The following is a 57671-nucleotide window of genomic DNA, read 5'->3' on the forward strand; positions in this document are numbered from 1 at the left end:
GTCGAAGAGGACCAGTAAGAGAGAATACGGAGCACAGAGAACTGCCGGCCGGTGCGAGGCAGCATCCAGAAGCTTTCCGAACTCGCCTCGGAGCAGCATGCTGAAAGAGCGGGCAGAGCAGCGGGAAAACGAAACGCTGTCTGCGGATATCCTCAGATAGGCATTGCCGGTTTCCGCCGTTATCGGAAAATGAGTGCATACGGGTGAAGACCCAGTATGAAATAGAGTGGTACCGCGTGAGAATCTAAGTCCCCCACGTCTCTATAAATTTATGATAGAGATAGAGGGACTTTTTTGTTGCCCGAAACCGGAAAAGCGGTCAGGCAATCGAACAGGGTCTGGGAGTTCCCGGATTCCGGTAAATACAGCGGCGGCGGGCGAAATCCGCGGAGCGTATTTTTGCACCGCCTTCAACGATATGAAATGGAGGAGAAAAGCGTCATGGCACAGTACAACCACACCGCCATTGAGAGCAAATGGCGTGAGAATTGGGAAAAGAATCCGATCAATGTCAATGATGGAAAGAAAGAAAAATATTACTGCCTGGATATGTTCCCATATCCGTCCGGCAGCGGACTTCATGTAGGTCACTGGAGAGGTTATGTAATCTCTGATGTATGGAGTCGTTATCAGTTATTAAAGGGAAAATATGTGATCCACCCGATGGGCTGGGACGCGTTTGGTCTTCCGGCTGAGAACTACGCGATCAAGATGGGCGTTCATCCGGCGATCTCCACAGCGTCCAATATCAAAAATATCAAACGTCAGATCAACCAGATCGCAGCGCTCTATGACTGGGATATGGAAGTAAACACGACAGATCCGTCCTTCTATAAATGGACCCAGTGGATCTTCGTACAGATGTTCAAAAAAGGTCTTGCATACGAGAAGGAATTCCCGATCAACTGGTGCCCGTCCTGTAAGACAGGTCTTGCGAACGAGGAAGTCGTAAACGGCTGCTGTGAGCGCTGCGGCACACCGGTTACAAAGAAGAATCTCCGTCAGTGGATGTTAAAGATCACTGCATATGCAGACCGTCTCTTAAACGACCTCGACAAGCTCGACTGGCCGGAGAAGGTTAAAAAGATGCAGACCGACTGGATCGGCAAATCCTACGGTGCAGAGGTTGAGTTCCCGGTAAAGGGACGCGACGAGAAGATCACTGTCTACACAACAAGACCGGATACGCTTCACGGCGCAACCTTTATGGTACTCTCCCCGGAGCATAAGCTTGCAAAAGAGCTTGCAACGGATGAGACGAGAGAGGCTGTTGAGAAGTACATCTTCGACGCTTCCATGAAGTCCAACGTAGACCGTCTCCAGGGCAAGGAAAAGACAGGCGTCTTCACAGGATCCTATGCGATCAACCCGTTAAACGGCAAGGAAGTTCCGATCTGGCTGTCTGATTATGTTCTCGCTGACTACGGTACCGGAGCGATCATGTGCGTACCGGCACACGACGACCGTGACTTTGAGTTTGCAAAGAAATTTGGTCTCCCGATCATCCAGGTCATCGCCCAGGACGGCAAAGAGATCGAGAACATGACAGAAGCTTACACAGACGCGAAGGGAACCATGATCAATTCCGGTGAGTGGAACGGCATGGAGTCCTCCGTATTAAAGAAAGAAGCTCCGCACATCATCGAGAAGATGGGTATTGGTAAAAAGACTGTCAACTACAAGCTCCGTGACTGGGTATTCTCCCGTCAGCGTTACTGGGGCGAGCCGATCCCGATCGTTCACTGCCCGAAGTGCGGCAATGTTCCGGTCCCGGAGGATCAGCTTCCGTTAAAACTTCCGGAGGTTGAGAGCTATCAGCCGACCGGTACCGGTGAGTCCCCGCTTGCGGCGATCGACTCCTGGGTAAACACCACATGCCCGTGCTGCGGCGCTCCGGCAAAACGTGAGACAAACACAATGCCTCAGTGGGCTGGTTCCTCCTGGTACTTCTTACGTTATGTAGATAACAAGAACGACAAGGAACTTGTATCTAAAGAGAAAGCAGACAAGTACCTTCCGGTAGATATGTATATCGGCGGTGTTGAGCATGCCGTTCTTCACCTTCTGTATTCCAGATTCTACACGAAGTTCTTATACGATATCGGAGTGATCGACTTCGATGAGCCGTTCAAGAAGCTGTTCAACCAGGGTATGATCACCGGCAAGAACGGTATCAAGATGAGTAAGTCCAAAGGAAACGTTGTTTCCCCGGATGATCTTGTAAGAGATTACGGTTGTGATGCGTTAAGAATGTACGAGCTCTTCGTTGGACCGCCGGAGCTGGATGCCGAGTGGGACGACAGAGGAATCGAGGGCGTTGCCAGATTCTTAAATCGTTTCTACAACCTTGTGATGGACAGCAAGGACAAGGATATCAAGGAGACAAAGGAGATGGTGAAGCTCCGCCACAAGCTTGTCTACGATATCGAGACACGTTTCAACCAGTTCAGCCTGAATACCGTAGTATCCGGATTCATGGAGTACTGCAACAAGCTCACAGACGTTGCGAAGAGAGAGGGCGGAATCGACAAGGAGACATTAAAGACATTCGTGATCTTACTGGCTCCGTTCACACCGCATCTTGGCGAGGAACTCTGGAGAGAACTCGGCGGCACGGACAGCGTATTCCATGCAACATGGCCGGAGTGCGATGAGGAAGCAATGAAGGACGATGAGATCGAGGTTGCCGTACAGGTAAATGGTAAGGTAAAAGCGGTCATCATGGTTCCGGCTGACATCGCAAAAGAGGATGCGATCGCTGCAGGTAAAGCTGCGGTAGAAGGAAAGATCACCGGAAACATCGTGAAGGAGATCTATGTTCCGAAGAAGATCGTAAACCTTGTTGTAAAATAAGATGGAGTGACAGAAACTGTCGGATCATCTGAAAAATTCGTGCCAATATAAGTATTTGAAAAAATTCCGGGCGGGATCCTTGCGGTCCCGCCCTTTTTCACTGCCGAAATGTCAGTATTTACTATACATGCCGGAAACCTCCTTTTGTTAATTTTGAACAAATTGTAAACAGATTATGACTATAGAAAGGCTGAAACCAAATAAAACAAACAAATTAAACAAAAAATACGCAGAAAGGAAAACTTTATTGACAAAGATGTTAGAAAATGATATTCTTTAATCATGAAATTCAGAAAAGAGTGTATATATAGGTATAGTAAATATTTACATTCAACGATTACCAACAACACTCTGACGAAACAGAAATAACTTGAAGGAGGGCATGTGAATGAAAAAAAGAACAGCAGCGAGATCGGTGGCAGCCGTTGTCGGAGCAGCAATGGTGCTGACAGCGTGCGGAGGCGGAAACAATGCAGCGGCAACGACCGCGGCAGCAGGCGGCAGTGAGACTCAGGCAACAGCGGAAAGCTCCGGCGGCGGAAATATCACAAAGACAGATATCGTCTTTGCCCAGGCCTCTGACGTCGTGACCCTGGATCCGGCAGGACAGCAGGATACCACTTCCGGTGTACTTATGAAACATGTGTACAGTACCTTGATGGATGTCGATGATGATGGCAACCTTGTTCCGGATCTGGCAGAGAGCTACGAGATGAAGAGTGACACGGAATATACCTTCACCCTGAGACAGGACGCATGCTTCTCTGATGGCACGCCGGTTACAGCGAAGGATGTAAAGTTTACATTTGACCGTGCGAAGGATATGCCGAAGACGAAATCCAATACCTCCAAGATCGAAGAGGTTATCGCAGATGACGATCACCATGTTACCTTCAAGCTGACACAGCCATATGCGGCATTTAAGACCATTGTTACTTCGTCGAACCTTAGTATTGTTTCCGAGGCAGCGGTCACAGCAGCGGGAGAGTCTTACGGTGATGTTGACAATATTCTCGGATCCGGTGAGTTCACAGTTACCGAGTGGGTTCCGAACGACCACTACACCCTGGCAAGAAACGAAAAATACTGGGGTGAGATGCCGATCACTACAACGATCACCTGCCGCGTGATCCCGGAGGGAAGCGCCCGCGCCATTGCCCTTGAGGCAGGAGAGGTCGATCTTGTATGGAACGTTGACGCGACAGACTGTGCGAACATCGAGGCAAATCCGGATGTGACGCTGTTGAGCCAGACGTCTTCTTCCATCGAATATCTCGGTATGAATACGACAAAAGAGAAATTCAAGGATGTGAGAGTCAGACAGGCGATCAATTACGCGCTGGATAAACAGACATTTGTTGATACGATCATTGAGGGTCGTGGAACTGTAGCAAACAGCTACATCAATTCGATGATCCCGGGCTGGACCGACGAGGTGGAAGCTTATCCGTATGATCCGGCGAAGGCGAAAGAACTTCTTGCGGAAGCCGGTTATCCGAATGGATTCGAATGCAAGATCTATGTAAACGGCGACGTTCGTACCCGTTCCGCCCAGATCATTCAGGCCCAGCTTGCAGAGGTTGGAATCACGGTTGATATCTCTACCTATGAGTGGGGCGCTCTTCTCGATTCCTTAAATGCAGGTGAGCATGAGATGTTCCTCCTCGGATGGTCGAATTCAAGCTTCGACGCGGATGGAAGTACTTACCAGTTATTCTATTCCGGAAACCATGGAGCAACCGGTAACCGTGCATTCTTAACCGATGACAAAGTCGATGAGCTGATCATCAACGCACAGAAAGAGAGTGATGATTCCAAGCGTATGGAGTTCTATAAAGAGCTTCAGGTATACCTCCACGAGATCTCCCCGTGGTGTCCGTTATACTACAAAAACGACAATGTCGGTGTCCGCGCAGACTTAAAGGGATTCAAGCTTCACAAGGGCGCACAGCACTACCTTGGCAACTGCCACTATGAAGATTGATAATATTTAAAATGTGAAAGACGGGGGCAGACATGAAGGTGTCTGCCCCTTTTCAACGACACGCAACCGTGCGAAGATGCAGATCGCCGCAAGCGGTCACACGGGATGCCCGGAGGTGTAAGGGCACATTCTTTGAAAATTACACAAAAAATACTGGAAATGCATGGATTGTTCGGTTATAATGTCACTATCATGTATAGTACGATGTATAGTGAATTATAACTATTCAGGGAATTCGCTGATAAAATGGGGATAGGGCTGAATAGTAAAACAGGAGGAGATGAGCATGGGAATTCTCGAAGAAGTAAACGCAAGCTATGAAAAACTCAGCCCGGTTCAGAAAAGGATCGCGGATTTTATCTTCAAATATCCGGATCAGGTCTGCTTTTACTCCCTGAAAGAGCTTTCGGAGACACTGGGTGTGACGGAGGTGACCATATTAAGGTTCACGAAGAAGATCGGGGCCCAGAGCTTCGTGGAAATGAAGAACCGTCTGCGGGAACATTTACAGACGAGACTGGTCCATGGGGACGGTTTAAACAGAATCGCGGATCATGTGGGCGGGATCCGGTACGGTGACCACGATAAGGAAGAAATGTTCCGGGAGTTTGTCACGAACGAGAAAAATGTGATCGCGAAGACCTTTGAACAGGTCTCCTTAAAGGATATCCTCTCCGCGGTGGCCATCATCAGGCAGTCCCGGAAGATCTATGTGGTGGGAAGCGAGCTGGTGACAGGGCTCTGTGCCTATACGACGAGAAGACTCCTGACATTGGGACTGGAGGCGCTCGATCTCTCGAATCTGAGCCGGGCTCTCTACAATAACTATCTGGCCCACGCCACGCCGGAGGACTGCGCGATCATCTTTTCCGCACCCGGATACGCGAAACATATCGTGAATACCGCAAGATATCTCGACAAGAAGAAGATCCCGCAGATCGCCATCACGGATCAGAGGACTTCACCGATCGCGTCCTACGGAACGACCGTTTTTACCTGCAATAACCACGACCTGTTCTTTTATAATTCCGTGATGGGATATATGTCTGTGGCGAACGCCCTGATATATTTCTCTGCCATGGATAACCCGGAGGAGACGAATAAACGCCGTGGGCGCCTCTCGGAAGTGAGAAGTGCGATCGGCAGCATCGACTTCGTTAAAGACGGTTTATAGGCAGTGGATCTTCGGACAGTTCAACCTATTAGCTTAATAGGAGTATAGTAAATACAATACAAAAAAGGTCACAGCAATTTGTGAAAATTGCTAAAACAACCCCTTGTAAATTGAATTTTATTGACAAATATGTTCAAAACTGTTATTCTTGGTCTATAAGAACGAACTAAGTACTGCATGACGGGTATAGTGAATACTGACATATGCTACCGTTATGAAGTACGACCGCTGTGGGGAGCGGAAGAAAATAACAGGAGGAATTTGTGAATGAAAAGAAGGGGTATTGCAAGAACAACAGCAATGGCAATGGCAGCAGCTATGATCCTTACAGCCTGCGGAGGAGGGAACGCTGATCAGTCTACAAACGCACCGGCAGGCAGCAGCGCGCAGACAACTACCGATAACGGCGGAAGCGGCGAGATCACAAAGACGGATATCGTTGTGGCTCAGGGTGCAGATGTTGTAACACTGGATCCGGCAGGACAGCAGGATACCACATCCGGAGTACTGATCCATCACGTATACAGCACACTGATGGATATCGACGATGACGGTAACCTTGTTCCTGATCTGGCTGAGAGCTATGAGATGAAGAGTGATACAGAGTATACCTTCAAGCTCCGTGAGGATGCGTGCTTCTCTGACGGAACGCCGGTAACTGCGAAGGATGTAAAGTTTACGTATGACCGTGCGAAGGATATGCCGAAGACAAAGTCCAATACTTCAAAGATCGCAGAGGTTATCGCTGACGATGATTACCACGTAACCTTCAAGCTCACACAGCCATATGCAGCGTTCAAGACGATCGTTACCCAGACAAACTTAAGTATCGTTTCTGAGGCAGCTGTCACAGCAGCAGGCGATGCTTACGGCGATGTGGAGAATGTACTCGGATCCGGTGAGTTCACGGTTACGGAGTGGGTTCCGAACGATCACTACACCCTTACAAAAAACGAAAAATACTGGGGTGAGGAACCGATCGCAACCTCCATTACCGTCCGCGTAATCCCGGAGGGAAGTGCAAGAACGATCGCTCTTGAGGCAGGAGAAGTCGATCTTGTATGGAACGTTGACCCGACAGACTGTGCGAATGTGGAAGCAAACTCCGACGTAGCGCTTCTTTCCCAGCCGTCTTCTTCCATCGAGTATCTCGGAATGAATACAACGAAAGAGAAGTTCTCCGATGAGAGAGTCCGTCAGGCAATCAACTACGCACTGGATAAGCAGACCTTCGTTGATACGATCGTTGAGGGACGTGGAACTGTAGCAAACAGCTATATCAACTCCACGATCCCGGGCTGGTCTGAAGAGGAGGAAGCTTATCCGTATGATCCGGAAAAGGCAAAAGAGCTCCTTGCAGAAGCAGGTTATCCGAATGGATTTGAGTGCAACCTCTATGTAAACGGTGACGTTCGTACACGTTCCGCGCAGATCGTTCAGGCACAGCTCGCTGAAGTTGGAATCACCGTTGATATTTCTACATATGAGTGGGGCGCATTCCTTGATTCCTTAAATGCAGGCGATCATGAGATGTTCATCCTCGGATGGTCCAACACAAGCTTTGACGCAGACGGAAGCACCTACCAGTTATTCTACTCTGAGAACCATGGTGCGACCGGTAACCGTGCATTCTTAACAGATGAGAAGGTCGATGAGCTCATCATCGCTGCTCAGAAAGAAAGCGACGATACCAAGCGTATGGGTCTCTACAAGGAGCTTCAGGATCGTCTCCACGAGATTTCCCCGTGGTGCCCGTTATACTACAAATACGATAATGTTGGTGTCCGCGCAGACTTAAAAGGCTTCAAGCTTCACAAAGGCGCACAGCATTACCTTGGCAACTGCCATTACGAAAAATAATATCTGATCCCCAAAAGGACAGAGTCCATGCAAAAACAGGGTACGGGTCACGAAAAGGGATCCGTACCTCTTTCCAGAATCCGGTGAAAGCCCGGAAAACATTCCAGAAACCCTGAGACAAGGATCCGGAACTTCGGCCCCGACAGACGGGTTTCGGAAACACAAAAAAACAGCCGCGGGATGCGGTAGATTGGATGGTGTGCATGAGCAAATATGTGTTAAAGAGACTTGCAATGCTGATCCCGGTACTGATCGGCGTAACCTTCATGGTTTATTTCATCTTAAGCCTTTCACCAGGTGATACAGCAGCGATGATCGCAGGTGAGTCGGCAGACGCAGAGACGATCGAAGCGACAAGAAAAGACCTCGGACTTGACCAGCCGGTTATCGTTCAGTACGGAAAATATATGCTGAACCTTCTTCACGGCGATATGGGTAAATCCTACAAGACAAAACGTGATGTTTTCCCGACGATCATGGCTGCATTCCCGAATACAGCAAAGCTTGCGTTCTGGTCAATCCTGGTAGCAGTAGCCATCGCGCTTCCGATCGGTATCATCAGTGCGACGAGGCAGTACAGCGCGATCGATAATGTCGGAATGGTCGCCGCCCTGCTAGGCGTCGCGACCCCGAACTTCTGGCTGGGCTTAATGCTCATTATCGTATTCTCCTTAAACCTTGGATGGCTTCCATCCGGCGGTATGGGATCCTGGAAGAACTACATTATGCCGGCGATCACCCTTGGTACCGGCGACGCAGCACTGATCTGCCGTATGACGCGTTCCTCCATGCTTGAGGTCATCCGTCAGGATTATATCCGTACCGCGAGAGCGAAGGGTGTGCCGGAGAAAATGGTGATCCGGAAACACGCATTAAAGAATGCACTGATCCCGGTCGTTACCGTTATCGGACTTCAGTTCGGTTCCCTTCTTGGCGGCGCGACTCTTACCGAGACTGTATTTGCATGGCCTGGCGTTGGCCGTCTCCTGGTAGACTCCATCAAGAGTAAAGATGCCCCGTTAGTCCTCGGCGGCGTTATCATGATGACGATCACCTTCAGTATCGTAAACCTTTGCGTGGACATTCTCTACGCTTTCATTGACCCGCGTATCAAAGCGCAGTATAAGAAAAAATAAGGAGGAAAGCGTATGGGAACATCAAAGAATCAGGAAGCGGCGTCCGGCGCGACTGTAAAGAAGCGCGGCCAGTTCAAAGAGATCTGGCGCCGCTTGAAAAAGAATAGAATGGCAATGATCGGTCTTGGAATCGTCGTTTTCCTCGTACTGATCTCCATCTTTGCAGATTTCCTGTTCGATTACAATACCGTTGTTATCAAGCAGAACACAGCCATCCGTCTCCAGACTCCGAGTGCAGCTCACTGGCTCGGAACAGATGAGTTCGGACGTGATATTCTGGCACGTCTCGTTCACGGATCAAGAGTATCCTTAAGTGTCGGCGTTGTAGCTGTATCCATCGCACTTCTGATCGGTGGATCCTTAGGAGCGATCGCAGGCTTCTACGGCGGAAAGATCGATAACGTGATCATGCGTATCATGGATATCTTCCTTGCAGTGCCGAGCCTTCTTCTTTCCATCACGATCGTATCCGCACTTGGACCGAGCATCTTCAACTTAATGCTTGCCATCGCGATCTCTTCCGTGCCGGGCTACGCGCGAATCGTCCGGGCTTCCGTCCTTACCGTAAAGGATCAGGAATTCGTAGAGGCGGCGAAATGTATCGGAGCAAACAACTTCGAGATCATTTCCTCCCATATTCTCCCGAACTGTATGGCACCGATCATCGTTCAGGTATCTTTAAAGGTTGCATCCGCGATCCTTTCTACATCCGGCTTAAGCTTCCTGGGCCTTGGCGTAAAGGCTCCGACACCGGAGTGGGGCGCAATGCTTTCCGGCGGACGTGCTTACTTAAGAAACGCTCCGCACCTGACCATATTCCCGGGTATTGCGATTATCATTACGATCCTTTCCCTGAACCTGTTAGGCGATGGTCTTCGTGATGCATTAGACCCGAAACTGAAGAAGTAGGGAGGACAAAATATTGGAAGATAACAAAAACTTAATTCTTGATATTAAGGATCTTGTGATCCATTATGAGACCGATGACGGCGTTGTAGAGGCGGTAAACGGCATCGATATCCAGTTAGAGCACGGAAAAACCTTAGGACTGGTAGGAGAGACCGGATCCGGAAAGACAACAACCGCTCTTTCAATCCTGCGTCTCGTTCCGGACCCGCCGGGAGTTATTAAAAACGGTTCCATCCTTCTTGACGGAAAAGATATCTTAAATATGCCGCAGAAGGAGCTGGAGGCGATCCGTGGAAATACCGTTTCCATGATCTTCCAGGATCCGATGACATCCTTAAACCCGGTGCTCACCGTCGGTGACCAGATCGCCGAGGTTATCAAGCTCCATGATAAGATCAGTGAGAAAGAGGCTGAACAGAAAGCCGGCGATATGCTGGAAGTGGTAGGTATTCCGAGAGAACGTTTCGGCGAGTATCCGCACCAGTTCTCCGGAGGTATGAAGCAGCGTGTCGTTATCGCTATGGCTCTCGCCTGCAACCCGAAGCTCCTTCTTGCCGATGAGCCGACAACCGCTCTCGATGTGACAATCCAGGCACAGGTTCTCGAGACGATGAAGGATTTAAGAAAGAAATTTGGTTCCGCGATGATCATGATCACCCATGATCTGGGAATTATCGCAGAGGTCTGTGATGAGGTCTCCGTTGTATACGCGGGACAGATCGTTGAGCATGGAACTCTGGAAGATATCTTCAACCACACCATGCACCCATACACAGAAGGTCTTTTCGGTTCCCTTCCGAACATTGAAGACCGCAAGGCGAGACTTCAGCCGATTCCGGGCCTGATGCCGGATCCGACAAACCTTCCGAAAGGCTGCCCGTTCTCCCCGAGATGTAAGTACTGCACAGAAGCGTGCAAAAAAGACAGACCGGAAAAGAAGTGGGCGAGCGATACGCATTATGTGCGCTGCGTCCGCTACGAAGAGCCGGGATTTTCCATTGAAAGGAGTGAGCAGTAATGGCAGATACGATCCTTGAAGTAAAACACCTGAAAAAATATTTCAACACTCCAAAGGGACTGCTCCATGCGGTCGATGACGTGAACTTCACTCTGGAACGTGGAAAAACCCTCGGTATCGTAGGTGAGTCCGGATGCGGTAAGTCCACCACAGGACGTTCGATCTTACGTCTCATCGAGCCGACTGCCGGTGAGGTCATCTTCGATGGTGAGGATGTATGTAAAAAGAATAAAAATGAACTCCGTCTCTTAAGACGTGACATGCAGTTGATCTTCCAGGACCCGTACGCGTCCCTTGACCCGAGAAAGACAGTCAGTGAGATCATTGCTGAGCCGTTAAAGCTCCAGAAGCTTATTACGGACCCGAAAGCCCGTATGGATCGAGTGCGTGAGCTGATGCAGGTCGTAGGTCTTGCAGACCGCCTGATCAATACATACCCGCATGAGCTTGACGGTGGCCGCCGCCAGCGTATCGGTATCGCGAGAGCACTTGCGATGAAACCGAAGCTTATCGTCTGCGACGAGCCGGTTTCTGCCCTTGACGTATCCATTCAGGCACAGATCTTAAACCTGATGCAGGATCTTCAGGAACAGATGGGATTGACCTATATCTTCATCACACACGACCTTTCCGTTGTCAACCACTTTGCGGATGATATCGCGGTTATGTATCTTGGACAGCTCATCGAGAAAGCTCCGTCTGAACAGCTTTTCGATAAGCCGACTCATCCGTATACACAGGCTCTGCTCTCTGCAATTCCGGTACCAAGCCTGAAAAAGAAGAGAGAGCGTATCATCTTAAAGGGTGAGATCACTTCCCCGATCAACCCGAAGCCAGGTTGCCGTTTTGCTGCCCGCTGTCCGTATGCGACAGACCGCTGCAGAAGCGAGGAACCGGTGCTCCGCGAGATCGAACCGAATCATTTCGTGGCATGCCACCTGACGGAAGGCAAATAAGGAGACATTCGTATGCCCCCGCCGGTATTCTGGCGGGGGTATTTTGCATGAAGCGATTTTCTGATCTACAATAGGAAACGCCGACAGAAATTGATGCAGGGTATGCTGTGCTGTGAGGGCAGCTTCTTTTGTAAGTATAATAAATTTGACAGGGAAATGATCCTGCGATAAAACTACATATATAAATAGGAAAGAGAGGACCTGGAACCATGAAACAGATCGATATCAGAGATTTTACAAATTATCATTATCCCACGATCTTTACCCCGGCACCGGATGGAAAGCACGCGGTGATGGCGGTGGTGGATGCCAACGAGAAGGACAACTGCTATGAGTCCTGCTTATGGCTCTATGATATGGAGACAAAGAAAACTTCCAGACTGACAGGCGGAAAGAAAGAGCGCACCTTCATCTGGATGGATTCCGAGACGATCCTCTTTATTGCGGACCGTGAGAAGACTTATCAGGAAAAAACGAAGAACGAGGAAGACTGGACCTGCTTCTACACCCTGAACATCCATGGCGGTGAGGCACAGTTCGCGTTCGCTGTTCCGTATAAGGCAGTGAAGATGAAAAAAGCCGGAAAGAAACTTGTCCTCACAGTGAAATATGATTACAACAAGCCGGATCTCTCCCACATGGAAGAGGGCGAGGAGAAGAGAGCTGCTTTAAAGGCGTGGAAGGACGAGAAAGACTATGAAGTCTTCGATGAGCTTCCGTTCTGGGCGAATGGTCAGGGCATTGTAAATAAGAAGAGAACGAGACTTGCAGTCTATGACATGGAGAGCGGTTCCTGTGAGATTGTGACTCCGGATTACGAGAATGTCGAGAGTTCCTGGGTCGAAGGCGATGATACGATCCTCTATGTTTCCAGCCTTTACACGGATAAAAAGGATGTCTACCAGGGATTAAAGCAGTATACGATCTCCACGGGTGAGTTAAAGACTCTTGTAGAGCAAAAGGATATGAGCATCGATTACGCGTGCATCCTCAAGGGAAAAGTAACCTTCTTCGGTTCCTACATGAAAGAATACGGCTTTAATGAGAATGACAAGCTGTATACGGTGGAGAACGGCAGGGTAGAGCTTCTTTCCGACTATGATGACAGCGTCCACAACTCGATCTGCTGCGACTGCAAGTTTGCGGACGGAGCTTCCGCGATCCATGACGACGACAAGATCTACTTTATCGCGACGCTGCGAAAACAGAGCGTGATTCGTACCTTTGACGCTGAGGGTCACATGGAGACGATCGTGGACCGTCAGGGAAGTGTCCACACACTGGCGAAGTCCGGAGATACCGTCTACTTTACCGGAATGCGCGATATGGGACTCACCGAGTGCTACGCGTTTGACGGAAAAGAGGAGACGAAGCTCACTTCCTTTAACGACGCGGTGATGGCGGAGAGAAGTGTTTGCCCGGTTGAGGAGTTTACCTTTACATATAAAGATCTGGAGCTGGACGGCTATGTGATCAAACCGGTGAACTTTGACCCGAATAAGACATATCCGGGAATCTTAACGATCCACGGCGGTCCGCGGGCAACCTTCGGACCGACGTTCTTCCACGAGAGCGAGGTATTTGCGAATGCCGGATATTTCGTATTCTTTACGAACCCGCTTGGAAGTGACGGACGCGGAAATGAGTTCGCAGACATCACCGGAAAGCACGGCGGAATCGACTTTGAATGCTGCATGGCACTCACAGATGAGGTATTGAAGCGCTATCCGCAGGTTGACGAGAAGCACCTGGGCGTTATGGGCGGAAGCTACGGCGGATTTATGACAAACTGGGTAATCGGAAATACCACACGATTCGCAGCGGCCTGCTCCCAGAGAAGTATCTCCAACTGGGTATCCAAGTGCATGACCACCGATATCGGCTATTACTTCAATATGGATCAGATCAAGGCAGATCCGTGGAACAGCCAGGAGAAGATGTGGCAGCACTCACCGCTCAAATACGCAAACATGGCGAAAACTCCGACCCTCTTTATCCAGTCAGATGAAGACTACCGCTGCTGGATGGGCGACGCGATCCAGATGTTCTCCGCGTTAAAATACTTTGGTGTAGAAGCCCGCATGTGCCTCTTCCATGGCGAGAACCACGAACTCTCAAGAAGCGGTAAACCGAAACACAGAATCCGCAGAATGACGGAGATGATGGAGTGGTTTGAGAAGTATTTGAAGTAAGATGGCAGACAACAGAAAAATCAGCAATTTATATTAAAGGAAAGAGGCTGTCCGAAAGGGCAGCCTTTATTATGGAATTTTTGTGGCAAAATTTCGTCAGTGTAGATTTTTCAGTGACAAGCGGTGTAAAGTATGGTACGATACATATAAGCGTGGGTCTGTCTTTACAGATCCCGGAAGGAATTCGATTTTATATCCGGTTTTCGAAAAACGTGATCCCTGTGGGAATGCGAAAGCAGTAAGCTTTGAGGCGGGACCGGATCAGAGAAGGAGATTTTTGCATGCGGAAACGCTTATTTGCGATAGTTCTTGCGCTGACAGCAGCAGTTGGGATTTCTGGCGGTACTGCGTCTGGCGCAGTAAGATCTGCGCAAGTCGATACGATCACGATGGACGCAGAGATGCCCGATGATGAGGTAGAGGTAGACCTCGGCTGGAAAACCCAGCAGGATAAAGGACGCTGGATCGATAAGATGGGGATTGGTGACGATGTAAACAGCCTGCTCCTGATCATCAATAATCTGGACACCGAAACAGATACAGTAAAAACAACAAAAGATCGTACCTCCAGCGAGAAGGTTGTCCGCGCGAAGAGAAAACAGCTTCCGGGGAACTCGAGACTTCTCTACCTCTCGAGAACGGATACCGGTTGGCAGGAAAATTTTTCGGTCAACTGCTATGTTTCCGGCGGACAGGAGGATGACTCCGAGGTGTATGGTGTTTACCGTCTGGAGAGTACCTTCGGAAGTGAGAATGACCCGGGCAGTCTTGCACCATACCGGAAACTTACGGAAAATGATTACTGGATCACGGATCCGGAAGCAGACGGTTTCGGCGTGATCGCCGGAAAGAAGCCGGAAGGACTTCCGGCGGCTCAATTTGTCAATCTGGAAGCAATGCGTGCTTTTTCTAATTTTGGAATGATATTAAAACCGGAGGAGGGCGCGGAAGGGTATCCGGCTCTGGTGGTAAACTGCCAGCAGTCCGGTGCGAAGAACAGATCTCTCTGCGGGATCCAGCTCGCCCAGTCCTATGTGAGAATGCTGATCCAGTCTATGGATTCCGGGACCAGAATCATGATCGCCGGGGAAGTAGAAGATCTGGAAGATATGGTGAACTAAATAAGAAGAGAAAGATGCCTCATGGATACAGTAACGATATCCGGAGGCATTTTTTGTGTAATAGGAAATTCCGAGGAATTTCCTATTACACAAAAGGCACTAACGCGCCAATGGTGCGCACCCGCGCGAAGATGTAGATTGTCACAAGCGACCGCGCGAGACAAGAGAATGTGCCAAGGCGTAGTCTATTTTTATGATTGGAAAATTCAAAAAGTTCCCTATGGCACAGAGACATATTATAAAAAGACACATGATAATAGGAAGAGAAGCAGGACAAAATCTGTCGCTACACGGATAACAGCTCTGAAATTTCACTGAACGGAATGGATAAAATCCATCAAACTTTATGTATTTAGTACAGAAATCGACGCGAATAGACGAAAAAACCGTGGAAATATAGACATTTTTTTCCAAACGTGGTAGCATTATGTATTATGGGATACTTATAAACAGAAGTATGTGAAAAAGCTTACAGATATGTCTCCAGCATAATCAAGAGGTGAGAAAAAATGTCGAAATACGGAAAACTGATTGCGATCGGCGCAACGACGCTGCTTGCCGCCGCAGGAACATTATCAGCCGGGATCTTCATGTCATCTGCGAGGGAATCGTCGATGGTGGGAGACGGGTATGTGTTATCTTCGGACTGGCAAAGTACGCAAAGCGAGAAAAGCGGGAGCGAAGAGGCAGCTCCGGAATCGTACTATTTTTCAGGTGGAACAAAGGTAAAAGGAAAATTCCCGAACGAGCTTGTCTTTCGTGACATCGAAGGAACAAAGCGCAGCGTAGGAAAGGAGAGCTTTCTCCACTACGCGGATGGTTCGGCGAGTGCCACATCAAACGGTGTGCTCGTGAACCTGGATGATGTCAATACAGGACTTGTCAACCACTACAGTGTGGAGAAGAATACGGTCCTCGCGGCATCCAATGGCGGATTCTCCGTGACAAATAATGGAAATGAGATCTCCTTCAACAACTTTATCTGGAAGATCGGTGATGACCGTTTTATGGTCTACTCGAACGGCGCATCGCTGCATCTGCCTTCCGGAGAAGAGATGGCGATCGACGGATGGCTCGAGGCGGAGTACCCGGAACAGGGAATTATCTGTCTTGCAAACGATACAACACAGTACCAGATCGTTGCAGATGGTACATACATCACTCTGGGCAATGGAGTCCGCTATGACTTCGGTGACCAGATTATTTCTGATGCCCAGGGAAACAGCCGGATGACGTTTCAGGAGATGCTTCTGGATGCGGATGATAACATTCAGGTCCAGTCTGCAGAGGACTGGGTTGCACCGGAATTCGATTTTACGGTCGTTGACGGTCAGTCCGGAGAAGAAGGCGCGGCAGGAGAGACAGGCGCGGCCGGGGAGACCGGTGCGGCTGGTGAGCAGGGTGACGAAGGAAAAGAAGGAAAGATCGGAAACAACGGCGAAGACGGAGAAGACGGTGAAGATGGAAACGAAGGCCAGGACGGCGATGAAGGAAGCAGCGGAGATGATGGCTCCGATGGCGGAAGCGGTTCCAACGGTCAGAGCGGTTCCAACGGATCCGGTGGAAAAAAGGGTACGAACGGAAGCTTAAACAATCCGGAGACCCAGGCACAGGCCTCCTTCCAGATCACGGAATTCACGCTGACAGCTGGTACTCTTGATGCAACCTTCACTGTAACCGATGAGGACGATGTCTTAAACGGTCAGGAAGGCAGCGTTTACATTTACGATAAGAACGGCCAGCCGGTCGAGCTTGAGGTAAGTGGGGAAGCGGACAACACGAGGATCAACTTCGCGGCAGATGAGACCTACACCGTGACATGTTCCAACTTAAGTCCGGATCAGGAATACCGTCTGGTCGTAAAATCCGGGTATCTGTTAAAGAATATTACGGGAAGCAGGGATTACATCAACCGTACCTTCTATACAGACAGTTCGGGATTAAACCTCGATAAGGCATATGCGAAGGAAGACGGATTCGTTGTAACCCTTGAGAGAATGGATTACTCCGAAGCGACCCAGGCAAGGATCACGATCCTTGATTCCAAGGGAAAAGAGATCATGAGAAAAGAGGTCAGTGCGACCGAGCTTGCAGATCACAGCAATCTCGTAACACTCGACACGGCTTCTGACTTTACAGCCTTAAACGGCGGAAATAATACTCTTACGAGTGATAAGACTTACAGTGTAAAACTTGAGTCCTATGTGGGCGGAGTCTGGAAGACGAGCGGTACTACCCAGACATGGAAGACCTTAAAGAAGACTCCGAAATTTGACGGAAAACCGGCCGGCTACGCAAACAGCCAGACCTACTTTGATCTCTCTGTAAAAGTACAGGATGAGGATGAGGCAGTTACCGGTTATACCTGGGAGATCCTGGATCCGGAGAACAGGGGGGCACTGATCGAAACCCTGACTTCCACGAAGCCGAATACCTCCCTCTATATCGGACCGACAAAAGATGGAAATAACAAGATCGAAAAAGGTCACCAGTACATTGTGCGCGTCACAATGAATTATTACGATAACGAAAAGAATGTTGAAGTTACGAGTGATCCGTCCGACGGATTCATGATGACTTCCAAGGGTGAGGTTTCCCTTTACTATACCTGGAATGAGAATATCGCAGACCTCGATAAGAACACAACTCTCAACGGTGTTCTTACCATCGACCCGAAGGAGTACGGAACGATCTTTTCATCAGAGACCCATCCGCTGGAGATCATGATCGAGAGCAGCGGAAACTACACTTCAACGATGAAGATCAATTTAAACTCCAAGGACTCCAACTACTCAGATGGTGAAGGAAAATACAACATTCCGATCCTCCAGTACGGATTAAAGACAAAGTCCAGCTACCGTATCTCCGCATGGGGCTACGTTGAGGATCCGGTGACAAAGAATTTCACGAGGACATATCTCGGTGACTGCGTTGTAAGTACAGGCGAGCACAGCCCGATCTCCGTGAACGTTGTTCCGGACTCCTCTGTGAACGTCGGTGTATCGGTCTACTTCGGTAAAGATACCGATACAGAAGACACTGCAAATCTTTCAACGAAATCGGTCAAGATGGTCCGTGCTGCGATCTATACAGGTGCCAACACCTCCGGAACTCCGCTGGGAGCCGGTCCGGTTGACGTCTATATCGACAACACGAACAACAGCAAACCGTATACGGGTGATTTCGTCAGCAAGTACTGGGGCGAAAACGGACGTCAGGACGCATTAAAGATCAGCGCCCAGACCTTCGGCCTTTCCTCCGCAGAGCTGACAGCATCCAAGTATACGATCGCGATCCTCGGTGTTTACGACTATACATATAACTACTCCTACCTGGCAGATTCTGCCCAGAACCTGTCAAATTATGAGAACCAGCTTCCGTTCGAGACGGGAAGTACCACTTACTACTCCGTAAGCTACGATGAGAAGGTTCCGGATTTCCCGAGCCCGCTGACTTCCGGTGTGACTGTGACTCCCATCACGAACGCGAAGGCAAACTCCTATCTGCAGGGAACGACAAAAGATAACCTTGCGGACGACACGATCGTCGGATATAACCTCCGCGCGAACTACAACAACGAAGGCGGACTTGCGAACTCTGTCACTTACTATGTAATGACGGAGAAGGATATTCTCGGATATGAGAACGATTCCGATACAGATAAGGGAAATGATCCGACCGAGTGGACAGACTGGGGCAAGGATAACTCCCCGAAACTGAAATTTACGCTTCCGGTCAATGCGAATGACCGTTCGCTCCCGTCGATCAATATCTTCTTTATGGATCCGGTAAACGGCGTGACGAGCACGATGGATTCCGTGTGGAACACCTGGGGACTCCGGATGAGCGAGGAGGAGAAGGTCGGCAACACGAACGGCGGAGCTGCTTCATACTTCAATAGTCCGTCGAACGGTACCGTCTCGATCTTTGCGGGACCAAACTCAAACGTCACGAGAGGATGGCACTATGTATTTGCATATAAGGCGAGACTGACCTTCCGAAACAACTCCAACTATATCTTCCCGAACAATGTGACAGGAAGCTTCAGTAAGGGCACCCTGCTCTCATCGGGAGTTGTCGACACACCGAAGCAGTCTCCGGACGTAAAGATGTATATCGAAAAGATCGAGAAGGGCGGAGTGCAGTGGAAATACCACTACGACGATGTGGATGAATCATCCATGCTCGCACAGACGGCTATTACGGACGATACCACACTCGGCGAAGTATTTCTCGGTGCGAAGAGAATTTCACCGACAACAAATGGACTTTCTTATATCGGAACAGATGGCGATTACGGGATCATGAAGATGGCGATGGGAGATGCCACACAGGCCTACACCATCAAGATGAATCAGGTCCTCTATAATGAGAAAGATGTCATGGAGAACGGCAGCCAACCGACCTCCGCAACCCTGTCGCTGGCGTCCCATATGTATACGCCGCCGATGGAACCTTCCGATATAAAGAACAACCTTGCTATCCGTGTGTCATATGCAAACAATTCCAATACGGTGCGCTTTGAGTTTATCGTAAAGAATAATGCGATCGATCTGAACCGTGTCAGCCGCGTAACCGTGACAGGAACACCGGAAGGCGGAACTTCGTATACCTCTTACTATGCTGGTTTTACCGGAACGACAGACGGAGGAAACCAGTATGTGGGTTATGATCTCTCCCTCTTAAAAGGAATTACGAGCGGAAAGAAGGTAACCTTTACAGTAAACCTTCAGTATGATTCCGGCTTCGGAGGTCAGTACTATCTGACGAATGCACCGGCCAATGAAAACAGCGCGGAAGGCACGACCGGAAATTATATCGTGGAGTCCCTTGACAACGGTGAGAGCAGCCAGTATATGGAGTGGTACTATACGATCAACGCAAACGGCAATCTTGTCCGCAAGGATCCGTACCTTCGGTCTACTCCGTGGATGGCAGTGTATACAGTCAACGATGTGACGAAGATTGACAGTCTCTGGCCGGAGGATGCGAAGAAGAACAAAAAGGATGGAGATATTCTTCTGAAGTTCAAGAATAGATCGAATATCTTCCCGTCCTCCTATACGGATGAACAGAAGGAGGAGGAATTCAATAAACAGGTCCTCCAGCTCCGTCTCGGAACTTCCGGTTACAAGGAAGTCGGCGGAACACTCCAGCCGCTTCTCAAGGTGGAGAAAAAACTCATGTTCGACAAGGATGCGGATGCAAACCAGATGTCTGTGAACGTTGGAACCTTAAGTCCGACGATCAATGATGTTATGAGAACGACAGCGCTTACAACCTGCCGCCTCCAGTTCCGTACCAACAGCCGTGATCTTCTGGCGGAAGAAGAGGACGGAAAGAGATATATCGTGGTCCGCGTCTACAGACGAGGTGAGACGACAGGAGATCCGGTCTTTGAGGAAAAGATCCCGATCGAGGGAGATCAGGCTGCGTACTATACAAGCCAGATCACCGGTCTCAGCCAGAATACCGAGTATGAGATCCACGTTCTTGGAAAGGCAATGGGAAGTGATACCTTAAAGGAGCTTCTTGACAACGACAGGAACAGCGAAGCGATCTACTTTGTCCAGACGATGGACGGAATGGATATCACCGGAATTAAAGCATCGGATATCAACTATGTAAGCTACACAGACAAGAGTGTGAATGTTTCCTACGGTCTTTCCCTGACAGAGGGCTTCGATATCACTTATGAGCTGAAAGAAGTCGTAAATGGTGTTGAACAGCAGCATGTTGTGGCAGACAATGACGCGATCCTTGCGGCAATGGGCTATACAAAGAACAGCGATGGAACATGGATCGACAAGGACGGCCGCGCGAGAAGCTATATGTCCGAGATGACCGAAAAGATCGATCTCTCAAAGAACACACTGATGAAGCCTGGACACCAGTACCGGCTCTATATCCGTGCGAAGGATGCAAATGGTGAGTCCGTGATCGGAAACAGAAATTATTTTGCAACGATCAACTGGGATAAGCTGATCGATCCTGGCTTCTATGTAGAAACGAGACCGGTAAACAACGGACAGGGACTCAGCATCTCGGTTACCCCGCAGGATCCGAACAAGACATTTGCGGAAGGTAAATATGTGATCGCACTCTACGACAGCGACAACAAGATCGTTGAAAACAATGATCAGATGTGTGTCTGGGAAAAGAATGTCTCGGACGGCATTGTGACCGTTTCCACGACAGATAAGATCAGCAGCCTTGATTCAAACAAAGAATACAAGCTCCGCATCTATGCGAGAAAAGATCTGGAGAACAAGGGAACCGAGACGGGACTTACCTGGGGCGAGATCGAAAAAATGTCCGATGCCCAGAAGCAGAGCTTTGCGGCTTACGAGTCTGCAGAGAAGACGATGGATACCTGGGGAGGTCGTTTCGACAGCATCCAGATCAAGAGAAATGCAGGAAACCAGATCCAGATCCTTGTATACAACGGTTATAATCTTGATAACATCAAGATGATCCAGACGACTGTAAACTGGGTTGACAGCCAGGGTACAGCTCATACCGAGAGTAAGACGGTATCAGCAGGAACGACAGGACTGTTTACACAGAAAGGAACAACGTCAACCTATACGACGACAATTCCGATCGAACTTTCGGAGGACGATGTCCAGTATGCGGTAACGATCCAGTTCTTGAAAGAAGATGGTGGTCAGATCTATAAAGATACGATCACATTTACTCCGTAACAGAAGGGGCGACAGAGATGAAACGAGCATTAACAGGAAAAGCAAAGCGGTCCTTCGTGATCTTTGCAGCGGCTGTGACAACAGCCGTTGCAGGGTTCAGCGTGGGGGTCGTGAGCGCGGCCAATACTCAGTCGGAGAAATATGCGGTGCCCGCAGGCGGGACCGTATATGACAACAGCTACGCAAAGATCGAGATTGGCTCAGAAGGAAAAATATACCGCAGCTGGAATAAAGGATACAATCTGGTCGATGATAATAAGAAAGAATATTCTCTCGGACGCCAGACGGTTGCGTATGATCCGGGGGCAAAATCCCTGACGGTCTACGGAGGCGGCTACCGGTTTTATCCGGATGGAACCGTAGAAAGACTTGACTCCCGCTATGAGATCACGGATCTCAGTGAACCGGCCTTTTACAAACTGACAGACCGGAAATATCTGATGACCGGAAGCGGGATCACCGACAACACCGGAAGCCTTCAGACAGAAGGCTGGGCATTTATGGTGGGCGACCGCTCCGGAAATGTCCATGTGATGAACGACCTTCTTGATCTCAAGATCCTTGATGCACAATCCTTTAAGACCGGGGATATCACATTCACCGTGAAGGATGAAGCACTGGATCTCGGACTCGAGCGCACGGTCGATCTCGGTCAGGTCCTCGGCTCTTTAAAAGTCGTGGAAGATCCGTATAATCTCGGCCAGAAGCTCTACTCTTACACGATCCGCGGCGGAGACGGAGGAAACGGTGGTGTCGGAGGAAGCGGCGGTGTCGGAGGAAGCGGCGGTATCGGCGGTAAAGGCGGAAACGGCGGTCTCGGTGGAAACGGAGGCACCGGAGGTACCGGAGGCACCGGAGGTATCGGTGGATCCGGAGGTATCGGTGGGTCCGGCGGAAACGGCGGTTCCGGTGGAAACGGTGGAAACGGCGGTGATGGCGGAGCAGGAGGAAACGGTGGATCCGGCGGACGAGGAGGCGATGGCGGAAGCATCGACAACAGCGGATCCGACCAGGCGATCTTAGGACGCCAGTCCATGCAGTTAAAACAGGTGACAAGTGATTCTTCCTATATTGATACTTCATTTGCGATTTCTGACCCGTTCGGATACTATGGTGTGATCGAGCTGCGTGTTTATGAGGCAAATCACTCTGCGAATGATGACAATTATATCGCGCACGCGTTTGTGAGCCCGGATGACAGTGATTACCGTTTTACGGAGAAACTTCTTCCCAAGACGAAATACCGAGTGGTACTCGGTTACTATCCGGAATATGATGAGAGCGATGAGGACGAAGGTTCCTTCAAGGTCATGGATACCATGAGGGTCTGGACGAAGACGGTCAACTGCGATTTCACCGTCCGTTCCATCACGAGCTCCGGTATCGAGTATGCTCTCAGCATCAACGACGATTATCCGGCGTACAGCGCAAGAGCCGTTCTCTATGATGAGAGCGGAAGCGAACTCAGCGAAAATGAGGTCGATGTCAGCGAAGCGGCAAACGGTGAAGTCACAGAATGGTTTGATGCAGCGGTTGGAGAGGATGTGAGAACCTACCGTCTGGAGCTTCAGATCTTTGCAGCGAACAGCAGTCAGGCGACTGTCTTAAAGACGATCACGGCAAAGAACCCGTATTACAACAGCGGAAGCGGTTCCGGAAGCTCCGGTACATCCGGCGGAAGCACATCCGGCGGAAGCACATCCGGTGGAAGCACGTCCGGTGGAAGCACGTCCGGTGGAAGCACATCTGGCGGAAGCACATCCGGCGGTACATCCTCCCAGGATGCTTCTTCCCAGGATGCATCTTCCCAGAATGTTTCGGACGGGACAACGGTGAATGATGACGCGGACAGATCTTCTTCCGAAAATAATTCGGAGATCGTCTTAAAGAGCGCTGAACCGCTGTTTGAGACAATCCCGGCGGACAAGCCTCTGATCATCAGGACTGAAGATGAGACGAAGGTCGGGGAGTAATCGGAAACAGGTTATTATGAGAAAAACAGGATCGGGATCCTGTTGATAAAGAAAAAGCAGCGGGGAGAAAACATTTCCCCGCAAGATGGAGGAAAGAAAAATGGAGACAATCTTATCCACAACAATATCAGCGATCGGCTGGATGTTAGGACTTGCGTTCCTTGGCGCCGGGATCGGTCTTGGAATTCTCGGTTCCAAGGCGGCAGAGGCGATTGGAAGAAACCCGGAGACAAAATCTGACGTTATTCAGGGGATTATGACGGTGGCGGTCGTGCTGACCGTCCTGCTCCTGTTACTGTTCGCGTTTGTATTCCTGCTTCTCTATTTCAATCCACTGATCTACTAATCGAAAGGCAGGTGCAAGACCATGCGGTATGTCATGATATTCCTGGCGGTTCTGGTGGTTCTCCTGCTTATGATCGCATTTATGTTTTTGGTAATCAGGCAGGTATCGGACCGGGTAACCGGGCAGGTCAACGGGCGGTATATGCGCGAGCTCTCCGTCTTTGACCGGTTGTATGAGGAAAAAAAGAAAAAGCTTGAAGAACTGGAAGAAAAAGAGCGGCTCTATGGAGTCAACCTGATGAAAAAGGACGCGCCTGCAAAGAATCCGGCGAAGGTTCAGACTGTCGCAGAAACACCCGCAGCCGGTCTGGAGCTGCCGCCGGCATCGACAGGACAGACAGATTTCGGCGAAGCATACAGAAATGTCCGGAACGAATTTGCGGTGGACAGAAGCGCAGAGATCCGGGGGATCCTTTCTCTGGATCCGGGTCCGATGGCAGAGACCGGAAAAGCGGCCGGCAGGATCCTTACGGATCTTCCGCTCGAAACTGCATACAGTCTTTCAACTCTCGATCCGGAAGAGCAGGATCAGATCTTAAGACAGTGTCTGGATGAGGAAGAGTTAAAGATTCTGGAGCAGTATCTTGATGAGAATGGTACGATGGATGCCTGCGGATTCCGCGAGTATGCCTCCGTATTCTCGGATCTTTACAGTGACAAGACGACTGTCTATACCGGAAATCCGGAGAGTGCCGGAAAAGACGGGCGGGTCGAGACGGTCTACGATGAAGGGATCTGCGAGGGAGTCCGCGTTGTCCGCGGAAACCGGATGTTCGATTACAGTATATAAGGAGAAGCAAAGATGGAAAGTTACAGCAAGAGTCTGGTTGATAAAAAAATTGAAGAGATCAAAGCCGGACGCAACAGTTATGAAATCGGTCTGGTGACAGCTGTAAAAGAATACATTCTGACGGTCCGCGGACTGGAAAATGCCGTTTTCATGGAGAGAGTCCTGATCGGAAACGGCGCGGAGGGATACGTCAACGCGATCCGCAGATCGGAAATCTGTGTCACCGTCGTAAAGAGCTATGGACCGGTATTTATCGGAGATCAGGTCCGCGGAACAGGGGAGACCTACAAAGCGGCATTCGCTTTAAGCTCCTTCTCAAGAGTCGTTGATATGTTCGGACGCGACCGAATGACTGATCAGGTCCTCGAGGACGCGGAGCCGATCGCGATCGAGAATGAGCCGATCTCCATCATGGATCGGGGAAAAGTCTGCCGTCCGCTCGAGACCGGGATCGCCGGAATCGATCTGATCTACCCGATCGGTAAAGGCCAGCGTCAGCTCATCATCGGAGATAAAAAGACAGGAAAGACCCAGATCACTTTAGATGCCATCGCAAACCAGAAGGGAAAGAATATGGTATGTATCTATGTGGCGATCGGCAAGACGAAAAAACAGGTAAAGCGCGTCTATCAGGAGCTCCTTGCAAAGGGCTGCATGAGCTACACGATCATTCTCGCGGCATTCAATGATGACACGCCGCCGGTGCTCTACCTGACCCCGTATGTAGCGGCTTCGATCGCAGAGAAGTTTATGATGGAGGGAAACGATGTCCTTCTCGTTCTTGATGACCTGAAACGCCATGCGGATGTCCACAGAGAGATCAGCCTGCTCTTAGGTCATGTACCGGGACGTGAGGCATATCCGCCGGATATCTTCTATACACATTCCAGACTTCTGGAGAGAGGATGTCAGCACTTAAACGGCGGCTCGATCACGATTCTTCCGATCGTGGAGACAAAGGGCGGGGATATCACAGGATATATCTCCACAAACATCATCTCCATCACGGACGGACAGATCGTTCTCTCAAAGAAAAACTTTGATAAAGGACAGAAACCGGCGATCAACTACGGACTCTCCGTATCCCGTCTTGGCGGAGCGGTACAGGAGGAGAAGGTAAAGAAACTCGGTACAAAAGTACGAAGAGAACTCTTAAGCTACCTCGAGACGAGGGAAGTTTATGAGCTCGCCAATATGGATGAGATGAGCCCACTCATGAGAGCAAAATTAAAGAGAGGCGCAAAGATCCTTGAGGGTCTGATCCAGTACAAATACAGCCCGCAGTCACCAGAGACATGTATTTCCAAGTTTTCCGCGATTTTACAGGAAGGAGCGGCAGAGGGAAATGAGCATTCGTAATGTAGTCAAAGTCATGAACTTCCATTCCCTGATCCGTGTTGATAAGGCAAAACGTCAGGCAGACAAGTATCTGATGATGGAAGACCAGCTTTACGCGATGATGGAAGCGATCGTCAACAACCGGAACCTGATCCTCGATAAAAAGATCTTCCGGGTGAATGAAGATGCCCCGAAGATCAATATCTACATCGGAAGCGACTTCGGCTTCTGCAGCAACTACAATTCCCAGGTGAATGACCAGCTGCACAAGGATCCAGCGGGGGATGTGAAGATCCTGATCGGAAAGAAACTCCGCTCTGCGGGTCTTGAAAATGTCTGGGACCAGATCGCGTATTCCCGTCTGGAGGAGGAATCAGGCCGGATCCAGAAATTTCTGGAAAAGCAGATCCGCACAAAGAAGTGTTCCGGGATCAACCTGATCTACAACCACTATGAGAATACGACGAACATCTACTTCCGGAAACTCCAGATCTTCCCGATCAGCCGGGATGAGTCAGGAAAGAAAACGCATACCGAGGATTTTGCGATCGAGGGAGACATCAACCGGATCATGATCCGCCTCATGGAGACGTATGTGTATTACGAACTGATGCTGGCAGTCGTGAACAGCCGTGCGGCAGAGAACATCCTGCGCCAGAATGCAACGACCGAATCCTTAAAGAAGATCGATGAGATCGAGGAGGAGAAAGTGATGGAAGAGCGCAGGGAAAAGAGAAACGTGGAATTCCAGAAGGTTGTTGATACCTTCATTAAAAATAAGATGTACTAAAGGGGCGAGGAAGAAACATGTTAGCAGGAAAAATCATTTCAGTTTCAGATCTGCTGGTAGAAGTTCTGCTCTCCGGCGTACAGGTCAAGAAGAGAGACATGATGTACGCAGTCAAGGGAGAGAAGACCTACCGCTTTGAAGTAGAAGATATTGAGGGAAACATAGCCAGCCTTGTTCCCTTTTCAAATGTAGCCGGACTTTCAAGAGGAACAGAAGTCTATAAAGCGGAAGAAGGACTTCAGATGGAATATTCTGATGCGATCCTCGGACGCGTGTTCAGCCCGTATGGTGATCCGATCGATAAGAAACCGATCGAGAGCCAGGGAAAACGCACGGTATATCCGGATCCGCTTCCGCTCGGAACGATCGATGTCAACGGATCGATGCTCTGGACCGGGATCAAGGCGCTTGATTTCTTTGCACCGATGCAGAAAGGTTTCAAGATGGGACTTTTAGGCGGCGCCGGAGTCGGTAAGACCGTTGTCATCAAGGAGCTGATCCACAATGTCTATCAGGGTCTCGGTTCCAACTCCGTATTTACCGGAGTCGGTGAGCGTTCCAGAGAGGGCCGTGAGCTGTACGACGAGATGGAAGAATCCGGACTTTTAGACAAGATCGCGATGGTCTTCGGACAGATGGGAGAGAACTCCGCATCGAGATCCCATGCGATCTACGGCGGACTAACACTCGCGGAGTACTTAAGAGATGAGAAAAATCAGGATGTCCTCCTCTTCATCGATAATATCTACCGTGCAGTTCAGGCATATTCCGAGATCAGCGCGATGGAGAACCGTATGCCGATCGAGAACGGCTATCCGGCGACCTTAGACTCTGATGTCAGCGAGATCGAGGAGAGGATCAACTCCACCGGAGACGGATCCATCACCTCCTTCCAGGCGATCTATATTCCGGCCGACGATATCACGGATGCAGCAGTTCAGACGATCATGGGACACCTCGACGGTCAGGTCGTTTTAAGCCGTAAGGTCGCAGAGAAAGGTCTCTATCCGGCAGTCGATGTGTTCCAGGCTTCGAGTACCTTAATGGAAGTGGAGCGTGTCGGAAAACGTCACTATGATCTTCATGAAAAGGTCATCGCCTATCTCCAGCGTTATCAGGAACTTGAGGAGATCATCGCAGTCCTCGGTATCGAGGAGCTTTCCCAGCAGGATAAGGAGATTTTCTACCGCTCAAGAAAGTTAAGAAATTACTTTACACAGCCGATGTTCGTAGCTCAGGACTTTACCGGGATCCCGGGAGTCTATGTTGAGATCGCAGACGTCCTTGACGATGTGGAGGCGATCTTAAACGGTTCCTACGATGACCGGGATGAGGACGAGTTCTTCATGATCGGCAGCATGAAACAGAAACAGTAGAAAGGGAGGAATCAAGTTGGAGGGAATTATGACAGCCAGGATCCTCGGCTTTCACGAAGGCCTTAAGGTCCTCGAACATGTCGATCTGATCCGGATCGTGAGCAGCACCTACAACCTTCTGATCCTGAAAGACTATATGCCGGTCCTCGGCGAGATCAAAGGAAATGTTGAGATCGTGAGCGGGGACAGGACGGAGACTTACGAAAATGTAACCGGATATTTTATGCACAGCCATAACGAATTTGAACTTCTGATCACGGGAGAATGAGACTATGATAGATGAACTGATCGCGGGAATCGTCCTGTTTAAAAACTTCATACTGCTGACGCTTGCGGCGGGAATCATCGGTTCCCTGCTCGCTGTGATCGGAACAAGAAAGTTTTCGTGGAACGGAAGAGCGCGCGGCGTCTATGGATTTCTCATAAACCGGAGCGACCGGGAGGCGGTCTGTTTTGCAGTATCGCTTCTCGGGTTCCTGTTCGTCCTCTCGTCCGTGATCTTCCGGGTAGAGATGGAGCTTCCGCATCTGGTTTTCCTTTTCCTCCTTGCGGTGGCAAAAGCAGTCGCCGGAGGCGGCGGACGCGTATTCTTAAGGGATCTTCTGAACAGCATCCTGATCTTTGTCGCCCTGCTGGTCGGAAATGTCCTGAGCGGGTACCTGAGGGAGACGAGGTTTGACCTCTATGTTGCGGTGATCCTCGGATTCCTCGGAATTTTCCTGATCGTTTACAGCGCGTACTTTTTACTGAAAGATATGGAGGAGCAGTCATGAAAGGCAGAACAAAATTAGAGAGAAAAGGCAGAGGATTCCGGGACCGGCTCTTAAGCCTCGGGATCATGGCTGCAGTCCTTGTGATCGCTGCCCTGGTCCTGATCTTTAAGAGAGATATGGACTCCGTCGTCTTAAAGGACGGAGCATACAACTATTTCGGAGATGTAAAAGTCGAATATACAGGAAAATGCAGAGTCCAGTACACGGATAAAGAGGTGACGATCCGGGATGAAAACGGAACGCAGACCCTGAATTCCAAACCGTTGTACCAGCCGGACGGAATGGCACTTCTGCCGTTTGATTACGCGTGGTATGCGGGAAATGACAGCGTATACCGCCTGTCCCATTTCAGTACGATGGCGATCGAGAACAACTCGGTCGTTCTCAGAGACGGAAATCTGAAGGCGGAAAATGCCGGCGGATATCTCTTCGACGGCGTGGACACTTATATATTCCTTGAAAATACAGAACTTCGCTGGGACGGCGGCAGTGTGGAAGTCCCGGCGCTTTCATATGCTGTGGCGAGATACGGGAATACACTCCAGTATTTCGACTATGCGGCAGGAACGAGCACGGTTGTCCAGACAGGGGAATCGGAACTCACAGCTTCCTTTGCGAACGGGGATGTCCTTGACATGGGAACAGACACGATGAAGAAAGCGAACGGAACTTGGTATCTTCTTGTTGCGAGACCGGGAACGTTAAACAGAATGGAGAACAAATAGGAAGCAAAGGGGGAACTGGATTATGAAAAAAATTATCGCGATGGCAGCCATGCTGCTTGCGGTGGTGGTATTTGCCTACACATACCGCCTTCAGACTCTGGCCTGGCTTCAGCTTCCGGCATTTGCAGTGACAGAAAAGGACATCACAGATACCTTAAAGGCAGACGGAACGCCGGAGGAAGACAAAGAGGTCCTTTCGATGCGTGCCTGCACAGAGGATGAAGCGCTGTACCGCAGAGCAAACCGGTACTTTATCGGCGATAAGAAAGAATCCGTCGATATCACCTACCCGTTATTTGCACAGGAGGGAACGGCGCTCTATTATTTAAACGGTGATCTCAAACTCATCACAAACGATTTTGAGTCGTATGAACCGTATGAAGGTATGCTCCTGAGCAATGGTACTGCATATGATATTGACGGTCAGACAGCAGAGGACGAGGAGTATATCCTCTCCACAGCAGGAAAAGGTCTCTACATCAACACCCAGCCGATGACCGTGACCTCTTCCGGTAACGAATCAAGGATCCGTTTAAACAGTATCATGTACCTTGGAGATTCCGGCATCCACTATTACAGCTACGATGACGGAAGACTTGTCTACGGGCAGACAAAGATCACTTACGGGGACACGGTCAAGATCGGTTCGGTCAGCATGTCCTACGATGAGTTTTTAAAACAGCTCGGTCTCGTCGCAGAGTACAGCTCCACAGAGCAGAAAATACAGCCAGAGACGGAGGCGGAGACAAACCCGGCCGACCGTTCGGACCGTGAGCAGAGAAGACCGGGATCTTCCGGCGAGCATGCAAACGGAGAGACTGTCGCAAATGCGGACACCTCTGTCACACCGGCACTTCCGGTAACACCGGGAGCCGATGGGAACAGACAGGTGAACGAGGAGATCGATGAGTCCGGCAGCACGGATGGAAATAACGGAAGCGATGACAGCGGTCTCTATACGGACAGCACCTTCGCAGAGGAAGGCAGCGGAGACAGCTCCGGCGACTCCGATTCCGGCAGCGGCTCCGGTTCCGCGGGAGGCGGATCTGCGAGCGGAGGCAGCGGAAGCAGCAGCGGCGGCTCCGGCGGAGGCGGAGCATCCGACTCCGGAAGCGGAAGCGGAAGCTCCGGAAGCGGAAGTTCCGGCGGAGGCGGCGGAAGTTCGTCCTCCCCATCCGGAGGCAGCGGCAGCGTTGACCAGTCCGGAGACGGCGATTCCGGTGCAGACACAGGCGATGGATCCTCCGACGGAGGCGATTCTGACGTACGTCCGGATGAATTTAAGGAACCGACAGTGACACTTTCCAATATCAATGTCGGCGTATATGGCATGACAGGCAAGGTTGAGATCACGGATGATCAGAGCCGTCTTGTTCGTGTCGTCTTCCGGTTCAGTGTCAACGGAACCCAGAAGAGCCGTAAAAACATGAAAAAAGAAGGTACGCTCGAGGTTACAAACCTGGAACCGGGAACGACGTACCAGTTAAGCGGAGATATCGTTTTCCGCAACGATGAAGGTATCAAGGTGACAAAGCCATTCATGGATGCCATCGAGATCTCGACACTTCCGATGACGACACTTCGCCCGATGCGGCTGACATTCTCTGAGCGAGATACCTTCCTCCCGTATCAGATCGGGATCGACAGGATCCTCGCAGAGGATGTCGCGACTTCCGATGAACGGATCTCCGCGATCCCGTACATCAGCAGGATCGAGGTGACGGCCGGCGGTGAGGATTACAACGTCGGCGGTACGATCGTGAGAAATATCAAAAAGGGAACAGCGGGAGACTGGCTTTCCAAAGAAGGTTTTTCTTCCAATAAGACCTATGATTACACGATCCGCGTCATGGACCGGTTCCGGAATGAATTTGAACTGACATCGGACAGCATCACAAGGGGATCGACTCATACGAGCAAAGTGGAGCCGAAAGCTTCACTCCGCGAGACAGGAAACACGGTCGGGACCCAGACGATCTCCGTCCAGATCCAGAACACGGACCATGCGGCGATGGAGAACTGCTATTTCTATGTGGTCAACCAGCAGGGAGAAGATGTGCCGGCCTTTGACGAGACGGGAGACGGGATCAATACGCGCTACCGCAGGGCAGTTTCCACGGATGGAAAAGCGAATGAGTTTATGATCACAAACCTTCCGTCCGGAAGCTCGTTCTATATGGTTGCCCGTGCGGATTATGATCTGAATGATAAAAATACGGAAAACTGGCAGAGAAACATGCAGCTAGGAAGACTTTCCGTCTACACGGCTCCGATCAGTCTTCTCGGAAACGCATATGTGGATGTCGACTCCGCGGATATCACGGATTCTTCGTTCACGATCGGACTCAGTATCGATACAGATAAGACACTTGAGGGTCTTTTGACTCTTATGGAGCGCCTTCCGGTCGAGATCTCTTCCGATACAAAGACATGGAAGAACGAGGAGATCCTCTCAAGGAAAGAACTCGAAAAAGTGCCGGTGCAGGCCGGTACTGCGAGCATGGTGATTCAGGATCACGATTCGACAGATGCGTCTGTCCCGAAGGTCGTTCTCACGGGAACAGCACCGACGGAAAATACGAATGCCTGGGAGCTTCTCATGAAGGGCTGGAGAGCAGAACTGCAGTTCCGCGAGGGAGAAGGACAGGATGATCCGTTTGACTCCATGACTGTTTACACGGTATCGGTCGGAGCTGTTGCAGCTCAGGGCGGAAGTGAATACAACGTTGGCGCGTCGACAAACAGCCTTCAGCTCCGTACCCTGAAGCAGACGGCGGGAATCCGCCATGACGGCGTGTTCACACTCTCGAACTTCATCGAGATCTACCACTTCTATTTCGATGACCCGGACAATGCCGTCGATAAAGGAACGATCACGGTAAAGCTTTACTCTGTATCGGAGGCAAGCCTTGTCGAGACCAGAATGATCAAGACAAATACGGAGTACGAAAGCCTTCGTTTCAACAACCTGAAGATGGATACGGATTACCGTATTGAGTTCACGGCGCAGAACTACAACGTCTACTACGACAGCGGAAAGAATGAGACGAACTACACGTTCCCGGATCCGAACAGACTCTATGTTACAACAGGTGAGGGAATTACCGGTTCGCTTGATCTCGAGTCCATTGTGGCTGCGGGATCCGGATGGAAATCTTCGGTGACGGTTACGTTAAACGACCGGAAGAAGGAACTGAAGAACGGAACATACACCCTGCTCTTAAAAGGAGCGGACGGTATGGACGTTGACTCCTCCAAGTTAAAGGAGATCAGCCGGATTTCCTATGATTTCCCGTATGATACAGCGGGAGACCAGGGAATCTCGGAGGCAAAGAGCTTTGACTGTAAGGGATTCTGGACATATGAGGTCGATCTCCTGATCAGCGTCCGCGGTTACGAGGACATTGTCCTCTCAAAAGTGAACTTCACGACGGAGACCGGAATGGATACGATCTCGAACTGGACGGAGTTCCGGACGAAGCTGAATGCAAATCCGAACGGAAAGTTCGCGGTCATCGCGGATATCGAGAGGACGGATTCCAGCTATGTATCGAACTTTGCCGGAACGGTCGACTTCCAGGGACATACGCTTTCCTTCCCGGAGGGCAGCAACTACGGAGCGGTGATCGGAACCCTCAAGAGTACCGGCGTGGTAAAGAACATTGTATTCAATTACCGGAGAACCGTTTCTCCTACTTCACAGATCTCGCAGACAGGCGGAATTGTCACCATGAACTATGGAACCATCAAAAATATTGTGATGACGATGTCGCTCGGGCGGACGAGACCGAACTACAGCAACGGATTCCTTGTATATACGAACTATAAATCCGGCGTGATTGAAAACTTCTCCATCAAACTTGAGAAGGAGCTCCACGCGAGAAGCTACATTGGTATTGTGTGCAGCGAAAACCAGGGAACGATCCGCCGCGGCGTTGTCTACGGAAAGGACGTTGTCATGGAGAGCGTCGTCTATGGAGGCGATGTGACGGTTGCATCCGGCAGATATGGTGCGATGGCATGTACGAACTCGGCGACCGGTCTGATCGAGGATACCTTTGTGATCAACAATACGGTCAACGAGTACAACAACAGTGAGTGGACAATGAGCCGGACTGCCGGAATTGTCGGAGAAAACAGCGGTACCGTCCGGAACAGCTTCTTTGTCGGAGACACCTACTATTATACGTATGAAAACGGAAAACAGTCCGTTTACAAGATCTACGATAAAGGCGGGTCTACGGTCGGCGCCAACAACAGCGGCGCGCGCTCGACGGATCTCTACCATATCTCGATGAGCTCCGTAGCGGTATATCCGAAGGATCTCGGAACGGCGACGGCGGTCCAGAGACTCTGGGACGGTGTCTGGTATGAGAAGGCTTTCAAGAATCCGGATGCCTTTACGATCGAGAGCCAGCTCGCGAGCGGATACTATCCGCGGATCAATATGTCGGATGCGATGGAGACGGCGCAGGAGAATATCGCCCTGCCGCCGGCACCGGGTGCAGATGTTCCGGAATTTGTCAGCAGCCGTGTGGTCAGCCAGACAAATAAAGAGGCGGAAATCCTCCTCTACTACCGGAGCAACAACCAGCAGAAGATTACCGGAATCGGCATCGATGGCCTGACGACGGAGGTTCTTGACCAGTATACAGAAAACGGCATGTACGTCGTCCGCGTGAAGGTCAGCGATCCGAAATCCTTTACCGGAAAGTATCTCTATACGAGCATTACCTACGAGATCAACACGGTGAGCCACGAGACGACGACTGTCGCCTGCGGTCAGGACGGAAACTATATTGAGGCTGATTTCTACCGCGAGATCGCAAGCTTCGAGGATTGGCTCTATCTGGACCAGTACCCGGCGGAGAACTTTATCCTTGTGGATGATCTCGACTTCACCGGAAAGAACCTCGCAGCGATGCAGGTCGGCACGGAAAAGGTTCCGTTTACCGGAAAGCTAAGCGGTGACGGACATACGGTAAAGAATATCAGCGGTGTCGGCTCCACGATCTTTTCGGTCGTATCCGGAGCGGAGATCAAAGACATCAATTTTGAAAATGTTGAACTAATCACAAATGACTCCGCGGACAACAAGGCGAAGTCCATGCAGGCCGGGATATTTGGAAAGGTTTTAAACAACACGACTTTAAAGAATATCCGTGCCTCAAAGGTGACGCTCTCCGATATGCCGTCGAACATCGGCGGTCTTGTTTCCTACCTTGAGTACAGCACAGTCGAGGACTGCCGGATGGAAGATGTATCGATCCGGACAGCAGCCTACGGAAACAGCGCCCTTTCGGTCGGCGGTCTTGTCGGTTACGGAAAAGGTCTCACGGTGAAGAACTCCTACGCATCGGGGCTTGACATCGAGGCGAAGAACGGAGTCCGTGCGAACGGAGTCGGAGGTCTCGTCGGATACGTCGAGACATTCGGATCTGTATCAAATGCTTACTCTCACGGAACGATCAATACCGCTTTTGGCGGCACCGGCGGGATCGTGGGAGCCGGAAGCTCCGACGTCAGTGAGGCGGTATCCCTGACGGATATCACAAGCTCGACCGGAGACCTCGGCGGAATTCTGGGAATTGCGACGGATAACGTCTCGGTTGATGATGTCATCTCGATCGGAAACCTCTCCGGAAGCGGTTCCAATATCAACCGTATCTACGGAAATATACGTGGTGTTGCACAGTGTGCAGTCACAAACGGCACTGCCTACAGCGGCCAGATCGTCGGAACGGGAACTTCCGTGGAGCTTCTTACAGCGACTTACCTCTCTGCGGCAGGGGAATTCCTGACCCAGAACTTCTTCAGAAACCGCGGACGAATCGGAAACAGCTTTGATATCGAGGGCAGCAGCGGCTATCGGATCGAGGACGGATATCTTCCGCAGTTAAAGAATGTTTCCGGGGAAATTCTCGCAGATCAGACCCCGCGCGAACTTCCGGATGAAAACCTGAAAGTGAGAAGAGCGGAGATCTATCAGCTGAGCAGTGGTGTCTATAACGTCGAGGTATACGCAGAGAACGGCGGAAACGGTTTCCTTTTGAATCGCATTGAGGCGGATGGACTCGATTTTTCTTCCTCAGATCCTAAAAAGGCAGTCGATGGGCTTGGAATCCAGTATTCGGATGTACAGCCGACGAAATTCCAGTCCGTCTACCCGGCATTCGCAGTCTTTAAGAAAGATAGTGTGGAGAAGCGCCTTGCGATCCAGATCCTCGTGAGAGAGGGAACCGTCATCGCGCGGACGATCCGCGATGCGGAAGAGTGGTATGCTGCGATGACAGAGGCGGGACAGAACTTCGAGAACTTCCGGATCGCCGGGGACATCGATCTTTCCAAGTATGTAACGAACGGAAAGATCCCGATGGGCTTAAAGATCAATTCCCTCGTCGGTGAGACAAAGAGCGACGGCGGAAAGTATACGATCACCTTTGGCGGAAAGGAGTACAGCACAGCGAGTGCTGCGGAATCCATGATCAACGTGATCGCCGGGGAGATGAAGAACCTGCGCTTTGCCGATATCGCGATCAACAACGGAACAAAGGCGGGAACCGGTTTTGGTATTGTCTCCACAAACCAGGGTAAGATCGAGAACTGCGAGTTCGAGAAGGTAAAACTTACCGGTTATCAGGCATCCCAGGTCGGTATGATCGGAACGAACACAGGTACGATCACGAATGCTTCCTTAAAGAATATCGAGATCTCGGTTTCCTCGACATCGAGTTATGTCGGTGGTCTTGCCGGTTACTCGACCGGTGCGATCAGCAACATCATGGCGGAAGGAGACGCGGTGGACTATACGTCCCTCGACGGTCTTCCATCGGACACACTCTTTACCTACCGGATCGTTGCACCGTACAGTGAGGGCGTCGGCGGTATCGTCGGCGGAACAAAAGCGACGATTACAGATGCTTCGGTCAAAGGAATCTATGTCAGTGGTTATAGTTATAACGGCGGTATCGCCGGACGTCTCGCTCAGGGCGTGCCGTCCGGAAACCTTACGGTCGGTGAGAGCGGATATCCGGTCTTTGTAAGCGGCAAAAACTATACCGGCGGTATCGGCTCCCTGTTCTCCGAGTCGACGAGAGACAGTGCACCGATCACGAACACGAAGGTGCAGTACACTTATGTCTCCGGCGGAGGAACCACCGCAGGTATCCTCGGAATCGGAAGCTGGTGGACGAGGATCGATGATGCCATGGTATACCGCTCCTATATTAAGGGAACCGGAAGCTACACGATGGGAATCATCCAGAGTGGAGCGAAAGTGAACCGCGCACTCGTAAAAGAGTCCGTGATCACCGGAACTTCCTACGTTGCCGGTATTTCAAACGGGCAGAGTGGCGGTATCTACTACTCGAGCGTCGTTGATTCAACGGTCGAGGGAAGCGGAAACTATATCGGCGGCATCATGGGTAATACATCTGCCCAGGAGGGGATCTCTCAGGTTGCGGTTGTCGGATGTACAGTTCAGGGAACCGGAGCAACTTCGATGGGTGTCGGCGGAATTGCCGGAAGAAACGAGGGAACCGGAACGGCCGCCAGCTTCTTCGTTGTCAATAACACAAAGGTCAAAGGCGTCACGGGGGTTGGCGGTATCACCGGAATTGCGATCGCCGGAAGATATACGTATATGAACTGCAATGCGGATGTCGAGGCGACTGGTTCTGCAGCCGGTGCATTTGCGGGAATCCTCTACGACTACAAATACGATAACCGTGGATACATTTCATACAACCGCGCGATGGTGAAGGAAGGTATCTTCGGAGGAACGGTCAAATCTGTTGAGCAGGCAGGCGCTTTTGTCGGACGTCTCACCTACAGCAATCCGGAGAGAGATGCAACGGGTGCTGTCGTTGCCCACGGAAATGACTATCTGAGCAGCGAAAATTATAATAATTTCGTTCTGACTTCGGATGTAACCGTGACGGGCAGATCGAGTACACCGACCGTCTGGGGTACTTTCTATCTGGACACGACTGAGTACACAGATACGGATTCAACTTATTTAAGACCGACAAGGACTCTTGACGATGAGGGGATCCGGACCGTGAACGGAGCAGCTCCGAAGGCAGCTGTCTGGGGCGGACTGAAATTAAACGGCACACCGCTCTGGGGCGAGAACGGTTCGAAGATCCAGGATTACACCGGAAGCGGAAAACCGTATGCGGAACTTAAGCTGAATGCAAATGCGAAGGATCCGACGAAATTCGATGATCCGGCAGCCGTTGCTCCGTACCAGTATTTTGTTACGGATGCGAATGTGTTTGGTACCAATGCGTTCTACACGAATGTTTTGAGCCTGAATTCCAGCTACTGGGATTATAAGAACCTGAAGCCTGGAAATAATGATACGTATACGGCACATTTCCCGTATGTAAAGACGGGGGAGAGCTTCTACCCGTATCCGGATCAGACACAGACAAACCTCATCAACTATGAGGATGGCTCCTACGGCTTCTGGGGAGTTCCGATCCCGACAGGCGCGATGACTTCGATGTTGTCACTTCGGGATCTTACCGACGAGCAGTACCTCTGGGTATCCGCTTCGGGACCGGCGTCCATCACGTTTGAACTCGCTCCCGACGTTGTCGGAGTGACGATGACGGTTGCAGATGGATCCGGGGAAGTCTTAAGTGTCAACACGACCGACCGGATCTATACGATGCCGTACAATTACAGTACGCCGCTTACCGTAACGCTCTCGGCACCGGAACTCGGATTTACACAGACCTATGATGTTCTGGCGACGGACCTTGTGTCCTCCGTCATGGCATGGAACGGGGATCAGTATTACCTGACCGGTTCCGGGATCCGGAGTGCGTCCGGAAAGCAGATCGCGGGAAGCTTCCTGAACCTGCGCGACGGAAAAGCGCTCGACTTAAACGGCGATGTCTGGGATGTGGAGAGCGGAAGCGTCGTATCGCACTGCGATTTCTCTGACATTCAGTGGGAGGAACCGAAGGCAGTCCATACCTTTACATACGATGGAAAGAAGCTTTCCGTCTACCACCAGTTCATCCACTACGACGGGGAGGACCTCGACCGGCTCGCTTATGTGAAGAACGGAACCCTGTTCGGATTGGAGACGGATCCGGAGCTTGTCTACGGGGCAGTGCTCGCAGATACATATCAGGACAGCCAGTATCTGACAGTTCTCGGAACCGATGGAATGCTTCATGACTTAAATGAGTCGATCCATCTTCCGGAGAGCTTCACAAACCGCGGGATCGTGGAGCTGGCTGATAATATGAACGACAGCAGCCATGTCGCGATCGGCCGGTTTGAGGACGGAAAGGTATTTGCCTTCAACTTCCTGACCGGAACGGAGCTTACGCTTGAGGAGGCGGATTCCTGGGAGAACGGCGAGGATCTGACACTTGCGGATTACGCGGGTCAGTATATCGAGAGTTACTTAGGAAGCTGGTTCGGAATCAACAATTCCGGATATCAGGCATCCGTGAACCTCATGACGAACTTAAGCAACGGAAAACTTGGAAGTCTTGACGATATCCTTTCCTACAAGGGAACCGCCTCCGGAGACGGGGATGCGGCTGTTTCTTCCGGAAAGGCAGGAGGAGACGGATCCTCATCCGGTGATCCTGACAAGACCGAAAAGAACGGAGAAAACGACAGAACGGCTGACAAGACGGAAACGACAGACGGAAACGGAAGGACCTCCGACAATACGGAGAAAAATACTGTTTCCGGAACATCGGTGAAGGATCGTGAGGCGGATACTTCTGAAAAGGATGTAAAAGCTTCCGAAAAGCCGGATTCCGAGAAGAAGACGACTGACAAAAAGGATGGCGGAAAAGAGAAAGCCGCTGTATCTGAGAGCGCGGCTGAGAAGGAGAAATCCGGAAACAGCAGTATCGTGGATAAGATCAGGAGTCTCTTCGGAAAGGCGAAGGACGATGTGAAAGCCGATGCGGCCGATGCGAAGAGCAAAGATGCATCAGAGAGCACGGATGCAGCGAAGCAATCCGGTGCAGCCGATACTCAGATGAAGAATGCAGCTCAGAATGCAGAATCCCTGGCAGTGCAGAAGGAAGACGCAGAGAAGACTGCAGACGGATCAGACAAAGCACAGAACGCGCTGCCGGAGAACCGTGCAGATGACGCAGAGACCGGCAATACGGACAATTCCGGTGCAGCAGCTTCCGACTCTGCAGGATCGGAGAATGATTTTGAAGATGCAGCTTCGAATGCTGCCTCTGAGGATACGACCTCCGGAACATCTGCAGAAGGTTCCGCGGATGAAGCCGGAAAGGCAGCAGACGCGGCAGCTCAGACTGACGGAGAACAGGCCGGAGAGTCCGCTGGAAATTCTTCTGAAGCTTCCGGACAACAGGCTTCTGAGGCCTCCTTCGACGGAACATCTGCGGAAGCAGCCGATGGAATGACCACCGATCCGACATCCGGCTCTGTGACGGAAAGGAAACTGATCACTGTCTATAATCCGGCAGACGGATCTTACAAGGTCTACACAGCGAAAGATTACCTGTCTCAAAAGAGCAGTGATCTTACAAGTGTGGACGACAAGGTGAAGGAGATGGCATCTCAGGGACTGATCGCCGATCAGGCACAGTTAAAGAGCAACGATTTCGTGAAAGACAAGAAATACGGAATCATGATCTTCGGTGCGTTCTCTGCGATGGGAGTCCTCTTATCCCTTGGTCTTCTGTTCAGAAAGAGAGAGGGGAGGAAATAAGATTCCATGAAACAAAAAAAAGGCTGGAAAGTATTCTTTCTGTCGCTCCTCATGTGCCTGACGTTTTCGTCAGGCGCGTGGGCGGCAGAGGGAGATCCCGTGAAGATCGAGCGGGTGAAACTGAAGCTGGAATCCCAACTGACAAAGACCGGGGAGGTCAAGGTCACAAATATGGGAAAAGGCTACACAGTTACCGGCTGCGAGGTCATCAACGGTGCGGATGTTGACAACTGGAATTCTTCCTACTGCGCACGTGTCCAGATCGGGCTTGTTGCAGACAGCGGGTATGAGTTCCGGAAAAAGGGAAGCTCCTATTTCGACCTCAAAGGGTCCGATGTCTATCGCTTTGTATCGAGAGAATACGAGGGGAATGAAGAGGTCTGGCTCTATGTGGACATGATCCCGATGAATAAAAAGATCGGGGTTCCTCTGGATCCGGACTGGAGTGGTACCGGGACAGCAAAGTGGAGTCAGGCATATAAGGCGGTTTCCTATCATGTAACCCTTTATGAGAATGGAAAAAAGAGAACGAGTGAGACGGTAAAACGTGGAAATACGATCGATTTTTCCGGTCAGATGAAGGAAGGAAAGCTCTACACCTTCTTTGTGACAGCAGAAAACAGCGATGGAAAGAAGAGTAAAGCGGTTGCCGGACCCGGGATCGTCTATACCGGAACCAGATTCACATCACAAGATGGAGGTACTCCGAAAGATCAGGCATTTTCAGGTGCGTGGATCGAGGAAGACAAAACCGGAAAGTGGCGTTATGTGATGAATGCCAGAGGGACTTCCTGGTGTCAGGACCAGTGGAAGGAGATCGGCGGAAGCTGGTACCGGTTTGATGCGGACGGTTACATGGTGACCGGCTGGTACCAGTCTCCGGATGGAACCTGGTATTATCTCGATGAATCCGGTGCGATGGTAACCGGAGAGAGAACGATCGACGGAAAGACGTATCGTTTTGGAAATGGTTCCGACCGGGAAGCCGGAGTCTGGATCTCCTGAGCATGTGATCCGGGAAGACTCATGACCGGTTTCAGAGCGGCATGAAATTTTTTCACGGATATGCGGCAGCAGAGAAAATGGCGGCTGGGAAGACATGCTCATATGACATGTCGTCCCAGCCGCTTTTGTTCACTTGTTACCTCAGCCGCCCGGCGAGGCGGCGGATCATTTCGGCTTTCTGACGCTCCGGCGGGGAGAGGGATTCACACAGGACATCAAAGAGAAGTTCTTTTTCGTCTGCCGAAAAGGAGATGGACTCTTTCTGCAGCTTCTGATTCAGGTTGAGAAACGCACGCATTCTCTCATTTTCCGGTGTGTTTGCAAGTTCATCCGCAAAGGATGCGAGAAGCGCGATCTTCGCGGCGTCCATGGAGTGAAGTCTCGGGTCGGATTTCCATGTGGAGTTGTTCATGCAGAACCTCCCGGCGCGAAGCTCTGGATCACCATCTGCAGGGTCTCAAACTGATTTTTTACATCCGGCGGCAGAAGCGCGAGAAGCTGATCCGGTGTGACTCCGGCATTTGCGGCGCCTTTCCGGGTCTCTAAGAACCGGGTCATCATATCGATCATCTCCTGCTCCTGATGGTTTGCGTAGGGGCGGACGGCTGAGAGCATGGATTGCGGAGAAGTGTGTTCCGCATCGAGCGCACAGATCTTCATCATGCCATCCTCGTTGTCCCGGAAAAATTCCATGGTCCGCAGAAGCTCTTCGGCTTTTACGAACATGGAAAGATTTCTCTGCCTGCCGATGTCGAGGTAGGGGAGTGCGGCTTTCACCATCTGGAGATGATGATCACCGGTAGCGTAGTCGAGATCGGTCAGTTTTAATTCTTTTTCACTCATACTTGTGGACCTCCTGTATGTGAAAATATATGAGAGGAAGTTCCGGCTCATGACGGGAAATTCCGGATGAAAGAGGAATGCGAAAGGTTACAGTACACGGTCACTCCATGCCCGCGTACTGTAACAGGATTTTGCCGATGCTTCGCATTCCAAATCGGCAAAATCCGCGACCACAACGGTATCATACGGAATTTTCAGTTCAGAAAATTCCTACCCGTGAAAAGTAACTGCGAAAGCACTGCTTCTCCGGGTTCACAGTGAAAGAAGTTCCAGAATAAAATAACAGTAAAAAGACGCAGATGGAAAGAAATGGCGCAGCTGCGGACGGAATCCGGATGGAAGAAAATGGGAAGACTTGTCATAGATGGAAACAGTGTGTATGAGATCGATGAGGAATGTGAGAGAAAGAAGATGATGGATGAGCAGAAACGTGCGGAGGAAAACCATCCGACGGGAAAAAGCGGATGGAACAAAGATGGAACGAAGGTGCCGCTAAGGCGCGGTTAGGAAATATTGGGCGAATCTTAACAGGAGGGCGGGAAGATCTCCCGCCCCATGAAAGAGATGAGACTGCAAAAGGATCAGCAGCCAAAGCCGCATCCGTTTCCATTGCCCCAGCCGCCGCAGCAGCAGAGGAGCAGGATGATCCAGAGACAGCTGTTGTCACATCCGCATCCATTTCCACAGCCATTGCCGCAGCCGTTATGTCCCCAACCGCCGCAGCAGCAGAGAAGCAGGATGATCCAAAGAGAGTTGTTTCCGCATCCGCATCCGCCGCAGCCAGGTGCCGGGCTGTCACATCCACATCCACAGTTTGTAGCAGCTAAATCACTCATGTTATTTCCTCCGGAAATATCTTTACACTTTAAGTATATGCAGGATGGCATGTCAGAATTTAACGAATATCAGCAGAAATTTTCTATTGCCGTGTAAGGGGCATTTCCGTATGCGGCGAAAATGCAGGACCATGGTACGGATCGAACTCACAATATATGGACTCTCACCGCTTTAAAGGGCTGTGGGATTTATCTGATCGAGATAAAATTAAGGAGGAACAGGTCAGTATGAAAAAAAATCAGCGAAAGCTCAGACAAGCAGGTTTTATTGCGGGGATACTCCTCTGCGCAGGGATCAGCGTTTTCCCTGCATCGGCAGCCGGGCGGATCCAGAAAATTTCCCTTTATCTTGAGGGGGAGGCGGCAAAGCCGGGACAGTTTCTGGATGATACGCTTCCGGAGATCACTACGTCTGCGGAAAAATATACGATCCATTCTTACGATTATGTAAATGACCGGGTCAGATGGGACCGGATGGACACACCAGAGCTCATGATCGATCTTTATTATGACAGTGGTTACAAGCTTTCGAAGGAGACCGTCGAGAAGATCCAGCTGCGCGGTCTGGAGTGTACCTACGAAAAGTGCGAATGGCTGAGAAAAGATGATCTCGAAGAAGACGGAGTCCGGGGTGTGCGGATCTATCTGAAATTCCCGGCATTCAGTACGCCGGGAGAAAGTGCGAAGGCGAAACAGGAGGCAATCGAGGTGAAAGCAGCGGAGCTTGAGAAAAAGTCAAAGAAGAAAGCAAAGCGGCTGCGCGATACTTCTGTCGCTAACGGATGGTATCAGGATGCGAATGGCTGGTGGTACCTTGAGGATGACGGCAAGTGGCATACGAACGAATGGAAACAGACTGGTGGCAGCTGGAGTTATCTGGATGCCGACGGTTATGCAAAGACCGGCTGGTTTGAGGTCGGTGGGATCTGGTACTGCGCAGACAAGAACGGCACGCTCTATGTCAACACAGTCACTCCGGACGGGTATCATGTGAACGGGGACGGTGCATGGGTGTCATAGCACACCTTTTTGAAGGCAGAGATTTTTTGAACTGAAAGTTTATATGACACAGTAATAGATGGGGATTTTGGTGATTTCAAGTGTGAAACATCGGCGAAATCCCCATCTTGTCATCTGGGAAGCGAGATGGTAAAATCAAAATACACTGGGACGTCCGGCAGCAGGGATCGCAGCAGATGGTTCTGGGAGTACGGATCCGGAAAGGAGCAGACAGGATATGACAGGACGGAAAAAACTGTCAGTTAAGCTTGATGACTTCCAGAAGATCCGGGGTAATTGAGAGACGAAAGAGGAGAGATAGTTATGAAAAAATTATATTATGATTCCGCCTACATCCGCACATTCGAGGCAAAGGTTCTTTCCTGCGCGGAAGGGAAAAAGGGATATGAGGTAGTTCTGGATCAGACAGCATTTTTTCCGGAGGGAGGCGGACAGCCGTACGATACGGGTGTACTCGGTGGCGTTCCTGTAACGGCAGTCCACGAAAAGAATGGCGAGATCATCCACTATACGGACGCACCGCTTACCGTCGGTGAGACCGTGACTGGCGAGATCGACTGGGAGAGGAGATTTCGGAATATGCAGGGACATTCCGGCGAGCATCTTGTCTCTGGACTGATCCATGCGAAATATGGATATGACAATGTGGGATTCCATATGGGATCGGAGGAGATCACGATCGATCTGAACGGAACGCTCACATGGGACGAGCTTCTGGAGATCGAAAAGAAAGTGAACCGGATGATCTGGGAGAATCTGGAGATCTACGCGGGCTTCCCATCCTCGGCGGAGCTTGCAAAGATGGACTACCGGAGCAAAAAGGAGCTGACCGGGGACATCCGGATCGTCAGCATCCCGAACGGCGACACCTGCGCCTGCTGCGGGACACATGTGGCGAAAACCGGTGAGATCGGATTCGTGAAATTTTTAACCATGATCCACTATAAGGGCGGTGTAAGGATCTCTCTGCTCTGCGGGGAAGAGGCCGTGATGAATTATGAGAAGAAAAGGGAAGAACTTCAGAAAATTTCCGTATTCCTGTCCGCAAAAGCCGGAAAGACTGCAGATGCCGTAGATAAAATGAAAAATGAGCTGATGATGACACAGGCAAAATTATCTGAAATGTCAAGAAAACTCATGAAGATCGAGGCGGATCAGTTAAAGGATGGAAATGATAAGATCTGCTGGCTGAGAGATGGTTACGATATGACGGAGCTCCGCCATTTTGTGAACTTTGCATTGGAAGAGAAGAGGGGGAAAATTGTCCTCGCCCTGTCAGAAAGTGTGAATGGGGGATTCTCTTATGTTCTGGGGAGCCAGAGCGAGGACATGCGCGCTCTCTCGAAGGAATTAAATGGGGAACTCTCCGGGAGAGGCGGGGGAAGCAGCCAGATGGCACAGGGAACCTTCTTCGCAAAGAAGGAAGAACTGCTCTCCAATCTGGCCGGTAAAGGGTTTGTTATGGCTTGAATGGATCAGCAGCCCTGAACCATGTACTGGATCAGACGCTTGGAATCCTCATCGTTGTGTGTGGTAAGGCTTAACTCCTTGATGTTTCCGTTGGAAAAAACGGTAGCCATGGAGAAGTACTGGCTGAGTTTGGACTTTAAGTTTACGCTTCCGCCTTCCGGAAGACTTAACTCAACAGCGCCGTCACACTGGTTGATGACTTTGAAAAATGTATCAAGATTGGAAATATTTCTCATTTTTAATTTCATAATGATTACCTCCTCAAAGGTTGCTTGTAACTGCCACAGTTACTCGTGTTTTACTTTGTCACTTCGTTTTTCTTTTAACGATTTGAATTCTACCAGATGAGTAGGGAAAAAACAATCGACGGAATAGATAAAAATTTAACAATCTAAACTGGATTTTTATGGAATTTATGGGGAACATCGGGCGGAAGCTGGACGGACTGTCGAAAATGCACCAAAAACAGGGAAAGGATCAAGAAAAATGGCATATTTTCCATTGTTTGTGAACCTGGAAGGGCGTCGTGTCCTCGTAGTCGGCGGCGGAAAGATTGCTGCAAGGCGGATCCGGACGCTGTTGGAGTTCGGATGTGAGATCACTGTTGTGGCACCGGAGGTGGGTGAGGAGCTTCTGGAAATGCTGGAGTCGGACGCCGGGACCGTGTATGCGGAAGAAAAACGAAAATCAGGAAAGGTGACCCCGGGGAGTTGTCGGATCATCTGGAAAAGGAAAAAGTATGAGATCAAAGAGCCGGAAGCAATTTCAGCAGATCCCATGGAGACAGATAAATTCACATTCGTTCTTGCCGCCGCCACCCCGGAGATAAATGCACAGGTCGTCCGGGAATGCCGCAAAAAAAATATCCCGGTCAACAATGCGTCGGACCGGGACCAGTGTGATTTTTATTTTCCGGGAATCGCGAAGGATGGCGACACGGTCGTCGGAATCACTTCCGGTGGGAGAGATCATAAGCTGGCGGCTAAGATCTCGCAGGCTGTGCGGAACGTGTTACATGTCTAAGATCTTCCAATTCCGGCCATAAACATCGAAAGCTTGATATCGTCGAGATAGAGCGCCGAGACCCGCAGCCCGCCGCGTCCGGATCCGATCTCGATATCGGGCTTTGCGGCACCATGGAAGTCGGAGCCGCCAGTGGGAGCGAGGGAGTATTTCTTTGCGAGTTTTCGGAGCTTTCCACTCTCATCCTGATTGTTGGAGGAGTGGAAGCACTCGAGACCGCAAAGACCGTGGTCGGTGAGCTGCGAGACGAGTTCTTCCGTGCCGGCCCAGCCAAGCTTATACTGGAGCGGATGGGCGAGGACCGGGAAACCGCCTGCGGTCTGGAGAGCGTTAAGGACTTCCTCCGGCGTGATGAGCTCTCTGGAGCGGTAGTACGGTCGGTCCGGGTTTAAGTATTTCCGGAACGCCTGATCGACAGAGGACACATACCCCCGCTTTAAAAGCGCTCTCGCAAAGTGGGCGCGGGTGATTACGGTTTTTGGATTCCCGCAGTGGAGATCTTCCACAGTGATCTCAAATCCATCTTTATTGAAGGCGGCGAGCATTTCCATATTGCGGTCATATCGTTTCCGGGAAGCTTCTTTTAAAAAGGAGAGAAGCTCCGGGTTCGTATGATCAATGTAGAGACCCAGGATATGGATCTCTTTTTCTTTATAGATACAGGAGACCTCGATCCCGGGAATGACCTCCATATCGAGGTCCTTTGCGGCTTTTAACGCCTCGTCGATCCCGGAGACCGTATCGTGGTCCGTGAGAGCCATGGCGGTGAGCCCGAGACCGGCTGCACGGTTTACGACCTCGGTGGGAGTCAAGGAGCCGTCGGAGGCGGTAGAGTGAACGTGAAGGTCGATGAGTTTCATATATCAGAAGTTCCTTTCTTGATCTGTAATTGCGATGCTGTACATCAATGACGAACAGCAGACTGTTACCTTATTTTAACATATCTGAGACAAAATTGTGAATAAAATTTAAGATTTCTGTTATACCATTTTTCTTAAATTATGCTATACTACTACCTGTATATCTGCGCGTTTTGCGGAAACGATGTCCCGATACATTTTCTGTACCGGGATCGGCTGCCTGTAAGAGCCGTAAGCTTCGCGCGGATTCGGATTCAGAAAAACGGATGGATAGAGAGAAGATCCGTCCTGAAAACAAAAATAAAAGGTGAGAGCAATGAGTGACACATTCAGAAACAGCAGAGCGGGCGGAAGATCCCGCCAGTCCAGCGCGGCAGACCGCATCATGGCGGTACAGAATGCCCGGAATAAGGGAACCGGGGCAAGAAGAGGAGGCTCCGGAAGAAGACGGGGCCGGGGAAGAGGAAGAGGTCAGGGACCGGATATGGCAAAGATCGTCCTGATCGCGATCGGCGTCGTGATCTTTCTGATCTGCGTGGCAGTCGGACTCCAGAGCTGTGCAAGGTCCGGGAAACAGGACGCGGGATCCGAAACATCCACGGAGGAGACAACGACGGAGCCGGAGACAGAGATCGAAGCGGAGATCACGGTAAACGGGATCCAGATCCACGGTCTCACAAAATCCGAGGCGATGGAGAAGGTCCTTGCAGATAAGGGATGGAAGATGAAGGTGACCTTCGGTGACAGCACGGAAGAACTTCCGAACCTTATGGAAGCAAATGTAGATGCGGTGATCGAAGAGGCACTCGCAAAGAAGGAATCCGGCGACTATACTGTTCAGACGGATGACCTTGATGACGCGGTCCAGGTCGAGGTAAAAGCGCTGGCCGCAAAGTGGGATGTTGAGCCGAAGAATGGTTCGATCGCTTCCTATGATAAATCGACCGGCAAATTTACATTTGCAGGAGCCCAGACCGGAAAGAAGATCGATCAGGAAAAACTTGCCTCCGATATCACGGCGGCGATGAAAGCGGGAGAGTACGACAAGACGATCACGGCGACGGCGAACGAGGTACAGCCGGAGATCACGGAAGCTCAGGCCCGCGACAATTTCAAAAAGATCGGAACATATACGACGACGACAACGACAAATAAGGACAGAAACGAAAATATCCGTCTCGCCTGCGCGGCGATCAACGGCACGATCCTTCAGCCGGGAGAAGAATTCTCCTTTAATAAGATGACAGGCAACCGTACCACAGAAAAAGGATACAAACCAGCGGGTGCGTACTCCAACGGCGTTGTGGTTCAGGAGCCGGGCGGCGGTGTCTGCCAGGTATCCTCAACTCTCTACAATGCGGTCGTATTTGCCGGACTCAAGACGACGGAACGCCATGCACACACATATGAACCTTCCTATGTCACACCGGGCGAGGATGCGATGGTAAGCTATGACGGATATGCGGGTCCGGATCTGCGGTTTGTGAATAACGGAAAGACAGCGATCGGCATCAAAGCGTCCATCTCCGGTCAGACCCTGACGGTTTCCATTTACGGAAACCCGATCTTAGAGGACGGCGTGACCGTGTCGATGCATTCCGAAAAGATCAAGGAACTCGACGCGCCGGCACCGACTTATGTCGAAGACCCGACTCTCCAGCCGGGTACCGAAGTTGTCGCAAAGGCGGCAACACCGGGAAGCAGATGGCAGACGAACCTGATCACGAAAAAGAACGGGCAGGTCGTGAGCGATGTCCTTCTCCACAACAGCACTTATAAAGGAAAGGCGGCTACGATCAAGAGAAATACTTCCGGAACGGTTGCGGCGACGGAAACGCCGTCCACAGAGTCAGCGGTAGCACCGTCTGAATCTGCTGGGGAGTCAACGGCAGCGGAGACGACGGCTGCAGAGACAGCAGCACCGACAACGGCAGCGGAGACAACAGCAGCGCCGACAACGGCAGCACCGTCCGCCGGATCCAACTACGGACCGGGATATACGCCGGAGACAACGGCAGCGCATGCGGAGACGAACCAGGCTCCGTCCGATATGGGGCTGATCGCTCCGAACGGACAGTAGCGGAGGTCCCGCCTGAGAGCGGGGGAATGGTCGGACCAATAAAAAGAATACTTTATATAAAAAAGCGGTGAACAGGAATCAAAATGATTTCCTGCCTCACCGCTTTTTATTTAAAAGAAATCATTATCTGTAAAAGAGAGAAGTGCTCCGGAACAGCAGTTTGTCAAAACTAACCAAGTGCACATTCTCACAATGCGGATAACATTCCATAGTATGAAAAGATAATGCAAAAATTTTAATATTGTTTATGATTTGGTACATGATTCTGCCGTTTTTGATTTGCATTTTAGGGAAAAATTGCTATAATAATTTATAGATGTTCTGATAAACGCGGAACACATAAGTTTAATAAATATTTACATATTTATACACTTTACAGGAGGAAATCAACTATGGCAAGAAAAATGAAAACCATGGATGGTAACCATGCAGCCGCTCATGCTTCCTATGCATTTACGGATGTAGCAGCCATCTACCCGATTACCCCTTCTTCTCCGATGGCGGAAGCTACCGATGAATGGGCAACCGATGGAAGAACAAACATGTTCGGACAGCCGGTACAGATCACCGAGATGCAGTCCGAGGCAGGTGCTGCCGGCGCCGTACATGGCTCCCTTGCAGCAGGTGCATTAACAACAACTTATACAGCTTCTCAGGGTCTTCTTCTTATGATCCCGGATCTCTATAAGATCGCTGGTGAGCAGCTCCCGGGCGTATTCAACGTATCCGCTCGTTGTGTAGCAACTCACGCTTTAAATATCTTCGGTGACCACTCCGACGTTTACGCCTGTCGTCAGACCGGATGCGCAATGCTCTGCGAATCCAGCGTACAGGAGGTTATGGACTTAACACCGGTTGCACACCTTGCAGCATTAAAGGGTAAAGTTCCGTTCATCAACTTCTTTGATGGTTTCCGTACTTCCCACGAGATCCAGAAGATCGAGACATGGGATTACGAGGATTTAAAAGAAATGGCTGATATGGACGCCATTGATGCATTCCGTAAGAACGCTCTGAACCCGAACCATCCGGTACAGAGAGGTTCCGCTCAGAACCCGGATATCTTCTTCCAGGCAAGAGAGGCATGTAACCCGTACTACGATGCTCTTCCGGCAATCGTACAGGAGTACATGGACAAAGTAAACGCTAAGATCGGTACAGATTACAAGCTGTTCAACTACTACGGAGCTGCTGACGCTGAGCACGTTATCATCGCTATGGGTTCCGTAAACGATACAATCGAGGAGACGATCGACTACCTTGCAAAACAGGGCAAGAAGGTCGGCGTTGTTAAGGTTCGTCTGTACAGACCGTTCTGCACAGAGGCTCTTATCAACACAATCCCGGATACAGTTAAGCAGATCTCCGTACTCGACAGAACAAAAGAGCCGGGTTCCATCGGCGAGCCGTTATACCTTGATGTTGTTGCAGCATTAAAGGGCTCCAAGTTCGATAAGGTTCCGGTATTCACAGGTCGTTATGGTCTTGGTTCCAAGGATACAACACCGGCACAGATCGTTGCTGTATACGAGAATACAGAGAAGCAGAGATTCACAATCGGTATCAACGATGATGTGACACACCTTTCCTTACAGTTAGGCGCTCCGCTTGTTACAACTCCGGAAGGAACTACAAACTGTAAGTTCTGGGGTCTTGGCGCAGACGGTACTGTAGGTGCCAACAAGAACTCCATCAAGATTATCGGCGACAACACAGACATGTACGCTCAGGCTTACTTCGATTATGACTCCAAGAAGTCCGGCGGTGTTACAATGTCCCACTTACGTTTCGGACATACTCCGATCAAGTCCACATACCTGATCCACAAAGCAAACTTCGTTGCATGCCACAACCCGGCATACATCCGCAAGTACAACATGGTTCAGGAGCTTGTTGACGGCGGTACATTCCTCCTCAACTGCCCGTGGGATGCTGAGGGTCTTGAGAAACACTTACCGGGACAGGTTAAGAAGTTTATCGCTGACCACAACATCAAATTCTACACCATCGACGGTGTTAAACTTGGTATCGAGACAGGCATGGGCCCGACCCGTATCAACACGATCCTTCAGTCCGCATTCTTCGAGCTGACAAAGATCATCCCGGCTGACAAAGCAAACGAGCTTATGAAAGCAGCTGCAAAGGCTACTTACGGTCGTAAGGGTGAAGATGTTGTTATGAAGAACTGGGCAGCGATCGATGCAGGCGCTAAGGGACTTGTAGAAGTGAAAGTTCCGGAGAGCTGGAAGAACTGTGAAGACGAAGGTCTTGACATGGTTCACGCTACAGAGGGCCGCGAGGATGTTATCAACTTCGTTAACAACATCCAGGCTGCTGTAAACGCTCAGGAAGGTAACAACCTCCCGGTATCCGCATTCAAAGAGTATGTTGACGGTACAACTCCGTCCGGTTCTGCTGCATACGAGAAACGTGGTATCGCAGTAAACGTACCGGTTTGGAATCCGGACAACTGTATCCAGTGTAACTTCTGTTCTTATGTCTGCCCGCACGCAGTTATCCGTCCGGTAGCTATGACAGAGGCTGAGGCTGCTAATGCACCGGCTGGCACAAAGACAATCCCGATGACAGGTATGCCGGAGTACAAGTTCGCTATGACGATCTCCGCACTTGACTGTACCGGATGTGGTTCCTGTGCGAACGTATGCCCGGGCAAGAAGGGTGAGAAGGCTCTTACAATGGTTCCGCTTGAAGGAAACGCTGCAGAGCAGGAAGTATTCAACTACGGTCAGAAACTTGACATCAAGCAGGATGTAATCGATAAATTCAAAGAGACAACTGTAAAGGGCAGCCAGTTTAAACAGCCGCTCCTTGAGTTCTCCGGCGCATGTGCTGGTTGTGGTGAGCCGCCGTACGCAAAACTGATCACACAGTTATTCGGTGACAGAATGTACATCGCAAACGCAACAGGATGTACTTCTATCTGGGGTAACTCTTCACCGTCCACACCTTACACAGCAAACAAAGCAGGCAAAGGACCGGCTTGGTCTAACTCCCTGTTCGAGGATAACGCTGAGTTTGGTTATGGTATGTTACTCGCTCAGCAGGCAATCCGCGATGGCTTAAAGGCTAAAGTTGAGGAAGTTGCTGCAAACGAGAACGCAACAGCAGAAGTAAAAGCTGCATGCCAGGAGTGGTTAGACACATTCGGTGTTGGTGCTACAAACGGTGCTGCAACTGACAAACTCGTAGCTGCTCTTGAGAACGTTGACTGCCCGACATGCAAGGACATCGTCAAGAACAAAGATTTCCTGGCTAAGAAGTCCCAGTGGATCTTCGGTGGTGACGGTTGGGCTTACGATATCGGATTCAACGGCGTTGACCACGTACTTGCAAGCGGCAAGGATATCAACATCATGGTATTCAACACTGAGGTTTACTCCAACACAGGCGGACAGTCCTCCAAGGCTACTCCGACAGGTGCTGTTGCTCAGTTCGCTGCAGGCGGTAAAGAAGTTAAGCAGAAAGACCTTGCTGCAATCGCTATGAGCTACGGCTATGTATACGTTGCACAGATCTCCATGGGCGCTGATATGAACCAGACCATCAAGGCAATCGCTGAGGCTGAGGCATATCCGGGACCGTCCCTGATCATTGCTTACGCTCCGTGTATCAACCACGGTATCAAGAAAGGTATGGCAAAGGCTCAGACAGAGGAGAAACTTGCTGTTCAGTCCGGTTACTGGAACCTCTTCAGATTCAACCCGGCAGCTGAGGGCAAGAAGTTCAGCCTTGACTGCAAGCCGGCTACCGTTGATTATCAGGAGTTCATCAAGGGTGAGGTTCGTTACACATCCCTCGCACTGAAGAACCCGGCAAGAGCTGAGAAGCTGTTTGCTAAGGCTGAGCAGAACGCGAAAGATAAGTACGCTTACCTTGAGAAGTTAGTAAAGCTTTACGATGACAACGAGCAGTAATCTGCAAAATTGAATCAGATCGTATTGAGATCCCGGGAACAGCTTTGGCTGTTTCCCGGGATCTTTTTGCAGTGCGCTGCATTTGCAGCGGCTTCCGCTTCATCGTAAATAAATCGTAAGAAAAAAGACCTGTGATATTCCTTGATTTCACAGGTCTTTTTCTCTATACTAACTGTATTAAGAGTGTTGATACACTTAGAAAGAATAAACAGGCAGAAATTTTTCTACCCCAGGGCCCGGAAATCAGGAGTGTATCACGCAGAGAATCGGGAAAGGAGGAGGCTTATGATCCTGTTAGACTACAAAGACCGGCGGCCGATCTATGAACAGGTGGTCGCGAAACTCGAGGAGCTGATGCTGCTCGGCGTGATGAAAGAGAATGAACCGCTGCCGTCCGTGCGCAGCCTTGCGATGGAACTTTCGATCAATCCGAATACGATCCAGCGCGCGTATGTGGAGCTGGAACGGCAGGGATACATCTATACAGTGAAGGGAAAGGGAAGTTTTGTGGCAGACAATCAGGCAATGAAAGAGAATAAGAAGAAAGAGGTTCTCCTGAAGGTGAGCGATATGATCGATGAGGCGATCCGTGTCGGGATCCCGGGAGAGGAGATCAAAAATATGGTGGAGATCCAGTATGAGGCGGCAAGAAAGAACGGAGGTGGAGACGAATGATCGAGACAAGCGGACTGACCAAACGATTTGATGACATCACAGCGGTGGACCATATCGATGCGAAGATCAAAGAGGGCAGCGTGTTCGGGCTGATCGGGACGAATGGCGCCGGAAAGAGCACATTTCTCAGGATGGTCAGCGGGATCTTAAAACCGGACGAGGGAACCGTTCTGATCGACGGGGAGAACGTCTATGAGAATCCGAAGGTAAAGTCGAAGTTTTTCTATATCTCCGACGACCAGTATTTTTTCGCGAACGGAACCCCGGTGGAACTCATGAAGTTCTACAAGACGATCTACCCGGCGTTCGACGAGCCGAGATTTTTCCATCTCCTGGAGTCCTTCGACCTTGGAAAGAAGAGAAAGATCTCCACGTTCTCAAAAGGGATGAAAAAGCAGCTCTCGATCATCTACGGGATCTGCGCGGGAACGGACTATATTTTCTGTGACGAGACCTTCGACGGTCTAGATCCGGTGATGCGCCAGGCGGTAAAGAGCCTGTTTGCGAACGATATGGCGGAGCGGAACCTGACACCGATCATCGCCTCCCACAACCTGAGGGAGCTGGAAGATATCTGTGACCATGTCGGACTTCTCCACAAGGGCGGGATCCTGCTCTCAAAGGATCTCGATGACATGAAACTGAATATCCATAAGATCCAGTGCGTCTTAAAACCAGGAGTGAAGGTGGAGGACCTTACCAGTCTCGATATCTTGAAGACAGAGTACCGGGGCAGCCTGGCGACGATCACGGTGCGCGGGACGAGAGAGAATGTGGAGCAGCAGATGGCGGCGTGTGAACCGCTGTTCTTTGAACTGATCCCGCTCTCACTGGAAGAGATCTTTATCAGTGAAACGGAGGTGGCAGGATATGACATCAAAAAGCTTATTTTTTAAACTTATGAAAGAGGACATGAAACGAAGACTCTGGGCGGTCGCTTTTTCCCTGCTCACATTCTTCTTTGCAATGCCGATGGCGGCGGCCATGGGGATCGCGAGCATCGGAAAAGAGTATGAAAACTGGCTCGTGAACGGGACTGGATATGCGGAGATCGGGGCAGATGCCCTGAAACACACGAAGATCCTGCGCCTCGTCGGAGAAGTTCTTGGATTTGAGAATGCGTTCCTGTGCGTTTTGGTGGCAGCAGCGGCTATGATCCTCGGACTGACCGGATTTCTGTATCTGCATTCCAAAAAGCAGGTTGACTTTTACAACTGTCTCCCGGTCAAAAGAGAGCAGCTGTTTGCTGTGAAGTTTCTGGACGGCTTCCTGATCCTCTTTGCGGCATATTTGATCAACATGATCGCAGCATTTGCGATCTTCTGCGGAAACGGGATCCAGGGAGGCAGCATCGTGAAGATGATGCTCTCTGCGTTCGCCACTCATATGGTAGGATTTTTACTGATCTATGCTGTGATGGTGATCGCGGTCCTGCTCACGGGAAACCTGTTCATCTCGATCCTCGGTGCAGGTGTTCTGTACGGCTATGCTCCGGCCATTTCCCTTTTGCTCAGTGTCCTGAAGGAATTTTTCTTTGTGACGACCGGAAGAAACAGCGATATGGGATGGATTGCGGAGTACGGATCCCCGATCGGATATTATGCAAAACTGATGGAAGCGGGACTCCGGATCTTCCATTCAGATCAGTTTTTTGATGATATCGATTATGGATATTCCAGGATCCAGATGAGTATCGAAAGCACGGGAACGGGCATGGGACTCTATAAGCTCTGTGCGATCGGCCTCCTTGCTGCGGTGCTCCTCACCGTCCTGGCGCTAATCCTCTATAAGCTCCGCCCATCAGAGTCTGCCGGAAAAGCGATGGCCTTCAAAAAGACGCAGGCCCCGATCAAAGTCCTGCTCCTTGTGCCGGTCACAACGGCAGCAACGATCCTGCTGTGGAGTATTTACTACAGCCTGTCCTGGGCAGCTATCGGCTTTATCCTGGGACTTGTCCTCATGAGCTGCATGATCGAGATCATCTATCATTTCGATTTCTCGAAGCTCTTTTCGAATCTTGCCCAGACAGCAGCAGGGGGAGTCCTTGCCATTCTGCTGATCGGGATCTTCTGGACGGATGCGATCAGTTATGATTCGTATCTTCCGAACGAGAAGAACTTTAACTATGCATCGATCAATGCGTATCTCGACGATCTCGATTATGGGCTTCCGTACCGGAACGGAACCTCCTACGGATGGAAGTATCTGGATTACGGAAATTATGCGGATGAGAACATGAAACTTACCGATTACGCAAAAGTCCTCGCCTTCGCGGAGCACGGTGTGGAAGAGGCGAAGCTGCAGAGGGAGGCGAAGATCAAAGGAAATTCGACTTCCATTTATGATGACAGCGAGAGAATGATCTATGCGCAGGTTAGTTTCCATATGAAAAACGGAAAAACCGTTTACCGCTCCTACATGATCCCGCGCTCGGTACTCGGAAGCAGTCTCGATGAACTCTACGCATCGAGAGAGTACAAAGAGGGCACTTATCCGGTCATGTCCTACACACCGGAGAATATCACGGGGATCTACTGGATGACGGATGGAGACATCTCGGAGCTCAGGACGGACGATTCCATGAAGGCGGAGATCTTATCCGCCTACCAGGATGAGCTTGCAGGTCTGACGTTAAATGAGAGAGCGGTAAATGCACCGGTGGCTGCGCTGCGCTTCCTTACCACGGCTGAGCAGGAATACCTCACCGTGATCAGCAAACAGCGCGGAAATACTTCCTCTGGATTCCGCCTTGATGATATGAATAATGTAAACTTCTTCCCGGTCTATCCGTCCTTTACAAAGACGATCGCCCTTTTAAAACAGGCGGGTCTCGATGTGGAGCAGAGAATCTCCGTGGATGAAGTGGCTGCTGTAAAGATCCTGTATCCGGTGGACTATGAGACGGAGCAGACCGGGACAGATCCTCAGACAGGAGAGTCTGTCTTAGCGGCAGATATGGTGGCTGACGAGAGCGCGGTGCAGGCGGAAGTTTCTTCGGACGAAGGAATGGCGATCGCGACGAGAACGTACGATGACAATTACCGGGCGATCACGATCGTAAACGATGGATCGGAGGAAAACAGAAAGAAGATCGGAGAGGTCCTTTCGGCGAGTGCCTCGGATAACCTTCTCCAGAGAAACCGCCTCTGCACATATGAGAGCGGGATCGAGATCTATGTGGAAC

36 protein-coding genes and 1 other annotated feature (2 of these 37 running past the window's edge) are annotated in these 57671 nt (G+C 50.5%); of the genes, 31 read left to right on the top strand and 5 right to left on the bottom strand.

Annotated elements, in window-relative coordinates; genetic code table 11:
- Nucleotides 1-266, top strand: a binding site (T-box leader) (it extends 8 nt beyond the left edge of the window).
- Between the two features lie 175 nt (nucleotides 267-441).
- The 22 genes from leuS to ACXMYH_RS07765 all read left to right on the top strand — a co-directional run bounded on the left by leuS (nucleotide 442) and on the right by ACXMYH_RS07765 (nucleotide 41745).
- Nucleotides 442-2853 (top strand): leucine--tRNA ligase, encoded by a 2412-nt coding sequence (gene leuS / locus ACXMYH_RS07660; RefSeq protein ID WP_118531955.1) that lies wholly within the window; start codon nucleotides 442-444, stop codon nucleotides 2851-2853.
- Between the two features lie 388 nt (nucleotides 2854-3241).
- Entirely contained in the window at nucleotides 3242-4837 is a 1596-nt protein-coding gene (locus ACXMYH_RS07665; RefSeq protein ID WP_486555809.1) for an ABC transporter substrate-binding protein, read from the top strand.
- Between the two features lie 286 nt (nucleotides 4838-5123).
- Nucleotides 5124-6011 carry a MurR/RpiR family transcriptional regulator gene (locus tag ACXMYH_RS07670; protein WP_215702482.1) on the top strand — a complete coding sequence of 296 codons (888 nt, stop codon included), beginning with the start codon at nucleotides 5124-5126 and terminating at the stop codon, nucleotides 6009-6011.
- 267 nt (nucleotides 6012-6278) lie between these two features.
- Nucleotides 6279-7871 carry an ABC transporter substrate-binding protein gene (locus tag ACXMYH_RS07675; RefSeq protein WP_329752256.1) on the top strand — a complete coding sequence of 531 codons (1593 nt, stop codon included), beginning with the start codon at nucleotides 6279-6281 and terminating at the stop codon, nucleotides 7869-7871.
- Nucleotides 7872-8074: 203 nt separating this feature from the next.
- Nucleotides 8075-9007 (top strand): ABC transporter permease, encoded by a 933-nt coding sequence (locus ACXMYH_RS07680; RefSeq protein ID WP_117469697.1) that lies wholly within the window; start codon nucleotides 8075-8077, stop codon nucleotides 9005-9007.
- A 12-nt stretch (nucleotides 9008-9019) separates the two neighbouring features.
- Nucleotides 9020-9916, top strand: a complete 897-nt coding sequence (locus ACXMYH_RS07685) for an ABC transporter permease (RefSeq protein ID WP_118531965.1) — start codon at nucleotides 9020-9022, stop codon at nucleotides 9914-9916.
- 13 nt (nucleotides 9917-9929) lie between these two features.
- Complete coding sequence (locus ACXMYH_RS07690) at nucleotides 9930-10934, top strand: ABC transporter ATP-binding protein (protein ID WP_117469695.1); 1005 nt, start codon at nucleotides 9930-9932, stop codon at nucleotides 10932-10934.
- Complete coding sequence (locus ACXMYH_RS07695) at nucleotides 10934-11890, top strand: ABC transporter ATP-binding protein (protein WP_329752255.1); 957 nt, start codon at nucleotides 10934-10936, stop codon at nucleotides 11888-11890. The genes ACXMYH_RS07690 and ACXMYH_RS07695 overlap by 1 nt, the downstream gene beginning before the upstream one ends.
- A 209-nt stretch (nucleotides 11891-12099) precedes the next feature.
- Nucleotides 12100-14082 carry an alpha/beta hydrolase family protein gene (locus ACXMYH_RS07700; RefSeq protein WP_486555810.1) on the top strand — a complete coding sequence of 661 codons (1983 nt, stop codon included), beginning with the start codon at nucleotides 12100-12102 and terminating at the stop codon, nucleotides 14080-14082.
- Between the two features lie 281 nt (nucleotides 14083-14363).
- The gene (locus ACXMYH_RS07705) at nucleotides 14364-15203 is read left to right on the top strand and encodes a hypothetical protein (RefSeq protein WP_329752253.1); all 840 of its coding nucleotides are present in this window, start codon (nucleotides 14364-14366) and stop codon (nucleotides 15201-15203) included.
- Nucleotides 15204-15712: 509 nt separating this feature from the next.
- A complete protein-coding gene (locus tag ACXMYH_RS07710; protein WP_486555811.1) occupies nucleotides 15713-21907 on the top strand; it encodes a hypothetical protein in 6195 nt (2064 codons plus the stop codon).
- Between the two features lie 17 nt (nucleotides 21908-21924).
- Nucleotides 21925-23880, top strand: coding sequence for a hypothetical protein (locus ACXMYH_RS07715; protein WP_486555812.1), 1956 nt, complete (start codon nucleotides 21925-21927; stop codon nucleotides 23878-23880).
- Between the two features lie 100 nt (nucleotides 23881-23980).
- Nucleotides 23981-24226: a F0F1 ATP synthase subunit C gene (locus tag ACXMYH_RS07720; RefSeq protein WP_182426812.1), complete on the top strand. Its 246-nt coding sequence runs from the start codon at nucleotides 23981-23983 to the stop codon at nucleotides 24224-24226.
- Between the two features lie 21 nt (nucleotides 24227-24247).
- A complete protein-coding gene (locus ACXMYH_RS07725; protein WP_486555813.1) occupies nucleotides 24248-25015 on the top strand; it encodes a hypothetical protein in 768 nt (255 codons plus the stop codon).
- A gap of 12 nt (nucleotides 25016-25027) precedes the next feature.
- The gene (locus tag ACXMYH_RS07730; protein WP_486555814.1) at nucleotides 25028-26374 is read left to right on the top strand and encodes a F0F1 ATP synthase subunit alpha; all 1347 of its coding nucleotides are present in this window, start codon (nucleotides 25028-25030) and stop codon (nucleotides 26372-26374) included.
- On the top strand, nucleotides 26361-27143 hold the full coding sequence (locus ACXMYH_RS07735) for a F0F1 ATP synthase subunit gamma (protein ID WP_486555815.1): 783 nt from the start codon (nucleotides 26361-26363) through the stop codon (nucleotides 27141-27143). The genes ACXMYH_RS07730 and ACXMYH_RS07735 overlap by 14 nt, the downstream gene beginning before the upstream one ends.
- Before the next feature lie 17 nt (nucleotides 27144-27160).
- Nucleotides 27161-28519, top strand: coding sequence for a F0F1 ATP synthase subunit beta (gene atpD / locus ACXMYH_RS07740; protein WP_486555816.1), 1359 nt, complete (start codon nucleotides 27161-27163; stop codon nucleotides 28517-28519).
- Between the two features lie 28 nt (nucleotides 28520-28547).
- On the top strand, nucleotides 28548-28787 hold the full coding sequence (locus ACXMYH_RS07745; protein ID WP_118531983.1) for a hypothetical protein: 240 nt from the start codon (nucleotides 28548-28550) through the stop codon (nucleotides 28785-28787).
- 4 nt (nucleotides 28788-28791) lie between these two features.
- Entirely contained in the window at nucleotides 28792-29292 is a 501-nt protein-coding gene (locus ACXMYH_RS07750) for a hypothetical protein (protein WP_118531985.1), read from the top strand.
- On the top strand, nucleotides 29289-30017 hold the full coding sequence (locus tag ACXMYH_RS07755) for a hypothetical protein (RefSeq protein WP_118531987.1): 729 nt from the start codon (nucleotides 29289-29291) through the stop codon (nucleotides 30015-30017). The genes ACXMYH_RS07750 and ACXMYH_RS07755 overlap by 4 nt, the downstream gene beginning before the upstream one ends.
- A gap of 22 nt (nucleotides 30018-30039) precedes the next feature.
- Nucleotides 30040-40740, top strand: a complete 10701-nt coding sequence (locus ACXMYH_RS07760) for a GLUG motif-containing protein (RefSeq protein WP_486555817.1) — start codon at nucleotides 30040-30042, stop codon at nucleotides 40738-40740.
- 6 nt (nucleotides 40741-40746) lie between these two features.
- Nucleotides 40747-41745 (top strand): N-acetylmuramoyl-L-alanine amidase family protein, encoded by a 999-nt coding sequence (locus ACXMYH_RS07765; protein WP_486555818.1) that lies wholly within the window; start codon nucleotides 40747-40749, stop codon nucleotides 41743-41745.
- A 136-nt stretch (nucleotides 41746-41881) separates the two neighbouring features.
- Here the strand turns inward: ACXMYH_RS07765 and ACXMYH_RS07770 are convergent, their stop codons facing one another.
- Nucleotides 41882-42157, bottom strand: a complete 276-nt coding sequence (locus ACXMYH_RS07770; RefSeq protein ID WP_118532000.1) for a hypothetical protein — start codon at nucleotides 42155-42157, stop codon at nucleotides 41882-41884.
- On the bottom strand, nucleotides 42154-42588 hold the full coding sequence (locus ACXMYH_RS07775; RefSeq protein ID WP_486555819.1) for a hypothetical protein: 435 nt from the start codon (nucleotides 42586-42588) through the stop codon (nucleotides 42154-42156). Before ACXMYH_RS07775 ends, ACXMYH_RS07770 begins: the two co-directional genes overlap by 4 nt.
- 345 nt (nucleotides 42589-42933) lie before the next feature.
- On the opposite strand from ACXMYH_RS07775, the gene ACXMYH_RS07780 reads away from it, so the two are divergent.
- The gene (locus ACXMYH_RS07780; RefSeq protein ID WP_182426814.1) at nucleotides 42934-43095 is read left to right on the top strand and encodes a hypothetical protein; all 162 of its coding nucleotides are present in this window, start codon (nucleotides 42934-42936) and stop codon (nucleotides 43093-43095) included.
- Between the two features lie 74 nt (nucleotides 43096-43169).
- Here the strand turns inward: ACXMYH_RS07780 and ACXMYH_RS07785 are convergent, their stop codons facing one another.
- Nucleotides 43170-43424, bottom strand: a complete 255-nt coding sequence (locus ACXMYH_RS07785; protein ID WP_118532010.1) for a chorion class high-cysteine HCB protein 13 — start codon at nucleotides 43422-43424, stop codon at nucleotides 43170-43172.
- Nucleotides 43425-43652: 228 nt separating this feature from the next.
- Here ACXMYH_RS07785 and ACXMYH_RS07790 point away from each other — a divergent pair, with 228 nt between their 5' ends.
- Both ACXMYH_RS07790 and ACXMYH_RS07795 read left to right on the top strand, forming a co-directional pair.
- Nucleotides 43653-44444 carry a hypothetical protein gene (locus ACXMYH_RS07790; protein WP_486555820.1) on the top strand — a complete coding sequence of 264 codons (792 nt, stop codon included), beginning with the start codon at nucleotides 43653-43655 and terminating at the stop codon, nucleotides 44442-44444.
- Between the two features lie 303 nt (nucleotides 44445-44747).
- Nucleotides 44748-45914, top strand: coding sequence for an alanyl-tRNA editing protein (locus ACXMYH_RS07795; protein WP_486555821.1), 1167 nt, complete (start codon nucleotides 44748-44750; stop codon nucleotides 45912-45914).
- A gap of 5 nt (nucleotides 45915-45919) precedes the next feature.
- Here the strand turns inward: ACXMYH_RS07795 and ACXMYH_RS07800 are convergent, their stop codons facing one another.
- Nucleotides 45920-46162, bottom strand: a complete 243-nt coding sequence (locus ACXMYH_RS07800; protein WP_118532019.1) for a polya polymerase — start codon at nucleotides 46160-46162, stop codon at nucleotides 45920-45922.
- A gap of 238 nt (nucleotides 46163-46400) precedes the next feature.
- Between ACXMYH_RS07800 and ACXMYH_RS07805 the strand changes: the two genes are divergently transcribed.
- Nucleotides 46401-46937 (top strand): precorrin-2 dehydrogenase/sirohydrochlorin ferrochelatase family protein, encoded by a 537-nt coding sequence (locus tag ACXMYH_RS07805; RefSeq protein ID WP_486555822.1) that lies wholly within the window; start codon nucleotides 46401-46403, stop codon nucleotides 46935-46937.
- On the opposite strand, the gene ACXMYH_RS07810 is transcribed toward ACXMYH_RS07805, so the two are convergent.
- Complete coding sequence (locus ACXMYH_RS07810; RefSeq protein WP_486555823.1) at nucleotides 46934-47797, bottom strand: PHP domain-containing protein; 864 nt, start codon at nucleotides 47795-47797, stop codon at nucleotides 46934-46936. The genes ACXMYH_RS07805 and ACXMYH_RS07810 overlap by 4 nt on opposite strands.
- A gap of 316 nt (nucleotides 47798-48113) precedes the next feature.
- On the opposite strand from ACXMYH_RS07810, the gene ACXMYH_RS07815 reads away from it, so the two are divergent.
- The 5 genes from ACXMYH_RS07815 to ACXMYH_RS07835 all read left to right on the top strand — a co-directional run.
- Nucleotides 48114-49877, top strand: a complete 1764-nt coding sequence (locus tag ACXMYH_RS07815; protein WP_486555824.1) for a VanW family protein — start codon at nucleotides 48114-48116, stop codon at nucleotides 49875-49877.
- Between the two features lie 392 nt (nucleotides 49878-50269).
- On the top strand, nucleotides 50270-53812 hold the full coding sequence (gene nifJ / locus ACXMYH_RS07820) for a pyruvate:ferredoxin (flavodoxin) oxidoreductase (RefSeq protein WP_486555825.1): 3543 nt from the start codon (nucleotides 50270-50272) through the stop codon (nucleotides 53810-53812).
- Nucleotides 53813-54097: 285 nt separating this feature from the next.
- On the top strand, nucleotides 54098-54487 hold the full coding sequence (locus ACXMYH_RS07825) for a GntR family transcriptional regulator (protein ID WP_329752479.1): 390 nt from the start codon (nucleotides 54098-54100) through the stop codon (nucleotides 54485-54487).
- A complete protein-coding gene (locus tag ACXMYH_RS07830) occupies nucleotides 54484-55383 on the top strand; it encodes an ABC transporter ATP-binding protein (RefSeq protein WP_118650316.1) in 900 nt (299 codons plus the stop codon). Before ACXMYH_RS07825 ends, ACXMYH_RS07830 begins: the two co-directional genes overlap by 4 nt.
- Nucleotides 55358-57671, top strand: partial view of a DUF6449 domain-containing protein gene (locus tag ACXMYH_RS07835; protein ID WP_486555826.1) — the 5' portion only. Its footprint extends 161 nt past the window's final position; the window shows 2314 of its 2475 coding nt (coding positions 1-2314); its start codon is at nucleotides 55358-55360; the stop codon falls past the right edge of the window. Before ACXMYH_RS07830 ends, ACXMYH_RS07835 begins: the two co-directional genes overlap by 26 nt.

It is taken from the genome of Pilosibacter sp. NGB245, assembly GCF_057397225.1.

Coding starts and splice junctions, on each gene's coding strand:
- leuS (WP_118531955.1), top strand. CDS start 442: ATGGCACAGTACAACCACACCGCCATTGAGAGCAAATGGCGTGAGAAT.
- ACXMYH_RS07665 (WP_486555809.1), top strand. CDS start 3,242: ATGAAAAAAAGAACAGCAGCGAGATCGGTGGCAGCCGTTGTCGGAGCA.
- ACXMYH_RS07670 (WP_215702482.1), top strand. CDS start 5,124: ATGGGAATTCTCGAAGAAGTAAACGCAAGCTATGAAAAACTCAGCCCG.
- ACXMYH_RS07675 (WP_329752256.1), top strand. CDS start 6,279: ATGAAAAGAAGGGGTATTGCAAGAACAACAGCAATGGCAATGGCAGCA.
- ACXMYH_RS07680 (WP_117469697.1), top strand. CDS start 8,075: ATGAGCAAATATGTGTTAAAGAGACTTGCAATGCTGATCCCGGTACTG.
- ACXMYH_RS07685 (WP_118531965.1), top strand. CDS start 9,020: ATGGGAACATCAAAGAATCAGGAAGCGGCGTCCGGCGCGACTGTAAAG.
- ACXMYH_RS07695 (WP_329752255.1), top strand. CDS start 10,934: ATGGCAGATACGATCCTTGAAGTAAAACACCTGAAAAAATATTTCAAC.
- ACXMYH_RS07700 (WP_486555810.1), top strand. CDS start 12,100: ATGAAACAGATCGATATCAGAGATTTTACAAATTATCATTATCCCACG.
- ACXMYH_RS07705 (WP_329752253.1), top strand. CDS start 14,364: ATGCGGAAACGCTTATTTGCGATAGTTCTTGCGCTGACAGCAGCAGTT.
- ACXMYH_RS07710 (WP_486555811.1), top strand. CDS start 15,713: ATGTCGAAATACGGAAAACTGATTGCGATCGGCGCAACGACGCTGCTT.
- ACXMYH_RS07715 (WP_486555812.1), top strand. CDS start 21,925: ATGAAACGAGCATTAACAGGAAAAGCAAAGCGGTCCTTCGTGATCTTT.
- ACXMYH_RS07720 (WP_182426812.1), top strand. CDS start 23,981: ATGGAGACAATCTTATCCACAACAATATCAGCGATCGGCTGGATGTTA.
- ACXMYH_RS07725 (WP_486555813.1), top strand. CDS start 24,248: ATGCGGTATGTCATGATATTCCTGGCGGTTCTGGTGGTTCTCCTGCTT.
- ACXMYH_RS07730 (WP_486555814.1), top strand. CDS start 25,028: ATGGAAAGTTACAGCAAGAGTCTGGTTGATAAAAAAATTGAAGAGATC.
- ACXMYH_RS07735 (WP_486555815.1), top strand. CDS start 26,361: ATGAGCATTCGTAATGTAGTCAAAGTCATGAACTTCCATTCCCTGATC.
- atpD (WP_486555816.1), top strand. CDS start 27,161: ATGTTAGCAGGAAAAATCATTTCAGTTTCAGATCTGCTGGTAGAAGTT.
- ACXMYH_RS07745 (WP_118531983.1), top strand. CDS start 28,548: ATGACAGCCAGGATCCTCGGCTTTCACGAAGGCCTTAAGGTCCTCGAA.
- ACXMYH_RS07750 (WP_118531985.1), top strand. CDS start 28,792: ATGATAGATGAACTGATCGCGGGAATCGTCCTGTTTAAAAACTTCATA.
- ACXMYH_RS07755 (WP_118531987.1), top strand. CDS start 29,289: ATGAAAGGCAGAACAAAATTAGAGAGAAAAGGCAGAGGATTCCGGGAC.
- ACXMYH_RS07760 (WP_486555817.1), top strand. CDS start 30,040: ATGAAAAAAATTATCGCGATGGCAGCCATGCTGCTTGCGGTGGTGGTA.
- ACXMYH_RS07765 (WP_486555818.1), top strand. CDS start 40,747: ATGAAACAAAAAAAAGGCTGGAAAGTATTCTTTCTGTCGCTCCTCATG.
- ACXMYH_RS07770 (WP_118532000.1), bottom strand. CDS start 42,157: ATGAACAACTCCACATGGAAATCCGACCCGAGACTTCACTCCATGGAC.
- ACXMYH_RS07775 (WP_486555819.1), bottom strand. CDS start 42,588: ATGAGTGAAAAAGAATTAAAACTGACCGATCTCGACTACGCTACCGGT.
- ACXMYH_RS07780 (WP_182426814.1), top strand. CDS start 42,934: ATGGGAAGACTTGTCATAGATGGAAACAGTGTGTATGAGATCGATGAG.
- ACXMYH_RS07785 (WP_118532010.1), bottom strand. CDS start 43,424: ATGAGTGATTTAGCTGCTACAAACTGTGGATGTGGATGTGACAGCCCG.
- ACXMYH_RS07790 (WP_486555820.1), top strand. CDS start 43,653: ATGAAAAAAAATCAGCGAAAGCTCAGACAAGCAGGTTTTATTGCGGGG.
- ACXMYH_RS07795 (WP_486555821.1), top strand. CDS start 44,748: ATGAAAAAATTATATTATGATTCCGCCTACATCCGCACATTCGAGGCA.
- ACXMYH_RS07800 (WP_118532019.1), bottom strand. CDS start 46,162: ATGAAATTAAAAATGAGAAATATTTCCAATCTTGATACATTTTTCAAA.
- ACXMYH_RS07805 (WP_486555822.1), top strand. CDS start 46,401: ATGGCATATTTTCCATTGTTTGTGAACCTGGAAGGGCGTCGTGTCCTC.
- ACXMYH_RS07810 (WP_486555823.1), bottom strand. CDS start 47,797: ATGAAACTCATCGACCTTCACGTTCACTCTACCGCCTCCGACGGCTCC.
- ACXMYH_RS07815 (WP_486555824.1), top strand. CDS start 48,114: ATGAGTGACACATTCAGAAACAGCAGAGCGGGCGGAAGATCCCGCCAG.
- nifJ (WP_486555825.1), top strand. CDS start 50,270: ATGGCAAGAAAAATGAAAACCATGGATGGTAACCATGCAGCCGCTCAT.
- ACXMYH_RS07825 (WP_329752479.1), top strand. CDS start 54,098: ATGATCCTGTTAGACTACAAAGACCGGCGGCCGATCTATGAACAGGTG.
- ACXMYH_RS07830 (WP_118650316.1), top strand. CDS start 54,484: ATGATCGAGACAAGCGGACTGACCAAACGATTTGATGACATCACAGCG.